Origin of the sequence: Citrobacter sp. R4 (genome assembly GCF_026719175.1) — a bacterium.
GTDB lineage: Bacteria > Pseudomonadota > Gammaproteobacteria > Enterobacterales > Enterobacteriaceae > Citrobacter_A > Citrobacter_A sedlakii.
This window is the reverse complement of sequence record NZ_JAPPSU010000001.1, coordinates 692,060-748,116: the sequence shown is the minus strand read 5'-3', so window position 1 is coordinate 748,116 and position 56,057 is coordinate 692,060. Positions and strand designations below refer to the sequence as shown.

Below are 56,057 nucleotides of genomic sequence, written 5' to 3'. Positions count from 1 at the left end.
CATAGGTTAAAAATGCGCTGTTGGTGCGATAGACCTGCGATGCCACAAAACAATACGGCATGAGCGGGCTATAGTGCTGTTCAAAAAAACGTTTGCTGATGCCGACGTTAAGAATACGCGTGGCGCCGAACTCGTAAAAACTCTGGTGATGAGAACCCAGCGGGACAAACACAAAGTCCCCCCGCTCCAGCAGCACACGCTTACCATTAATCTCCTGGTAATAGCGGCCGGTGAGCACCAGCGTAAACTCATAGTAGTCGTGCTGATGCAAGCCGCAGGCGCTCTCTGTCTTGTTATAGATAAAGACGTGGAAATTTTTGCCATTAAACAGTTGCTGTTCGCGGGCAACGGTGATTTCCGGTACGGTAGCGGTAGCCTGCAGTTGCATCATCAACTCCTTACTTGCTCAGCTTCTCGTGAAGCTCTATCAATTCTGACACCAGTTCGCGCGCCAGCATTGAGGTCATCAGGTGATCCTGCGCATGCACCAGAACCAGACTGACTTTCATTTTACCTTCCCCCTGATCGCCTTCAATCAGTTTCGTTTGCACCAGATGGGCTTCATTCAGCGCCATGCGCGACTGTTCCATCATCGTCTTCGCCGCCGCAAAGTCGCCCTGCTTTGCCTGCTTCAACGCTGCGTAGGCCAGACTGCGCGCCTGTCCGGAGTTGATGATGAGTCCCATCACCACTTCTTCAAGCTCTTCAGCCTCGGTTTGCGCATCGGTAATGCTATCAAGATCCATCATAAATCATTCCTCTTTGACGACCCGGCATGCGTAACCACATGCCGGTTAAAATTTAGAATTTCAGGGCGTTGGCGATGTCTTCTTCGCTTTCTTCTTCATCAATGACGTTCTGCGCTTTGTTAGCCACCACAACAAACGGCAGGTAAATCAACGTCGCCACACCCAGGTTGAACAGGGCCACCAGCAGCGCAGCGACGCTGCCGTTGGTGTTAAAGAAGGCGCCCAGGCCGGTGGGCATGGTCCACGGCGCGATGTTGGTAATCGGCGGGATAATGCCCAGGTAGTACGCCACCAACGTAATCGCGGCAAGAATCGGTTGTACCAGAATGAACGGGATAAACATCACCGGGTTCATGATAATCGGCAGACCAAACAGAATCGGTTCGTTAATCTGGAAGATGCCTGACGGCAGCGCGAGTTTGGCGACCTGACGATAATCGGCGCGACGAGACGCGATGAAGATAGCGATGATCAGGCCAAGCGTTGCGCCACTGCCGCCGAGGAAAATATAGGAGTCCAGCATCGGTTTTGCCCAGATGTGGAAGGTCTTGCCGGCGGCCAGCGCGGCGTCAACGGAACCGTACTGCTGGTAAATAGCGATGTTCTCTAGCGCCCACGGGGTCATAATGCCGCTGTCCAGCGCGGTCAACGCCAGGGAGCCGTGAATACCGAAGAACCACAGCAGCGGAACGAAGATAACATAAGCCCAACCCACCACGCTGCCCAGCGACGCCAGCGGCGTAGAAATGGTATCCATAATGATCTGGTGGAAGTTCGTTCCCCAGGTGGTCAGCGCCCAGGCGATGATCCCCATGATAGAGAGGATAATAAAACCTGGAATTAACGCGGAGAATGAGCGGGAGACAGATGCTGGTACGCTATCGGGTAATTTAATCACCCAGTTACGGCGGACAATAAATGTGAACATTTCCGCAACCACCAAACCGATAATAATACCGGAAATGATATTCGCGCCGCCCAGCCAGTTTGCGCCGACCGCATAGGCTTCACCGACGCTATAGGGCGTAACGGTCATAAATGCCGCGACGGATAATAAGCCGGCTGCCAGGGCGTCGACTTTACGTTCTTCTGCCAGCGCCATACCGATAAAGAACGGCGCCATCAGGGACATAATGCCTAACGTACCGTTGTAGACGTTCCCACCGATGCCTTTCAGACTATTGAGATTCTCAATGGTAGACGCATCCAGCCGAATGCCGAGGGAATAAAAAAACGACCCCTCCCCAAAGCTCAGGAAAACGTTATTAATTAATACAAACATGGCCCCAGCGAGGGTCAACGGCATTAAACGAATAAAACCATTTTTGATTGCATTAACGTGTGGCTGCTTTCCTATTTTTACAGCAAAAGGAAGGAGTACCTTTTCAAGTGAAGCAATGACGTTACTCATAGAAAAATACCCTTAAAAACCGCAATGTGACATTGCGGTATATGTAAATGAAATAACTCTTTGACGGGAAAAAATTAAAATATTAATTCGCAGCGGCTTTTTTAATTGCTGCAACCGCAGCCTTAAGCACGCCTAAACCATCGACTTTGCCATACAGCAGCGAGTCAATCACTTCTACAGGTTTGTCAGGTAACAAACGCTGAATTTCGGGCAACATATAAGCAATTTGCGGTCCTAATAATACGACATCTGCCGCCGGGCCTTTTTCTCCGGCAAGGGTTTCCGGGAATGCTTCAATAATAACCGGTACTTCGTATTTCTCAGCCTGTGCGCGCATTTTCGACACCAGTAAAGAGGTAGACATGCCCGCAGAGCAAAACAGATAAATGTGTTTCTTTTCCATAAAACGTTCCTCAAGTGCGATTATCTGTTAACCAGACACGCCGCAAGTCTCAAACCTGCATCCATGCACTGGACAACTTGCGTAATCGAAAGACTTATTTCTGTGTCTGAAATGAGTATACGGTATCGGACCCGCGGATGGTATTTCCTTGACCAACTAAATTGTCTCTCATTGACCTGACGTTATGACCCCCTTCACATTTCAGGCAAATAATTCGCTCCAATAATTAAGATCATGCCGCTATAAAAAAACCGGCGCAATGGCCGGTTCTTCGTGCTGTTCAGGCTTTAGACAGTCATTACTGCTTCGGAGCCTGGGGGTCGGTGTCATACTCGGCGCAGGTTTGATAGCCAGAGTTAATGACATGCCCGGTATCGTCAAGGGCGACGAAATAGGTTTCAGCTTTACCATCACGTTGACCCAGAATGTAGGTCTGGCAGGTACCGCGAGCATGGATCATGCTGACTTCAGAAGAAGGTTTACCGGCAATCTGTTCAACCTGTGAACGGCTCATACCTTTTTTCACGTCTTTTACTACCGGCTGAACGAATTGGTCTTTTGTACGATCGTAAGCCGTACAGCCTGCCAGCATAGTCAATACCGCCGCTGCGCTCAGAATTCCTGCTACGTTCTTGTTCATTTTCCGTCCTCTTGTTTTTCAGCGTGTTAAGTAAGCCTGGAATACATCTCCACTTTTTTCAAGCGACCACTCCACACGAAGTTGGTTTCGGATGATTCTAATAAGTCACCAGGATGTCGTTTTAAACGCCACACGGCCCGCCCCGACTTGTCGTTTGCGCGACAAAGGGTTAGCTTTATTACAGACTGCTTTTTTTATTTCATATTGGGGAGGGGTTACATGTCTCTGCAACAAGAGATCATCCAGGCGCTGGGCGCAAAGCCGCACATTAATCCAGAAGAAGAAATTCGCCGCAGCGTGGATTTTCTGAAAGCGTATCTGCAACGCTATTCCTTCCTGAAAAGCCTGGTGCTGGGAATCAGCGGCGGGCAAGACTCCACGCTGGCAGGAAAACTCTGTCAGATGGCGATCAGCGAACTGCGCGAAGAAACAGGTAATGACGCGCTGCAATTTATTGCAGTCCGCCTGCCTTTCGGGGTGCAGTTCGACGAGCAGGACTGCCAGGACGCGCTTGCTTTTATCCAGCCGGATCGTGTGTTGACGGTCAACATTAAGGGCGCGGTGCTGGCGAGTGAACAGGCGTTGCGCGACGCGGGGATTGAACTGAGCGATTTTGTGCGCGGTAACGAAAAAGCCCGCGAACGTATGAAGGCACAGTACAGTATCGCCGGAATGACCAGCGGAGTCGTGGTAGGTACCGACCATGCGGCGGAAGCTATTACTGGCTTCTTTACGAAATATGGCGACGGCGGCACCGACATTAATCCCCTGTTCCGCCTGAACAAACGTCAGGGCAAACAGTTGCTGGCCGCGTTAGGCTGCCCGGAACATCTTTACAAGAAAGCCCCGACCGCCGACCTGGAAGACGATCGCCCTTCTTTGCCGGATGAAGCCGCGCTCGGCGTCAGCTACGACAATATTGATGACTATCTGGAAGGCAAAGCCGTCGATCCCGCCGTTGCCAATATCATCGAAGGCTGGTACCTGAAGACGGAACATAAACGCCGTCCGCCCATTACGGTGTTTGACGATTTCTGGAAACAGTGATTTTACCTGGCCGGATAATGTCGCCACGCGCGCTGTCCGGCCAGCCTCCACAAAATCGCCTCTTTTTTACTCTCCGTTGCGCTGCTATACTGGATGAATAACCAGCATCCGGAGTTAACCGTGGTACGGCGTCAATCAGCCCCTCGTCCAGAATTTGAAGCAGCAGCAATTTACAAATACCCCGAACATCTGCGCCCTTTCCTTGATGCGTTGCCCAGCGTACCCGGCGTGTATCTGTTCCATGGCGACAGCGACGCCATGCCTCTGTACATAGGCAAAAGCGTGAATATTCGCAGCCGGGTATTGTCACATCTGCGCACCGCCGATGAAGCCGCCATGCTGCGTCAGTCCCGACGCATTACCTGGATCTGCACCGCAGGAGAAATCGGCGCGCTGCTGCTGGAAGCCCGGCTTATTAAAGAACAGCAGCCGTTGTTTAACAAACGACTCCGGCGCAACCGCCAACTCTGCGCCCTCCAGCTTCGCGGGCAAAACGTTGACGTCGTTTATGCACGCGACGTCGACTTTTCTCACGCGGCCAACCTGTTTGGTCTTTTTGCCAATCGTCGCGCCGCGTTGCAGGCCTTACAGACCCTCGCTGATGAACAAAAGTTGTGTTATGGACTGCTCGGTCTTGAGCCGCTGAGTCGCGGTCGCGCCTGTTTTCGCTCAGCGCTAAAGCGCTGCGCGGGGGCCTGTTGCGGCAAAGAAAGCCCTGACCAGCATGCGACCCGCCTGCTGGATTCGTTGGAAAAACTGCGTGTTGTATGCTGGCCGTGGAAAAACGCTATTGCGCTCAAAGAGAGCCGACCGGGGATGACGCAGTACCACATTATTAATAACTGGCTTTGGCTGGGCGCGGTTGACTCTCTGGATAATGTGTCGACGCTGGTACAAACGCCGGCAGGTTTTGATCATGATGGCTACAAAATCCTCTGCAAGCCCTTGATTTCCGGTACCTGCGAGATCATCGACCTCAGCCCGGATGCTTTAATGAACAGCAGGTAACTGGCGTCAGGGTGGAATGGCCTACTGCGGTAAAAAAAACCGCCGGGCCTGTCCATCGCCTCATGGGAGAGGATGAACAAGACCGGCGGTTTTCGGATCCGTTTGCTCAGCGATTACTCAGCAGGTACGGGCATTTTACCGTCTCGCGCCGGACGTTCTGTCAGACGCTTCTCAAAATTGGCATTAAACTGCTTTTTCTGTTCCGGGGTCAGAATGTTGTAGATCTTATTCTGTGTTTCCATGTGCGCCAGCATGTTGGCTTTACGCTGCTCTTCCATTTTTGCGATCTGCGCTTCAGCTTTGGCTTTATCGAAGCTGTCGCTGGCAATGATCGCGTGCATTGCGCGGCGCTCATCTAAAGACGGGCGTTTCATGTCGGCGCGTTTCTCTTTCATGATGTCGCGAATCTGCTGCTTTTGCGCATCGGTCAGATTCAGGTCTTTGAACATCATGTCATGATGCGGACCAAATTTGCCTTTATGGTGCATCATGGGTTTTGCATCCGCTGGCGCGGCGGCGGTGGTTTCGGCTGCGTGAGCCAGGTTAGCAGCGCCCAGAGCCAGGGTAGAAGCAACAAACAGTGCAGTTAATTTACGCATATTCTTTATCCTTCCTTTCAGTTATTTTTTACGGTTTTCTTAACTCTTACCAACCAGAGCCGTGCCGTGTTGACGAGATTAACTTTAGCGGCTTTATCGTCAATTAGTCAGAGTATCGGTAAAACAATGAAAGTATAAAAAACAACTTTTCGCCAATTGTGGAGAAAAAAAGAAATTATGGCGAAGAATGGCAAGAAAAAATGACAAGCGGATGATTTTGCAGGAAATATGAAGAACTATAACTCAGCAATGATGAATAATAAAGCAATTTGCCAGGAATAATCCGTAATATTTCACAGACGCACGATATAATAAGAACCGCAGGCAAAGAGAGCCTGCGGTAAATAGGTCAGTTGATTTTTTCCAGCATCAGTCCGGCGCGTAGACCGGGTGCAACGGCAGGGTTGGGAAAAAGAACGTACTCAACTTCGTGGCGTACAATAACGCGCTCGGCGCCGTCTTCGGCTAACAGTGTGCCTTTTTGAAACGGTGTAAAGTTCAGCGTCTGAGAGTCAATATGCAGCACAAATGCTTCGCTACGTCGCGTAATTTGTGATACTACACGATAGCGAACCGGCAGCGAGCCGCTGCGCTTTCCTCCCTTCCCGGCCAGCAGAGCGGACAACGCGTCTGCGGTAGGCGCAAACTGGCGTAGATCGTTTTGCCCGAACGGTAATGCCTTTCCCAGCTCCAGCGTGCAGGAAAGCGCGCCGAAATGCGCTGCGCTAAAATGCGTAAACGTACCGCCTGGTGTTTGATGAAAGACCAGCGCCTCAAGCCCGGCGGCGCCGAGCCAGTCGAGAAAACCGTCATCCCACGGAATCGGACGCTGCGGCAACACGCCAAACCGCAGATGATGAGAACCACGGATGGCGGTATGAAGATCGAGATGCCAGCGGGTCGGGGTTGCTTCCCGACACCAGAAATCCTCCAGGCATCGTTCCAGTTGCCGCGCGCGTAGCGTTTCACCACTTTCTTCAAACTGCTGCCAGCGCCCGCCGAACATCCGGTTCATATCACTGTGACAGTAGCGCTTGCCCTCTGCCAGCGCCTGCGGGTTGCCCAGAATCAGCAACAGCCGCCAGCGCAGAGGGATCTCACCCGCCATTAATCTCGTCAGCAGCGCGTTAAGCATTTCCACCGGCGCCGTTTCATTACCGTGAATACCGGCCGAAATCACTAACGCCCGATCGGTCGCCTCTTCCGGGATCAGTTCAAGGATGCCCGGCGCCGTCTGACGCCAGTGAAAGCCCGGGCCTTTCCCTTCAGAGACCTTCGGTATCACGCCTGCCAGGGTGACAGCAAGGAAATCATCCATGTCGCTCTCCTGCCTGCTGAAACGGATAGACAGAACCAAGTTTCAGCAACTGCGTCAGGGTGTCCAGCGCTTCGCGACCTTCCCGCAGCAACTGCGGGTCCGCCAGGTCTGCGGCGGTCAGCCGATCGCGATAGTAACGATCCACCCAGTCGTTGAGGGCGGAAAACAGGGTGTCGTTCATCATCACCGTCGGATTCACCGCCCGCAACTCCTCATCGGTCAACACGACCCGCAGGCGCAGGCACGCAGGACCGCCGCCGTTGGACATACTTTCACGCAGGTCAAACACACGCATATCGCGGATCGGGTTGTCGCCTTCCAGCAGGTTTGTCAGATAACGCCATACCCCCGCATGTTCACGACACTCCTGCGGCAGCACCAGCATCATCGAGCCATCTTCACGGCTCAGCAGTTGGCTGTTAAACAAATAGGTGGCAACCGCATCGGAAACAGATACTTCTGACGCAGGCACCACGACAGGCGTAAAACCCGGCACGCGGGCGCGCAGTTGGTCCAGTACCTGATCCTGGCTGGCGAAAGCCTGCTCATGGCAAAACAGCACTTGCCGATTCGACACCGCAATAACGTCGTTATGGAAAACGCCGAGATCAATCACATCAGGATGCTGCTGGGCAAAAATGCACTGCCGCGGATTAACCTGATTCAGCCGCGCGACCGCCTCGCTGGCCTCACGGGTCTGGCGCGCCGGATAATGAGAAGGCCGGGTCTGATTGCCCTCTTCACGCCCGTACACAAACAGCTGGATGCCAGGATCGCCATAGTTAGCCCCCAGACGACTGTGATTCGCCGCGCCTTCATCGCCAAGCATCGCCACCTGCGGCAGCGCCGAGTGAAGCGAAAAATAACGATCGTCGTGAAAAATGGCTCGCAGCAGCGCTTCGGTCGTCGGAGCCTCCAGCGATCGGTGAAACTTATTGTTGAGGTTTGCCACCGTCAGATGAACTTTACCATCCAGAGTATCAGCAGACGGTGCGACCGTGGCCGCATTGGCGACCCACATCGGCGACGCTGAACTGACGCTGGAAAGCCACTGCGGCGCGTGCCGGGCCACCTTTGCGAGGATCTGCTCATCGCTACCGCTAAACCCGAGCTGGCGCAGCGCCGGAATAAATGGCCGTTCATGCGGCGGGATCACTGCCTGCGGGTACCCGGCATCGGCCAGCGCTTTCATTTTCTGCAATCCTTGCTTTGCGGCCAGGCGCGGATTCGATACCTGAAAGCGGTGCTGCGTGGACGCCACGTTACCAAACGACAACCCGGCATAATGGTGCGTCAGCCCCACCAGCCCGTCAAAATTGACCTCGCGCGCGTTCATAATCCTTCCTCACGAGAGAAATCAAGCCCGGGACTCAGGACGCCCGGTAGCGTCAATGTCGGTGATTCGAGGCTCGCCATCGGCCAGGCGCAGTAATCCGCGGCGTACCACGCGCTGGCGCGATGGTTACCGGATGCCCCCACTCCGCCAAACGGCGCGGTGCTCGCGGCTCCGGTCAGTGGTTTATTCCAGTTGACGATCCCCGCGCGCGCTTCCAGAAGCAACTGGTCAAACTGTGCACGATCGGGCGAGATAAGTCCGCACGACAGGCCAAAGCGGGTCTGGTTCGCCAGCGCTATCGCGTCCTCAAAACGGTCATAACGCCAGACGCCCAACAGCGGGCCAAACACTTCGTCGTCGGGCACATTTGCCACATCGGTCAATTCCACAATCCCTGGCGACAGCAGCGACGTGCCTTCCTCAATCAGACGCGGCGTCAGCAACGTCTTACCGCCAAGCGCCGCCAGACGCTGCCAGGCCGTGTAGACGTGCTTCGCCGCCTGCGCTGAAATCAGCCCACCGAAAAAAGGCTGCGGCTCAGCGTCCCAGCGCCCCGGCTGTAACCGCTGACTCACCTCGACCAGCCGCGCAAGAAAGGCATCGCCCTGCGCCCCTTTTTTGACCAGTAAACGGCGCGCGCAGGTGCAGCGCTGTCCGGCAGTGATAAACGCCGACTGTAAAGTCAGGTGCACGGCGGCGTCGATATCTGCCGGGTTTTCGACGATCAACGGGTTATTTCCCCCCATTTCCAGCGCGAGAATTTTTTCCGGCTGTCCGGCAAGCTGGCGGTGCAGTTGATAACCCGTATTCGCGCTACCGGTAAACAGCAGACCATCCAGATCGTCCTGCGCGCTCAGCGCTTGTCCCGTTTCGCGACCGCCCTGAAGCAGATTCACGACGCCGGGGGGCAATCCGGCCTGCTGCCAGAGTTTGATTACGGCTTCACCGGTCCACGGCGTGAGTTCACTGGGTTTAAAAAGCACCGTATTGCCAGCCAGCAGCGCCGGGACGATATGGCCATTCGGCAGATGCCCGGGGAAATTGTAGGGGCCAAACACTGCCAGCACGCCATGCGGACGATGACGCAGCGTCGCTGCGCCGTCCGGCAACGCACTCTGCTGCTCTCCGGTACGAGCGTGGTACGCGTTGATCGAAATGGCGATTTTATTGATCATCGCCGTCACTTCCGTGGCCGCTTCCCACCGCGGCTTACCCGTTTCGCGGGCGATAATCGCGGTGAGCTGCGTTTTATTGTTTTCCAGCAGCCCGCCAAACGCCTCTACAATCGCCTGACGCTCGCTAAAAGGACGTTTTGCCCATGCCGGAAACGCCGCGCGGGCAGCGCGAACGGCCTGCAACACCTGATCGGCATCCGCGTCGTGACCTTCCCAAAGCACGTCCCCCTTCACCGGATCGCGTTTTACCCGACGCTCCCCCTGACCGCTCAGCCAGTCACCATTAATCCATAACGTCATACCGTTTTCTCCTCAGCGCAAAGACGGACAAAGCGCACGCTTTCCCCCGCCTGACATTTCAGGGCATCCAGTTGTGCTGCCGTGAGCACCAACCGCTGCGTATCCGGGTCCGCGCGCACCAGCATGACGCGGAAGTTCTGGTAATTCTCATTAGCCACCAGGCAGGCCGGATAATCCCCAGGGGCAGGCTGTCCTTCGACAACCTCCACCAGCCGACTTTTACGAATGGCGCGTACCCGGTCGATGTCACACTCGAGTGTCGGCCCGCCATCGAAAATATCGATGTAGTTACGGTAGCGAAATCCCTCTTTTTCCAGCACCGCGCGGGCAGGCGCCGTCTGCGGATGGACCTGACCTATCACCGCCTGCGCCTCATGGCTGAGAAAATGGGTATAAATAGGATGTTTGGGCATAAGTTCCGCGATAAACGCTTTTTGCCCGGTACCGCACAGGAAATCCGCGCGGCTAAATTCCATTGAGAAAAAGCGCTTGCCCAGGCTTTCCCAGAACGGAGAGTAGCCGTTCTCATCAATGACGCCGCGCATTTCCGCAACCACCTTTTCATTAAACCTGTCGCGAAACGCCGCCATAAACATAAAGCGCGATTTTGACAGCAGATAACCGTTGCCTTCTTTACGCCAGTCCGGATCGAGAAATAGCGTACACAACTCGCTGCTGCCGGTGTGGTCATTACTGAGAAACAGCGTCGGCAGCGCGTTATAGACGTTCAGTTCTTTCGAGGCATGTACCAGCGTCCCTACACGGTAGTTGTACCACGGATCATTCAGCCCGACCGCCACCTCGATGGCGCAAATCCCGCCCACCTCCCCGGTTTCGCTGTCTTCCAGTACAAACACGAACCCTTGTTCACTTTTCGGCAGTTCTCCCCGCCAGGTCTTAATTGAGCGATCGATGCGCGCTGCCAGCGTCGCTTCATTCGCCGGTAACGACGTCAGGCCGCCGCCGGTTTTACCGGCAAGCTGCATCAGCGCAGCGACATCACCCTGTTCAGCAGGACGGATTACTCTCATGAGGAACCTCCAGCCTTGATCTGTGCGCAGGCCTGCGCGAAGCGATCCAGCCCAGTGGTCATTTCTTCTTCGGTGACGTTCAGCGCAGGGGCGAAACGCACCACGTTAGCCCCGGCAATCAGCACCATCACGCCCGCTTTCGCCGCTTCCAGCGCTATCTGTTTGGCTTGACCGGCATACCCGGCGTTCAGCACGCAGCCAATCAGCAGACCCAGACCGCGAATTTCGCTAAACAGGCCGGTATGCTGGTTAATGGCGTTCAGGCGCTCAACAAACCCGTCGTGGCGCTGTTTGACGCCGTTCAGCATCGCCGGGGTATTCACAATGTCCAGCAATTTCCCGGCGACTGCGGTCGCCAGCGGATTGCCGCCGTAAGTGGTTCCGTGCGTACCGACGGTCATCACGCTGGCGCAGGCCTCACGTGCCAGCAGCGCGCCGATGGGGAATCCGCCGCCGAGCGCTTTCGCCGTGGTCAGCAGATCGGGCGTAACGCCGTAATGCATATAGGCGTACAGCTCACCGGTGCGACCGACGCCGGTCTGGACTTCGTCAAAAATCAACAGTGCGTTGTGACGATCGCACAGCTCGCGCAAGCCCTGCAGGAACGCAGGCGTGGCGGGTAACACCCCGCCTTCGCCCTGCATCGGCTCAACGATCACCGCGCAGGTGGTGTCGTCGATCAGGGTGCTGGCGGAGTTAATGTCGTTATATACCGCGTGGCGGATATCCGGCGGCAGCGGCGCAAAGTCCTGAGAATAGGCCGGTTGCCCGCCAGCACTGACGGTAAACAACGTGCGGCCATGAAAAGCATTTTTGAACGCCACAATGCCGCTCTTCTCGCTGCCGTAGCGATCGTGGGCATATTTTCGCGCCAGCTTCAGCGCCGCTTCATTAGCTTCCGCCCCGGAGTTACAAAAGAAAACGCGATCGGCAAAGGTGGCGTCGATGAGTTTTTTCGCCAGCCGCAGCGCCGGTTCGTTAGTGTAACCATTCCCGGTGTGCCAGAATTTGCCAGCTTGTTCATTTAGCGCGTCTCGCAGTTCCGGGTGCGCATGACCAAGGGCATTGACCGCAATCCCCCCGGCGAAATCGATATACTCTTTACCCTGCTGATCCCACAAGCGTGAACCTTCGCCACGTACCGGAATAAAAGGCGCCGGGGCATAAACGGGCATCATCCATTCATCAAAATTTTCACGCGTAATTGACTGAGACATAGCAACCTCAACGGTAAATAAAAAGTTATTTATATGTTAATAAATAGTGTGTTTGCGCTGTAAATGTAGATTGCAGGCTTCATGCCAGCCAGCGAAAAAATGCATAAACGGGATGGAGAAACACAAAATCAATGGGTTATAGCCTGTCGATATTCACTTTTACTGCATAAAAAGTGAATATGTTTGCTGGAAAGGTGAATAAATGGATGAAAATCCGCAATATTATGCACATACCAAATATAATTCTGGAAATGTGATCGTCTGCGAAATTTACCGGAAATTGCTGCGCCATTCTGGCGCAATGCGCCCTGGAAGCGGGCAAATGTTGCACCATCGTTAACACCATTCGCATTCATTGCAGGAATCTGGCGACAAGTGGCAGTCAGCCAACGTAAATTCTGCTACCATCCTTGCACTATTCACCCAGCAAAGTGGCAGCGACTATGAAATTTGTCTCTTTTAATATCAACGGCCTGCGCGCCAGACCTCATCAACTGGAAGCCATTGTCGAAAAACACCAACCTGACGTCATCGGCCTTCAGGAGACAAAAGTTCACGATGACATGTTTCCGCTTGAGGACGTGGCGAAACTCGGCTACAACGTGTTTTATCATGGTCAGAAAGGCCATTACGGCGTGGCGCTACTGACAAAAGAGACGCCTGTCGCCGTCCGTCGCGGATTCCCTGGCGACGGTGAAGAAGCGCAGCGCCGCATTATCATGGCGGAACTCCCCTCGCCTCTGGGCAACGTGACGGTGATTAACGGTTATTTTCCGCAGGGTGAAAGCCGCGACCACCCCGTCAAATTTCCGGCGAAAGAACGGTTCTATCAAAACCTGCAGCAGTATCTCGACACTGAACTGAAGCGCGATAATCCGGTATTGATCATGGGCGACATGAACATCAGCCCGACCGATCTGGACATCGGTATCGGCGAAGAAAACCGTAAGCGCTGGCTACGCACCGGAAAATGTTCGTTCCTGCCGGAAGAGCGTGAATGGATGGGACGTTTGCTGAACTGGGGACTGGTGGACACCTTCCGCCACGCGCACCCGGAAACGGTGGATCGGTTCTCGTGGTTTGATTACCGTTCAAAAGGCTTTGATGACAACCGCGGCCTGCGCATCGATCTGCTACTGGCAAGCCAGCCGCTGGCGGAACGTTGCGTCGAAACCGGCATCGACTACGATATCCGCAGTATGGAAAAACCCTCCGATCACGCGCCGGTGTGGGCGAAGTTTCACGTTTGATAGAGACCGGTGAACAGCCGAAAATACCTGTTAGCGGGTATCCTTGTCCTTTTCATAGCCGGGTTGATGTGGCTCACGCCCCCCGGCTTTCTCACGCTTGATACGCTCAGGCGCAACCACGCTCTGCTGGTGGACTGGCAGCGCCAGTGGCCGTTGCTTTGCGCGACGCTCTATTTCCTGCTCTATACCGCCGTAGCAGCCCTGTCTGTACCCGGCGCGGCGCTGTTAACCCTGCTCGGCGGCGCGTTGTTTGGTCTGTGGCAAGGGACGCTGTTGGTCTCATTTGCCTCGACGCTGGGCGCCACGCTCGCTATGCTCACCAGCCGTTATCTGCTGCGTGACTGGGTATCGCACCGTTTTTCCCGCCAGATGATGCCGGTGAATCGCGGGATCGCGCGCAACGGCGTCGGCTATCTCTTTGCGCTGCGCCTGATGCCGCTGTTCCCGTTCGTGGTGGTGAATCTGCTGGCGGGAGTCACATCCATTAGCGTGCGCCGCTACTGGTGGGTCAGCCAACTGGGAATGCTTCCCGCCACGTTGGTGTATCTCAATGCCGGCAGGCAACTGGGCCAACTGACATCCATGCGTGACATTATCTCACCCGCTATGCTGGCCGCGTTTGCGCTGCTCGGGCTTTTACCGCTGGCCTCGCGCTGGCTGGCAACACTTTTTTTTCAGGAGTAACTATGCGTTGGGGATGCGTTATTGCAGGCCTGCTGTTAAGCGCTCAGGTTCATGCCGCTAACAGCTGGCAGCAGGTTAAAGAAGAAGCCAAAGGCCAGACAGTCTGGTTTAACGCCTGGGGTGGCGATCCGGCGATCAACCGGTATCTGGACTGGGTCAGCGGTGAAATGAAAACCCATTACGCTATTGACCTGAAAATCGTCCGTCTGGCCGACGCTGCGGACGCGGTAAAACGTATTCAGACCGAAGCCGCCGCCGGGCGGAAAGACGGCGGTTCGGTAGATCTCTTGTGGGTAAACGGCGAAAATTTCCGCACGCTGAAAGAAGCGGGACTGCTGCAAACTCAGTGGGCGGAGACGCTGCCTAACTGGCGTTATGTCGATACGCAAAAGCCGGTGCGGGAAGATTTCTCCGTGCCTACCGACGGTGCGGAATCGCCCTGGGGCGGCGCACAGCTCACCTTTATTGCGGATCGAAACGTCACGCCGCAGCCGCCGCAAAGTCCGCAGGCGCTACTGGCGTTCGCCAAAGCCCACCCGGGTACCGTAAGCTATCCGCGTCCGCCGGACTTCACCGGTACGGCATTTCTCGAACAGTTACTCATCTCGCTGACCCGCACGCCGGCAGCGCTAACCGTTGCGCCCGATTCCGCCCGTTTTGCGGAGGTAACCGCGCCATTGTGGCGCTATCTCGACGCGTTGCACCCGTATCTGTGGCGTCAGGGGAAAGACTTTCCCGCTTCTCCGGCGCGCATGGATGCGTTGCTGAACAGCGGTACGCTGCGCCTGTCGCTGACCTTTAACCCGGCCCACGCGCAGCAAAAAGTCGCCAATGGCGAACTGCCGGACAGCAGCTACAGCTTTGGCTTTTCTGATGGCATGATTGGCAACGTTCATTTTGTGACGATTCCCGCCAACGCCCGTGCCGAAGCAGGTGCGAAGGTGGTGGCAAACTTCCTGCTCTCGCCGCAGGCGCAACTGCGCAAAGCTGACCCGGCAGTCTGGGGCGATCCTTCGGTACTGGACCCGCAAACGCTGCCTGTTGCCGAACGAGAAGCGCTGGCTGCGCGCTCGCCGGGCGGCCTGCCTGCCGTGTTACCTGAACCTCACGCCGCCTGGATCAACGCCCTGGAGCAGGAATGGCTGCGCCGTTACGGTACGCGCTAACGCTGCTGGCCTGGCTGTGCATGCTGGTTGTCTACGCGCCATTAGTGCCCGCCAGCGTACTGCTGATCTCCCCGGCCCTGTCATTCGCGCACTGGCAGGCGCTGTTTGCCGATCCGCAGTTACCGCAAGCGCTGCTGGCCACCGTGGTTTCCACCATCGTCGCCGCCGTCGGCGCGCTGTTCATCGCGCTGGCGATCGTCGTGTCGCTCTGGCCAGGCGACCGATGGCGCAGCCTGGCCGGTCGACTGCCGTGGCTGCTGGCCATCCCTCACGTCGCCTTTGCCAGCGCAACGCTCCTGCTGTTTGCCGAAGGCGGCTTACTCTGGCGCGCACTGCCGGCGTTCACGCCGCCGATGGACAGCTATGGCATTGGACTGGGGGTCACGCTTGCAGTGAAAGAGAGCGCTTTTGTACTGTGGATTTTGACGGTCCTGTTGAGCGAAACACGTCTCAGCGGTCAGGTCATTATCCTCGACTCACTGGGCTACAACCGTTACCAGGCGATGCGCTGGTTGATCCTTCCCTCAATTGCCCCGGCACTGGGCGTGGTGATGCTGGCAGTGGTCGCGTGGACGCTTTCGGCAGTAGACGTCGCGATGATTCTTGGCCCTGGTAACCCGCCCACGCTGGCCGTACTAAGCTGGCAATGGCTAAGCCAGGGCGACAGCGACCAACAGAGTAAAGGGGCATTGGCCAGCCTGCTGTTGGTCATGTTACTCGCCCTCTTTGCGTTGGTTGGGTATCTAATCTGGCGTTTCTGGCGGCGAACATTGCCCTCCGTCCACGGTCTGCGTCAGCCTCACGTTCCGGCCCTGAGCGGAAAGGCGTTGTCGCGCGCACTGCCGCTGGCGGGACTCCTGTGCGCGCTTTTGTTGGCTGTGCTCGCGCGAGATGCCACGCCCGACGTCGACGCGTTGATCAACAGCCTGCAAATAGGCGCGCTCGCCAGCGTACTGGCGCTGGTTATGTTACTGCTCTGGCTGGAATGGGGGCCCCGGCACAGGCATCGTTGGGTCTGGTTACCGATCCTGCTGCCCGCGCTACCGTTGGTGGTCGGTCAGTATGCTGTCGCACTGCGCACCGGGCAGGACGGACAGTTTTCCACCCTCATCTGGGGCCACCTGCTGTGGGTTGCGCCATGGATGCTTTTCGTACTGCAACCGACCTGGCGGCGCATCGACCCGCGATTGATTCTGGTGGCGCAAACGCTGGGCTGGTCGCCAATAAAAATTTTCTGCTACCTGAAATGCCCGCTGATGCTGCGCCCGGCGCTGATTGCGCTGGCGGTCGGTTTTTCTGTGAGCATTGCGCAATATATGCCGACGCTGTGGCTGGGCGCAGGGCGCTTTCCGACCCTGACGACAGAAGCCGTTGCCCTCAGTAGCGGCGGCAGCACCGGCATCCTGGCGGCGCAGGCGCTGTGGCAACTGTTGTTACCGTTGCTGGTGTTTATGCTGACTGCCGGCATCTCAACCTGGGTCGGTCGTGCCCGTCAAGGAATGCGATAATGCTAACTGTTCGTCATCTTTCTCTGTACCTGAAACAGACCCCGTTGTGCGGCCCATTAACGTTTGAGGCGGCAAAAGGTGACATTGTCACGTTAATGGGCCCTTCCGGCTGCGGAAAATCCTCGCTGTTGGCCTGGCTGGTTGGTGCGCTGTCACTGCCACTGACGGCTTCTGGCGAACTGTGGCTGGACGATCGGCGACTGGATCGGCTACCCACCGCCGCGCGGCAGGTGGGTATATTATTTCAGGATGCCTTGCTGTTCGATCACTTCACTGTAGGACAGAACCTGCTGCTGGCGCTACCGGCCGCCGTGAAAGGCGCGGCGCGCGAACAGGCGGTACAACATGCGCTGGAACGCGCGGGAATGGCGGGATTCGCGTCACGCGATCCAGCGACGCTCTCCGGTGGCCAGCGTGGCCGGGTGGCGCTGCTCCGCGCCCTGCTGGCACAGCCACGGGCGCTACTGTTAGATGAACCGTTCGCGCGTCTTGACGCCGACCGGCGCGCTGATTTTCGCCAATGGGTCTTTGAAGAGGTCCGCCGCCTGAAGATTCCCGTGGTTCAGGTCACCCACGACCCGGAAGATGTGCCGGCCGGCGGACAGATTTTGCGGCTGACCAGCGCCGTATAAATATGCGCGCATCCTGTGTTAACGCAAAGTTTTTCGCCTCCAGGAAGCAGAAAATGTCGCCCTCTTATCTCAACGTCGGGCAATTCGATGAAACGTGTTTCTCAACTGACCGCGCTGGCAATGGCTTTAGGGCTGGCTTGCGCTTCCTCCTGGGCTGCTGATATGACGCAGGCGCTCGCTTTCCACCAGCTCATGCAGAAAAATGGCATCGCCATTGACACCCGCCCCAGCGCTTTTTATAACGGCTGGCCGCAGAGCGTCAACGGCCCTTCCGGCCATGAACCATCGGCACTGAATCTCTCCGCCAGCTGGCTCGACGCCATGAGCGATGAACAGATCGAGTCGTGGATCCAACAACATCACCTTAGCGCCAACACCCCGGTCGCGCTCTATGGCAGTGAAACGGCGATTCAGGCGGTGAAAAACCGACTGGAAAAAGCCGGTCTAAACCCGGTTTCTACGCTCACCGACGCGCTTCAGGATCCCGCTCGCCTCCAGCGGCTGGCGCATTTTGAACAACTGGTGTACCCGCAGTGGCTGCACGAACTGCAACAAGGCAACGCGGTCGCCGCTAAACCTGCCGGTGACTGGAAAGTGATCGAAGCCGCCTGGGGCGCGCCGAAGCGTTATCTTATCAGCCATATTCCGGGCGCGGGCTATATCGATACCAACGAAGTGGAAAGCGAGCCGCTGTGGAATAAAGTCCCCGATGCCGATCTTAAGGCGATGCTGGCCAGACACGGTCTTCGTCACGACACGACGGTGATTCTCTACGGGCGCGATGTCTATGCCGCCGCCCGCGTGGCGCAAATTCTGCTCTACGCCGGGGTGAAGGACGTTCGCCTGCTCGACGGCGGCTGGCAGAGCTGGTCTGACGCCGGGCTACCGGTGGAACGCGGGATGCCAGCGAAAGTCAAACCCGCGCCGGATTTCGGCGTGACTATTCCGGCGCAGCCACAGCTGATGATCGACACGCAGCAGGCGCGCGGACTGCTGCACAGGCAGGACGCCTCGCTGGTCAGCATTCGCTCCTGGCCGGAATTTATCGGCGCCACCAGCGGGTATAGCTACATTAAGCCAAAAGGCGAAATTGCCGGCGCGCGCTGGGGTCATGCGGGCAGCGACTCCACGCATATGGAAGATTTCCATAACCCGGACGGCACCATGCGCAGCGCAGACGACATTGCCGCAATGTGGAAGCAGTGGAACATTCTGCCGGATCAACAGATCGCTTTTTATTGCGGCACCGGCTGGCGCGCTTCGGAAACGTTTATGTACGCCCGGGCGATGGGGTGGCAGAACGTGTCGGTGTACGACGGCGGCTGGTATGAATGGAGCAGCGATCCGAAAAACCCGGTTGCCCGTGGCGAACGGGATCCGCAAAGCAGCCTGTAACCGCAAATGGCCGGATGCGCGCATGGCCCATCCGGCGCAACCTTATTTCTGACGCTGAATCGCTTTCAGGGTCTGGTATCCACTCCAGATTCTGGTGAACGTGGTCAACCAGCAGAGCGCGCCAAAGATCCACGCCAACGGCGCAAAACAGGCCGGAAACAGACAGCACAGCACAAAAAGCAACAGGGTTTCCGTCCCTTCCGTTAGCCCGCCCAGATAATAAAACGATTTATGCGCGTAGCCGGGATTATCGATATTGTGTTTCGCCGCGAGGGCGGCAAAGGCAAGAAAACTGCTGCCGGTGCCAATAAAAGCAAACAGCAGCCAGCCGCCCGCCAGCGCGTTTTGCTCCGGCTGTGCGAGGATAAAACCAAACGGCACCAGCGCGTAAAACAGAAAATCGAGCGAAATATCGAGAAATCCTCCCGCGTCGGTCAGTCCCCTGCGCCGGGCCAGCGCGCCGTCCAGCCCATCCAGCAGTCTGTTCAGCACGATGGCGACCAGCGCCGCAAAATACCATCCCAGCGCGAGAAACGGCAGCGCCAGTACGCCGATGGCAAAGCCAAACAGCGTTACGCCGTCCGCTGACACCCCTGGTTTGTCGAGCAGCCCGGCGCAACGGTGCAAAAACGGTTTGCAGCGCGGATGCAGATGACGGTCAAGCACGCGGCGCTCCTTTCAGGCTGTCACACAAGCCCTGTGAGGGGATATCCAGCGCGGCGTTAAAGCGCGCCGAAAGATTCTGAAACGCCAGCAGCGCGGTCATTTCGCTAATCACCTCGTCTGTAAAATGCGCCGTCATTTGCGCCTTTAGCGCGTCATCAACCTTCGGCGGCGTCGCGGTGACGGCTTCAGCGTAGGCCAGCGCCACGCTCTCCTCCTCGCTAAACAGCGCGGACGTCTGCCAGTTTGCCACCGCCAGCACTTTATCCATCGCGCCACAGCGTTCCGCCAACCTCAGGCTGTTCGCATCAACGCAAAATGCGCAGTGACATATCTGAGAAACGCGGGTCATCAACAGCGCGCGCATGTCCGGCGTCAGCCGCGCCCGTTTGCGCTCCAGAAAACCGACAAACAGCGCCACCAGCCAGAACAGAAACGGCATCCGCCCCCACCAGCGCGTCGGGTGCAGTACCTCACCGTAATGTTTTTTCTGGGTTTGAACCAGCGGCTTAAGCGGTAAAGGTAAACGGGTCAGCGGCTTAACCCACGATTGCGGATCGTTCAAGGGAAACTCCTGGGACTTCAGGTCAAACAAAGATAACGATAGTATGTCACTTTATCCCGTTAGGCATTGATGAATATGATGAAAACCCTCGACGTTGTCGCCGCCATTATCGAGCGTGATGGCAAAATATTGCTCGCCCAGCGCCCTGCCCATGCGGACCAACCTGGGTTATGGGAGTTTGCGGGTGGAAAAGTCGAACCTGGCGAAACACAGCCGCAGGCGCTTGCCCGTGAGTTACAGGAAGAACTGGGTATCTGCGCCACTGTCGGAGCCTATGTTGCCAGCCATCAGCGTGAAGTTTCGGGCCGCATCATTCACCTGCATGCCTGGCATGTTCCGGCATTCAGCGGCGCGTTAACCGCCCATGCGCATCAGCGGTTGGTATGGTGCGAGCCGCACGTCGCACAGGAATATCCGCTTGCTCCCGCCGATATCCCCCTGCTCAAGGCGTTTATGCTTTTACGCGACGCCAGACCAGCGGATTCGTGCTGATCGTTTTTTCATCGCGCTGACACTGCAACAGCACACCTTCCACTTTAATCACCGCGCCCTCCGAATAATACTGATCCTGATAAATGCAGCACTGTAGACAAGGCTGCACACGTTGGCCACCCGTACTGAACACCTCCGGCGGCACGTTGACCTCGATCTGCGGGTGAGAGATCGGGTTAGCTGTCGCGGAAAAAGCGAGGGTCATCACGGCGGCGGCGAGGGCGAAAGCGCGCATAGAAATTCCTTATTATTGCGGGACTGTTCTCACTATAACGGTCTTTCATGGCGAAAACTTTAATCCCGCCCGTCATCGCTTTTTGTTATGACCCACGCCCGGTTATTAATTTGCTTAGGGGCACCATTTTTTTCTTGCTTCCCGTCACATTCCTGGTGGTATAGTCAAAAACTGCAAATACATATTCATTAAAAACACAATTACAATCGTTTAAATATAAGGTTTATCTATGGATCAGACACGCTCTCTGGAATCATTCCTCAACCATGTACAAAAGCGCGACCCGAATCAAACCGAGTTCGCGCAGGCCGTTCGCGAAGTGATGACCACCCTGTGGCCTTTCCTTGAGCAAAATCCCCGTTACCGTGAAATGTCGTTGCTTGAACGTTTGGTTGAGCCAGAGCGTGTGATTCAGTTCCGCGTAGTGTGGCTCGACGATCGTAATCAGGTGCAGGTCAACCGTGCCTGGCGCGTCCAGTTTAACTCAGCGATCGGCCCCTATAAGGGCGGCATGCGTTTCCACCCCTCCGTTAACCTCTCGATCCTTAAATTCCTCGGCTTCGAGCAAACCTTTAAAAACGCGCTGACTACCCTGCCAATGGGCGGGGGTAAAGGCGGCAGCGACTTCGATCCAAAAGGCAAAAGCGAAGGCGAAGTGATGCGTTTCTGCCAGGCGCTAATGACCGAACTGTATCGCCATTTGGGTCCGGACACCGACGTGCCGGCGGGTGATATCGGCGTCGGGGGGCGTGAAGTGGGCTTTATGGCCGGGATGATGCGCAAGCTGTCCAATAACAGCGCCTGTGTGTTTACAGGTAAAGGTCTTTCGTTCGGCGGCAGTCTTATCCGCCCGGAAGCCACCGGTTACGGCCTGGTCTATTTCACTGAAGCGATGCTTAAACGTCATGGTCTGGGCTTTGAAGGTATGCGCGTGGCGGTGTCCGGTTCCGGCAACGTGGCGCAATATGCGATTGAAAAAGCGATGGAGTTTGGCGCCCGCGTGGTCACCGCCTCTGACTCCAGCGGTACAGTGGTTGACGAAAGCGGCTTTAGCAAAGAAAAGCTGGCGCGCCTGTGCGAAATCAAAGCAAATCGTGACAGCCGCCTGTCCGAATATGCCAAAGAGTTTGGCCTGACCTGGCTGGAAGGTAAACAACCGTGGTCAGTCCCGGTGGATATCGCCCTGCCTTGCGCGACGCAGAACGAGCTGGATGTCGACGCCGCGCGCGTGCTGATCGCCAACGGCGTGAAGGCGGTCGCCGAAGGGGCCAACATGCCGACCACCATCGAAGCGACCGATCTGTTCCTGGATGCGGGCGTACTGTTTGCTCCGGGTAAGGCGGCAAACGCTGGCGGCGTGGCGACCTCCGGTCTGGAGATGGCGCAGAACGCCGCGCGCATGAGCTGGAAAGCGGAAAAAGTGGATGCGCGCCTGCACCACATTATGCTGGATATTCACCACGCCTGCGTGGAGTACGGCGGTGAAAGCAAGCAGACTAACTACGTGCGCGGCGCGAATATCGCGGGCTTCGTGAAAGTCGCCGACGCGATGTTTGGTCAGGGAGTGATTTAATTCTTCCCCAACGAACTAGATGCCTGCCTCTGCTGATGGCGGGCTTTTTTTCGCCGCTCGCTTACGCGGCGCACCCTTTTTCTTCTCGCTGCTACCGCCGCCGCTACCCGGCGCGACGATCCCGCGGAAGCGACGCACCGGCGTGGACTTCGCCTGGTCGATCAATTGGTACAACGTACCGATTAACGGCTGCATAAAATCCTGATAGCGGCACTGTTTTTCACTGATTTGCGTCAGAATAGACTCCCAGTGCGCCGTCATGTCCGGACGGGTCGCCATCTCCGGCAGCGAATGGAACAGCGCCTTTCCGGCGTCAGTGGAGTGAATATAGCGCCCTTTCTTGGTGAGGAAACCGCGCTTAAACAAAAGCTCAATGATCCCCGCGCGGGTCGCTTCCGTACCCAGCCCGTCGGTGGCGCGGAGGATCTTTTTCAGATCTTTGTCCTGCACAAAGCGGGCAATCCCCGTCATCGCCGACAGCAGGGTGGCATCGGTAAAGTGGCGCGGCGGCTGGGTCTGACGTTCAACCACTTCACCCTTCTCGCACAGCAGTTCGTCGTCTTTCGCCACGACCGGCAGCGGCGTCCCGTCGTTTTCTTCGTCTCGCTCTTTGTTACCAAGCAGCGTGCGCCAGCCCGCTTCCGCCAGAAACCGCGCTTTGGCGACAAATTTGCCTTTGGCGATGTCGAGTTCGATCACACACTTACGGAAAACGGCGTCCGGGCAGAACTGCATTAAGTACTGGCGCGCGATCAGGCTATACACCTTCGCTTCATTGTCGGTAAGGTTAATCGACGCACTGCGCGCGGTAGGAATAATGGCGTGATGCGCATCAACCTTTTTATCATCCCAGCAGCGGTTGCGGGTATCAGGGTCAATGACCGGCTGCGGTAACAGATCCGGCGCATGTACGCCGATGGCGTTCATCACCGCATGGCGTCCGGCAAAGTGTTCTTCCGGCAGATAACGGCAGTCAGAACGCGGATAGGTGATCAACTTGTGGGTTTCATACAGCTTCTGACAGATATCAAGCACGTTTTGCGCGCTCAGGCCAAAGCGCTTTGCCGCCTCAATCTGTAACGCAGAAAGCGAAAACGGCAGCGGCGCGGATTCCGATTCCCGTTTATCGTTATAGCTGGTGACAATGGCCGGTTGACCGTTTATCCGGTTCACCACATGCTCCGCCAGCGGGCGATGCAGTAAGCGCCCTTCTTCATCCTGATATGGCTCGCAGGCGTCGCTCGGCTGCCAGATGGCGGTAAACCGCTCGTCGGCGGGGGTAACGATGTGCGCCTTCACCTCGAAGAAATCTTTTGGAATGAAATTCTCGATCTCTTCGTCACGACGCACCACCAGCCCGAGTACCGGCGTCTGCACGCGCCCAACCGACAGGACACCCTGATACCCGGCGTTACGTCCAAGAATCGTGTAGGCGCGGGTCATGTTGATACCGTACAGCCAGTCGGCGCGCGCACGCGCCAACGCCGAGACGCACAGCGGCACGAACTCACTGTTCGACCGCAACCGGTCAATGGCGCGCTCCACCGCCTGCGGGTTGAGATCGTTGATCAGGCAGCGCTGCACCTGCTGGCGTTTTTCCGGCGCCAGTTGCAGATAGTCAAGCACTTCATCCACCAGCAACTGACCTTCGCGATCGGGGTCTCCGGCATGAATGACCTCACTGGCCTCATGTAAAAAGCGCTTAATGACATTGAGCTGTTTGGTCACCGACGGACGCGGCTGCAATTGCCACTTTTCCGGCACAATGGGCAGATCAGAGAGGGTCCAGCGCGCATAGCGGCTGTCATACGCGTCGGGCTGCGCCTGCTCAAGCAGATGACCAATACACCAGGTGACCACCTGACCGTTTCCACATTCAATAAAGCCATCGCCTTTGCGATGCGGCTTCGGCAGCACGTCCGCAATGGCGCGGGCCAGGCTCGGCTTTTCGGCAATAAACAACCGCATTGAATTAACGGATCTCAACCATGGCACGACCGCCACGCGCGTCAACCAGTTCGCCAATCGCCGTCAGGTCGATGCCGAACTCTGCGGCGGCGAGTTTCACCTCGTCGACCGCATCCGGCGTCACCGCCAGCAGCAGACCGCCGGAGGTTTGCGGATCGCAAAGCAGATCGCGCACTTCACGCGGCATCTCGCCCATCAGATGCCCGTAGCTGGCAAAGTTTCGCTCGGTTCCGCCCGGTACGGCGCCAAGCCGGATATACTCCTCGACGCCCGGCAATTTCGGGATCGCGTCGTAGTGAATTTGTGCCTGAACGCCTGCGCCCTGACACATTTCGCTGAGGTGTCCCAGCAGGCCGAAACCGGTCACGTCAGTCATCGCCTTCACGCCGTCAATGTCCGCAAAGGCGGCTCCGGCAATGTTCATTCGACACATCACTTCCGTCGCCAGCCCCTGGTGTTCGGGTTTAAGCAGTGATTTTTTCTCTGCGGTGGTCAATACACCAATACCCAGCGGCTTCGTCAGGAAGAGTTTGCATCCCGCCCGCGCGGTACTGTTTTTCTTCACCCGTTCGGTCGGCACGATGCCGGTGACAGCCAGGCCAAAGATCGGCTCTGGCGCGTCGATGGAATGGCCGCCCGCCAGCGCAATCCCCGCCTCACGGCAGGCGAAACGTCCGCCTTCGGTAACTTCGCGGGCGATATCGGGCGACAGCGTGTTGATGGGCCAGCCGAGGATGGCAATCGCCATAATCGGTTTCCCGCCCATCGCAAAAATATCGCTAATGGCGTTGGTTGCCGCAATACGGCCAAAATCAAACGGGTTATCGACGATCGGCATAAAGAAGTCAGTGGTGCTGATCACACTGGTGCCGTTGCCGAGATCGTAGACTGCCGCGTCGTCGCGGGTCTCATTGCCCACAAGCAGGTTCGGGTCGACAAACTTCGCCTGCTCGCTGTGCAGAATGGTTTCCAACACTTTGGGGGAAATTTTACAACCGCAACCCGCTCCGTGGCTGTACTGCGTTAAACGAATAGCGTGCTCGCTCATGGACATCTCCTGTCATTGCAATCGGGCTATGGTAGCGCTCATTCCCTGATGTGGTAAGAGAGAGTGTCTGAATTCCGGCGTCTTTGCTCAGAATCCAGACAGTTTTGCGGATTATTTTAAAAAACGGTCACGAATGGCGCGGTATCCGGCACGTTAATCGTCGTTGAGGCTTTCAGTTGCGGCGTGCCAAGATAAAGAAAACCGACGATCTTATCCTGCGGCCGGCAGTTAAACGCGTCACGAACCACCGGGCTTTCGGTGAGCGCGCCGCTGCGCCAGATACCGCCAAAACCCTGGGCCACCGCCGCCATCTGCATCGCCATCACCGCGCATCCGGCGGACATTTCCTGTTCCCAGACCGGTACTTTATGATTTTCCTGGCATTTGGCGACCACGGTAATAATCAGCGGCGCACGGAACGGCGCGCTGCGGGCTTTCTCGATCGCTTTTTCATCACCGTCAGCGGCGATGGCCCCTTTTTCCAGGACGGCGCTGAAGCGCTCGCGTCCTTCGCCCTCAATCACAAAGAAGTGCCAGGGTTGCAGGGTCTTATGATCCGGCGCGCGCATTCCTGCCCGCAGGATATTCTGAAGTTGCTCACCGGCAGGGGCAGGCTCTGCCAGACGAGAGGCGCTACGACGGTTAACAAGTAATTCAAGTGCATCCATTTGGTTAACTCCTGTCATGGTGAATATTCACAAAATTAACACGAGAGCAGAATTTGTTACAGCGCAGACGGTGATTCCTGCTGACAACTGCCTGTCGGGTCATTAGGATAGCCTCATCTCATACATCCTGACCGGATGTAGTATTGGTAATGATTGGGAGAAGACATGCGAACCCTGTGGCGATTTATTGCCGGTTTTTTTAAATGGACGTGGCGACTGCTCAATTTTGTCCGCGAAATGGTGCTTAACCTGTTCTTTATTTTCCTGATCCTTGTGGGTGTCGGGATCTGGATGCAGATGAACAACGGGAATTCGGGGGAGAAAGTCAGTCGCGGCGCCCTGCTCCTGGATATTTCCGGGGTGATCGTCGATAAACCCTCCAGTACCCATCGTTTAGGCGTGCTTGGTCGTCAATTGTTTGGCGCAAGCTCCGATCGCCTGCAGGAAAACTCCCTGTTTGATATCGTCAATACGATCCGTCAGGCGAAAGAAGACAGCAACATCACCGGCATCGTCATGGATCTGAAAGATTTTGCCGGAGCCGATCAGCCGTCGATGCAGTATATCGGTAAAGCGCTGCGCGAATTCCGCGACAGCGGTAAGCCGGTTTATGCCGTTGGCGATAACTTCAGCCAGGGCCAGTATTATCTGGCAAGTTTTGCTAATAAAATCTGGCTTACGCCACAAGGGGCTGTCGATATTCACGGTTTTGCCACAAATGGCCTGTACTACAAATCGCTGCTGGATAAGCTGAAAGTGTCCACCCACGTTTTCCGCGTCGGCACCTATAAATCCGCTGTTGAGCCCTTTATTCGCGACGATATGTCTCCCGCCGCACGTGAAGCGGATAGCCGCTGGATTGGCGAGCTGTGGCAGAATTACCTGAATACCATCGCCGCCAACCGTCAAATTCCGGCTCAGCAGGTATTCCCTGGCGCGCAAGGTGTACTGGACGGGCTGACAAAGGCCGGCGGCGACACGGCGAAATATGCCCTCGACCATAAGCTGGTGGATGCGCTGCTCACCAGCACTGAGATGGAAAAAGCCCTGACCAAAGCATTTGGCTGGAGCAAGTCTGAAAATAACTATCGCGCAATCAGTTATTACGATTATTCCCTGAATCCCCCTGCGGACACCGGTAGCGCCATTGCCGTGGTGTTTGCCAACGGGGCGATTATGGACGGCGAAGAAACCCCGGGGAACGTTGGCGGCGACACGACGGCCTCGCAAATTCGCGACGCCCGACTGGATCCGAAAGTAAAAGCCATCGTCCTGCGCGTCAACAGCCCGGGAGGCAGCGTGACGGCTTCCGAAGTGATTCGCTCTGAACTGGCTGCGGCAAAAGCTGCCGGAAAACCTGTCGTGGTATCGATGGGCGGCATGGCGGCATCCGGCGGCTACTGGATCTCCACACCCGCCAGCTACATTGTGGCGAACCCAAGCACCCTGACCGGCTCTATCGGGATCTTCGGGGTCATTAATACCGTTGAAAATAGCCTCAACGCTATCGGCGTACATACGGACGGCGTGGCCACCTCGCCGCTGGCGGATATTTCGATGACCAAAGCTCTGCCGCCGGAAGTGCAGCAGATGATGCAGCTAAGCATCGAGAATGGCTATCAACGTTTTATCACCCTGGTTGCCAATGCGCGCAAGTCAACGCCTGAGCAGATTGATAAAATCGCCCAAGGCCACGTCTGGACCGGGCAGGATGCGAAGGCCAACGGTCTGGTCGACAGTCTGGGCGACTTCGACGACGCGGTGGCGAAAGCCGCGGAGCTGGCGAAACTCAAACAGTGGCATATCGACTACTATCAGGATGAGCCGACTTTCTTCGACAGGGTGATGGACAGCATGTCCGGTTCGGTACGCGCAATGCTGCCGCAGGCTATTCAGGCGATGCTTCCCGCGCCGCTGGCCTCTGCCGCCAGCACGGTGAAAGCGGAAGGCGACAAACTGGCGGCGTTTAACGACCCGCAAAACCGTTATGCGTTTTGTCTGACCTGCGCTAACGTGCGTTAAACGGTGATGCCGGATACGTCGCGCAAGCGTCGCTATCCGGCACAAAAACACTCTTCACTTCGTAAGATCATCGCCATGCAGAAGAAATCTATTTACGTTGCCTATACCGGCGGTACCATCGGTATGCAGCGTTCTGAACAGGGATACATTCCGGTTTCCGGTCATCTTCAACGGCAACTGGCATTGATGCCTGAATTCCACCGTCCGGAGATGCCGGATTTCACTATCCACGAATACGCCCCGCTGATGGACTCCTCCGATATGACGCCTGAAGACTGGCAGCATATCGCGAATGACATCCACGCTAATTACGATGAATATGATGGTTTCGTGATCCTCCACGGCACCGACACCATGGCGTTCACCGCGTCCGCTCTCTCGTTTATGCTGGAAAATCTCGGTAAGCCGGTTATTGTGACAGGGTCACAAATCCCCTTAGCCGAGCTGCGTTCCGACGGACAAATTAATTTGCTCAACGCGCTGTACGTCGCCGCTAATTATCCGATCAACGAAGTTACACTGTTTTTTAATAATCGCCTTTACCGCGGAAACCGCACCACGAAAGCCCACGCTGACGGCTTTGACGCCTTTGCTTCCCCTAACCTCCAGCCGTTGCTGGAAGCCGGGATTCATATTCGTCGTACGGGCACTCCACCAGCGCCGCAGGGCGATGGGCCATTTATTGTGCACCCTATCACGCCGCAACCGATCGGCGTGGTCACGATTTACCCGGGGATCTCTGCCGGTGTGGTGCGAAACTTCCTGCGCCAGCCGGTAAAAGCGCTGATCCTGCGCTCCTATGGCGTCGGCAACGCGCCGCAGAATAAAGAATTTCTTAAAGAGCTGAGCGAAGCCAGCGACCGTGGCATCGTGGTGGTGAATCTCACCCAATGTATGTCAGGTAAAGTGAATATGGGCGGCTACGCGACCGGGAACGCGCTGGCGCATGCCGGGGTGATTGGCGGTGCGGATATGACTGTTGAAGCCACGCTGACCAAGCTGCATTATCTGTTGAGCCAGGGTCTGGACACCGCGGCCATTCGCGTGGCAATGACCCAGAACCTGCGCGGCGAACTGACGCCAGACGACTAAGGAGGATCCTGTGACCCAGCGCGCTCTGTTACTGGTTGATTTACAAAATGACTTTTGCGCGGGCGGCGCGCTTGCCGTGCCCGAAGGCGACAGCACCGTGGATGTCGCCAACCGGCTGATAGCGTGGTGTCAGGCGCGCGGCGAGGCGGCGATCGCCAGCCAGGACTGGCATCCGGCGAATCACGGCAGTTTTGCCAGCCAGCACCAGGTGGAACCTTACTCGCAAGGCCAACTCGATGGGCTGGCGCAAACCTTCTGGCCGGATCACTGCGTACAAAACACCGAAGGCGCGGCGCTGCATCCGCTGTTAAACCAGAAAGCGATCGCAACCGTATTTTACAAAGGCGAGAATCCGCAGGTTGACAGTTACAGCGCTTTTTTCGATAACGGGCGCAGACAAAAAACGGCGCTGGACGACTGGCTGAAGGCGCACAGTATTACGGAGCTGATCGTCATGGGGCTGGCGACCGATTACTGCGTGAAATTTACGGTGCAGGATGCGCTCCAGTTGGGCTACCGCGTAAACGTCATTACCGACGGCTGCCGCGGGGTGAATCTGCACCCCCAGGACAGCAGCTATGCGTTTATGGAGATGGCGGCGCAAGGCGCTACGCTCTATACGCTGGATGACTGGGAAGAGACGCACCGCTGATGTGATGGCCGGATGGCGCTGCGTTTATCCGGCCAACGTCTCTCCCCCTCGCATAAAAAATCCCGTTTGTCTTCCGTCACATAAAGTGAACTGTATCGCAGCGGCAACGACACGCGGGTGCTACTCTTTGATGGCTGTTTTTTCGCCACGCCATTTCCGTGGCGTGTTTGCTTTTTAAACGTCAAAGAGGATCGATTATGAAACGTTTGCCTTTGCTGGCAGCATTACCCCTGATCTGCGCGTCCGTCGCATCCGCCAGTTCAATGATGTCCGTTGGCTATTTTAACGGCGGCGGGGACGTCACCGCCGGACCGGGCGGTGATATTAATAAGCTGGACGTGCGCCAAATCACCCACCTGAACTACTCCTTTGGCCTGATCTATAACGGCGAAAAAGAAGAAACCAATGTCGCGCTGAAAGATCCTGCAATGCGACATCAGATCTGGCTGTCGCCAAAAGTCCAGTCGGACCTCGCCCAGCTTCCCGTTCTGCGCAAACAAAACCCGAATTTGAAAGTGCTGTTATCGGTAGGCGGCTGGGGTGCGCGTGGATTCTCCGGCGCGGCGGCCACACCGGAAACCCGCGCGGTATTTATTCAGTCTGCGCAGGAGATTGTTAAAAAGTATGGTCTTGACGGAATCGATCTTGACTGGGAATACCCGGTCAACGGCGCATGGGGGCTGGTAGAAAGCCAGCCAGCGGACCGGGATAACTTCACGTTGCTGCTGAAAGAACTGCGCCAGGCGTTCGGCAAAGCCAAACTGGTGACCATTGCCGTCGGGGCGAATGCGGAAAGTCCGAAAAGCTGGGTAGATGTGAAGGCCATCGCACCGCTGCTCGATTATATCAATCTGATGACGTATGACATGGCCTATGGCACCCAGTATTTCAACGCCAACCTGTACGATTCAAAGGCGTGGCCAACGGTGGCCGCTGCCGACAAATACAGCGTGGACTTTGTGGTCAATAACTATCTTGCCGCCGGACTTAAACCGCAGCAGATGAATCTTGGCATCGGTTTTTATGGCCGCGTTCCCAAGCGTTCTGTGGAGCCAGGAATTGACTGGAGCAAACCGGATGCGCAGAAAAATCCTGTCACCCAGCCCTATTTCGGCGAGCAGGAAGTGGCGTTGTTTCGTTCGCTCGGTATTGACCTGAAGAAAGATACCTACGTGAAGTACAACGATATAGTGAAAACCTTTCTTAACGATCCGCAAAAGCGGTTTACCGGGCACTGGGATGACGACGCGAAGGTTCCCTGGCTGTCGGTAAAATCCGCTGAAGGCAAGACGCTGTTTGCCCTCTCCTACGAGGATCCGCGTTCGGTGGCGATCAAAGCCGACTACATCAAAAAACGCGGACTGGCGGGCGCGATGTTCTGGGAATATGGTGCGGATGATAATAACCAGTTAGCAAAACAGCTGGCGGAATCCTTGGCGATTACGCCGTGATCCGGTGAGACGCCCCAGGATTTATTGTGGGGCGTCTCCCGCATGTGCGACGCCGTGTCATTCGGGTTAAGATTGGCGTATCCGCTGCGGTATTTTTACGCCGCTTTTTCTTTCTCGACAGGAGGCATGGGGCTTATGGCTTTTATCCCTAAAAATTACGCCCGTCTGGAAGTGGGTTATCGCGAAAAGGCGCTTAAGCTCTTCCCCTGGGTCTGTGGACGTTGTTCACGTGAATTTGTCTATTCCAATCTTCGTGAGTTGACGGTACACCATATCGATCACGATCATTCCAATAACCCGGAAGATGGCAGCAACTGGGAGATGCTGTGCCTGTACTGCCACGACCACGAGCATTCAAAATACACGGAAGCCGATCAGTACGGCTCAACGGTCATAGCGGGGGAAGATGCGCAAAAGAGCGTCGGCGAGGCAACCTACAATCCTTTTGCCGATCTCAAGTCGATGATGAACAAGAAGTAACCCTTCACGCGTTCCGATCAACACCCGACGGCGCATGCTGTCGGGCGTTTTGCGGTATCAGGATTTAAATGTCGCGATCGGTTTCGGCGCAATACCGAAATCTTCTTTCAACTGCTGTTTGCTTTTCATCACCATCTGACCGTTGGTGTCGATGGTCATGTGTTGCGCGTCAGTGTTGTGCCGCGCCTGCCAGAGCATCACCAGTTGCAGACTGTTATCTTTTTGCTCGGACGTCAGCGCCACGCCGTCCGGCCATTTTCCCAACTCAACGGCGGTTGATAAGCGCTGATACACTTCCGGCGTCATGCTGTTAATGATCTCATCAAGATTCATACGCTCCCCTCCTGTGGAATAAATTGCTGAATCGATTCTTCAACCCTTCACCTGATCGCCATTTTCATCGTCGGTAAAGCTCAGGGAGGCCGAATTAACACAGTAGCGCTCCCCGGTCGGCTGTGGACCATCCGGGAAGACGTGGCCCAGATGGGCATCACAGTTGCCGCAGCGAATTTCGATGCGTTGCATTCCGTGTGAATCGTCTTTCAGATAGCGGATCGCGTCTTCGCTCAGCGGCTCGTAAAAGCTCGGCCAGCCGCAGCCGGAGTCGTATTTCGTTTGGGAGGTAAACAGCGGCGCGTCGCAGACCAGACAGTGGTACACGCCGTCACGCTTGTTATGCAATAACTGCCCGGTAAACGGCGGTTCGGTACCGTGATTCTGCGTCACGTAGAACTGCATTTCAGTCAGGTTTTTCTTCAGATCTTCTGCGGAAGGTTTGTTCGCCATTTTGCTCGTATCTCGCGTTTGGAACACTCACATTGCGTCACCGATTCTAACAAAACATTAACACCTCAGTCGCAACTTTTGTTCTAAACTTGATCCTTGCGAAATGGCAGCTCGTGAATCGTGATGAAAATCACATTTTTATCTCAGTTGCCCTTTAAAATTCGGGGCGCCGCCCCCATGTGGTTTCAAGCCCAAAGGAAGAGTGAGGCGAGTCAGCCGCGCAAAGCTTGTGCAGAGGATTGATTTGTCGCAATGATTGACACGATTCCGCTTGACGCTGCGTAAGGTTTTTGTAATTTTACAGGCAACCTTTTATTCACTAACAAATAGCTGGTGGAATATATGACTATCAAAGTAGGTATCAACGGTTTTGGCCGTATCGGTCGCATTGTTTTCCGTGCTGCTCAGAAACGTTCTGACATCGAGATCGTTGCAATCAACGACCTGTTAGACGCTGACTACATGGCTTACATGCTGAAATATGACTCCACTCACGGTCGTTTCGACGGCACCGTTGAAGTGAAAGACGGTCATCTGATCGTTAACGGTAAAAAAATCCGTGTTACCGCTGAGCGCGATCCGGCTAACCTGAAATGGGACGAAGTTGGTGTTGACGTAGTTGCTGAAGCGACCGGTATCTTCCTGACTGACGAAACCGCACGTAAGCACATCACTGCTGGCGCGAAAAAAGTGGTTCTGACGGGTCCTTCTAAAGACGACACCCCGATGTTTGTTAAAGGCGCTAACTTTGACAAATATGCTGGCCAGGACATCGTTTCCAACGCATCCTGCACCACTAACTGCCTGGCTCCACTGGCAAAAGTTATCAACGACAACTTCGGCATCATCGAAGGTCTGATGACTACCGTTCACGCGACCACCGCGACTCAGAAAACCGTTGACGGCCCGTCTCACAAAGACTGGCGTGGCGGCCGTGGCGCGGCTCAGAACATCATCCCGTCCTCTACCGGCGCAGCTAAAGCTGTCGGTAAAGTTCTGCCAGAACTGAATGGCAAACTGACCGGTATGGCGTTCCGCGTTCCGACTCCGAACGTATCCGTTGTTGACCTGACCGTTCGTCTGGAAAAAGCTGCTTCTTATGAAGAAATTAAGAAAGCAATCAAAGCTGCTTCCGAAGGCGAAATGAAAGGCGTTCTGGGCTACACCGAAGACGACGTTGTTTCTACCGATTTCAACGGCGAAGTATGCACTTCCGTGTTCGATGCTAAAGCAGGTATCGCACTGAACGACAACTTCGTGAAACTGGTATCCTGGTACGATAACGAAACCGGCTACTCCAACAAAGTTCTGGATCTGATTGCTCACATCTCCAAATAAGTTGAGATGAAGCCATAAATTGTAAGAGCGACTCCGGTCGCTCTTTTTTTTGTCTGAAATTAAAGGATTGCGTGATGATTACTAAAATTTTTGCTCTTCCGATAATCGAACAAATCACCCCTGTTCTGTCGCGCCGTCAGCTGGACGAACTCGAACTGATTGTTGTCGACCACCCGCAGGTCAAAGCCTCTTTTGCTCTTCAGGGCGCGCATCTTCTCTCCTGGAAACCCGCTGGCGAAGAGGACGTTCTGTGGCTGAGTGATATCACGCCGTTTAAAAACGGTGTCCCCCTGCGCGGCGGCGTTCCGATCTGCTGGCCCTGGTTTGGTCCCTCCACACAGCCGGGTTTTCCTTCCCACGGTTTTGCCCGTAACCTGCCCTGGACGCTGAAAGCTCACAATGAAGATGACAACGGCGCGGTGCTAACCTTTGAACTGCAAAGCAGTGAAGCGACCCGTCAGTACTGGCCGCACGACTTCACCCTGTTGGCGCGTTTTAAAGTGGGTCAAACCTGCGAAATCGAACTGGAAGCGCATGGCGATTTCGAAACAACATCCGCCCTGCACACCTATTTCAACGTTGGCGATATCGCGGCGGTGAAAGTAAGCGGTCTGGGCGATCGTTTTATTGATAAAGTGAACGATGCGAAAGAAGATGCGTTGACCGACGGCGTTCAGGCGTTCCCGGATCGTACTGACCGCGTTTATCTGAACCCGGAAGCATGCAGTGTGATTCACGACACCGCGCTAAACCGGAATATTAACGTTATCCATCATCACCATATCAACGTTGTTGGCTGGAACCCGGGCCCGGCGCTGTCCGTGAGCATGGGCGACATGCCGGATGATGGCTATAAAACGTTTGTCTGCGTCGAGACTGCGCATGCCAGCGCACCGCAAAAAGCGACGGAAGAAAAACCGTCCCGTCTGGCACAGACCATTCGCGTTGCGAAACGCTAACGGTAGCTGCGGCTGAACCTGGTCAGCCGTCATCTGGTCTGCAGGTTTAGAACCGTTTTCGTCACACCATATCCAGCGCGGTTTTCCCCGTTGGCGCTGGATATGCCTTCTCCAGAGCGGCAATTTCGCCGGCGGACAACGTCATCGTCAGCGCCGCCGCATTTTGCTTCACGTGCTCTACGCTTGCCGCTTTCGGAATCGCCATCACCCCCTGATGACTGATCACCCAGGCCAGTAAAACTTGCGCTACGCTGGCGTGATGCGCCTGCGCGATCGCCTGCACCTGCGGGTGATTAAATAAACCGTTGCGCAGACGACCGGCCTGCGCCAGCGGACTGTAGGCCATGACAGGAAGGTGTTGCTGCTGACACCATGGCAGAAGATCGTATTCGATACCGCGCGAAGCCAGGTGATAAAGCACCTGATTGGTGGCGCAGGCTCTGCCGCCCTCCACTTTCCACAGCGCCTGCATATCGTCGTAATCGAGATTCGACACGCCCCAACGGCGGATTTTACCCTGCGCCATCAGCGTCTCCATCGCCTCGACGGTCTCCGCAAAAGAATAGCTGCCCGTCCAGTGCAATAAATAGAGGTCCAGATAATCCGTATTGAGCCGCCGCAAACTCGCCTCGCAGGCGGCAATAGCTTTCTGCCCTCCCGCATTCCAGGGATAGACTTTCGACACCAGAAACACCTGTTGACGCAATCCGCTCAGCGCCTCGCCAACCACTTTCTCCGCACCGCCGTCGGCATACATCTCCGCAGTGTCGATCAGCGTCAGCCCAGCCTCCACGCCCGCTCGTAGTGCAGCCACCTCCGCTTTGCGCATGCCAGCGTTTTCGCCCATATACCAGGTGCCCTGGCCGATTGCCGCTAGCGGCGGATGTCCGGCAAATACAATCTGTTTCTCTGTCATCGCACTCTCCTCCGTCATGCACTACCGTAAAGCAAAACAGGGCGCAAGCGCCCTGTTTTGATGCACAAAATGCATTGTGATGATGCACAATCAGAATTTATAGGTGATCCCGGTGGAGATCAGACCGGTCCAGGATTTGTCGATCATCGGGCTGTCGGTAATTTCATCAGACAGGCGGGTATAGCGCGCCGTGCCGTAAACGTTCCAGTCGCCCAGGAAGTTGTAACTGGCGCTCAGCTCCAGATACGGGTTCCAGCTGTCGTTCGGGTTATAGTCACGCAGACCGCTACGGGCAGACTCTTTACGTGAAACACCGTAGTAGTATTCGTTCTGGTTTTCGCTGTTCCACTCAACCCCGATGCCTGGCGTCAGCGTTAAACCGCCGTTGGTGTAGCGGTACAGCCAGGCGAGATCCCAGACGATGCCGTTACTGTTGTCCAGCGTATCGCCTGACAGCATGGTGCGCAGAAAACCGTATTCCGTATTATGCACATACGACAAGCCCGCCATCACGGTGCTCTTACGTTTGTCCAGACGACGCATTTGATAATCATCGCTGTCGCCAGGCTTGAAGTACATCGGCGACCAGTAGGCGGTAATCGACAGTTTATCGGTCGTGTCATTCCACAAATAGTAACCGCCGCCAAGACCACGGAACCAGAAGTTATCGCCTTCATAGTTAATAACCGGAACCGGATAAACGTCAGCGTCATAGTCCTTATAAGGGTGTTCAACCACACCAACGCCTGCGCCCAGCGTCAGGTTGCTTTCAGCGTGCGCTACCGTAGCAGACGTTGCGATAAGCACGCCAAGTGCCAGAAGTTTGAGTTTGGTCACAATCCATCATTCCTTATTCAAATGTTTCGCGGCAAAAGTGTAACCGCCAATACGCAACAACCCAACTATTTTACAAATAACTGACAGAATGTAACCGTTTAATTTCCCTGACAGAGATGACAGTCTGCTTGCAGCCGCGTGAATAACGCATGATCTTCTGCTGTTTTATTTACATTAGCTATGCACTTTTTGTGGATGAGTTATTGATATGCCATTGAAATTCATTTGCTACCACAGGCAAGTTTTGCAAATGCCATCTACGCTTAAATTTAGAAGGTGTATCACCGGGCACGTTGATCTCCTGCTTAGCAAGATGGCATGAGAGTTGCTGTTTTTTCTGATGAGACAGTAAGTGACGTCGTTCAGTTTACCTCTTCCGGGAGCCTCTACTATTCATATGAACGGCTCTTAACCTGTGCTAAAAAACGAAAGGACGGCATACCATGAATATATTCGATCACTATCGCCAGCGCTATGAAGCTGCCAAGGACGAAGAGTTCACACTGCAGGAATTTCTTACCACTTGTCGGCAAGATCGCAGTGCTTATGCCAATGCGGCAGAGCGGCTATTGATGGCTATCGGTGAGCCTGTCATGGTCGATACTGCCCAGGAACCTCGACTTTCCCGACTCTTCTCTAACCGGGTCATCGCCCGCTACCCGGCGTTTGAAGAGTTCTATGGCATGGAAGACGCGATTGAGCAGATTGTCTCTTATCTGAAACACGCGGCTCAAGGGCTGGAGGAGAAGAAACAGATCCTGTATCTGCTGGGGCCTGTAGGCGGCGGTAAATCGTCCCTTGCCGAACGACTGAAGTCATTAATGCAGCGCGTACCGATTTACGTTCTGAGCGCCAACGGTGAACGCAGCCCGGTCAACGACCATCCGCTGTGCCTGTTTAACCCGCAGGAAGACGCGCAGATTCTGGAAAAAGAGTACGGCGTTCCTCGCCGCTACCTGGGCACCATTATGTCGCCGTGGGCGGCGAAACGACTGCATGAGTTCGGTGGCGATATCACTAAATTCCGCGTGGTGAAAGTCTGGCCATCGATTCTTGAACAAATTGCGATCGCCAAAACCGAACCGGGCGATGAAAACAACCAGGATATCTCCGCGCTGGTCGGCAAGGTGGATATTCGTAAGCTCGAAAACCACGCCCAGAACGATCCGGACGCCTATGGCTATTCCGGCGCCCTGTGCCGCGCGAACCAGGGGATCATGGAATTCGTCGAGATGTTTAAGGCGCCAATTAAGGTGCTGCACCCGCTGCTGACCGCGACTCAGGAAGGGAACTATAACGGTACCGAAGGGATCTCCGCCCTGCCGTTTAACGGCATTATTCTTGCCCACTCGAACGAATCGGAATGGGTGACCTTCCGTAATAACAAAAACAACGAAGCCTTCCTCGACCGTGTTTACATCGTGAAGGTGCCGTACTGCTTGCGCATTTCCGAAGAGATCAAAATCTACGAGAAATTGCTTAATCACAGTGAGCTCACCCATGCGCCCTGCGCGCCGGGCACGCTGGAAACACTGTCGCGTTTCTCGATCCTGTCGCGTCTGAAAGAACCGGAAAACTCGAGCATCTACTCGAAAATGCGCGTTTATGACGGTGAAAGCCTGAAAGACACCGACCCGAAAGCGAAGTCTTACCAGGAGTACCGGGACTACGCTGGCGTGGACGAAGGAATGAACGGTTTGTCGACCCGCTTCGCGTTTAAGATCCTCTCGCGCGTGTTTAACTTCGATCATGCGGAAGTGGCGGCCAACCCGGTGCATCTGTTCTACGTACTTGAGCAGCAGATCGAGCGTGAACAGTTCCCACAGGAGCAGGCCGAACGCTATCTTGAGTTCCTGAAAGGCTATCTGATCCCCAAATACGCCGAGTTTATCGGCAAAGAGATTCAGACAGCTTATCTGGAATCGTATTCTGAGTACGGACAGAACATTTTTGACCGCTATGTCACCTACGCCGATTTCTGGATCCAGGATCAGGAGTACCGTGACCCGGATACCGGTCAACTGTTTGACCGCGAGTCGCTGAATGCTGAACTGGAAAAAATTGAAAAACCGGCGGGGATCAGCAATCCAAAAGATTTCCGAAACGAGATAGTCAACTTTGTTCTGCGCGCCCGGGCGAACAACAGCGGGCGTAATCCGAACTGGACCAGCTATGAAAAACTGCGCACGGTCATCGAGAAGAAAATGTTCTCTAATACCGAAGAGCTGTTGCCGGTCATTTCGTTCAACGCCAAAACGTCGACCGATGAGCAGAAGAAACACGACGACTTTGTCGACCGGATGATGGAGAAAGGCTATACCCGTAAGCAGGTGCGTTTACTGTGCGAATGGTATTTGCGCGTACGTAAATCGTCATAAACCGTTGCCCGGCGGCGCACGCTTGCCGGGCCTATTACAACGTTCCGTAGGCCGAAGACGCGCGAGCGTCCTTCGGTATCTACAGACACTGCGTGTTGGCAAATGCAGTACGGGGGGCATATGACCTGGTTCATAGACCGACGACTCAACGGCAAAAACAAAAGCACGGTTAACCGCCAGCGCTTTTTGCGCCGTTATAAAGCGCAAATCAAACAGTCGATCTCCGAAGCCATCAACAAGCGTTCGGTGACCGACGTAGACAGCGGTGAGTCTGTCTCGATTCCTACGGAAGACATCAGCGAACCGATGTTTCATCAGGGACGCGGCGGCCTGCGCCATCGCGTACATCCGGGTAACGATCACTTTGTGCAGAATGACCGCATAGAGCGGCCACAGGGCGGTGGCGGCGGTTCCGGCAGCGGACAGGGTCAGGCCAGCCAGGACGGTGAAGGGCAGGATGAATTCGTCTTCCAGATCTCGAAAGATGAGTATCTCGATTTGCTGTTCGAAGACCTGGCGCTGCCAAATCTGAAGCAAAACCAGCAGCGCCAATTGACGGAGTATAAAACACATCGCGCGGGATATACGTCAAATGGCGTTCCGGCCAATATCAGCGTCGTTCGCTCGCTGCAAAATTCGCTGGCGCGGCGCACGGCGATGACCGCCGGTAAGCGTCGCGAACTGCATTCGCTGGAAGAAGAATTAGAGACCCTCAGCAAACGCGAACCGGCGCAGCTGCTGGAAGAAGAACGCCTGCGTAAAGAGATTGCCGAACTGCGGGCGAAAATCGAGCGGGTGCCGTTTATCGACACGTTTGATCTGCGTTACAAAAATTACGAAAAGCGTCCCGATCCTTCCAGCCAGGCCGTCATGTTTTGCCTGATGGACGTCTCAGGCTCAATGGACCAGTCTACCAAGGATATGGCGAAGCGCTTTTATATTCTGCTTTATCTGTTCCTGAGTCGGACCTATAAAAACGTGGAGGTCGTTTATATCCGCCATCACACCCAGGCGAAAGAGGTCGATGAGCATGAGTTCTTCTACTCGCAGGAAACCGGCGGGACGATCGTTTCCAGCGCCCTGAAGCTAATGGATGAGGTGGTGAAAGAGCGTTACGATCCCGCACAATGGAACATCTATGCCGCGCAGGCCTCGGACGGCGATAACTGGGCTGATGACTCCCCGCTGTGTCATGAGATCCTGGCGAAAAAACTGCTGCCGGTGGTGCGTTACTACAGCTATATCGAAATCACCCGCCGCGCGCACCAGACGCTCTGGCGCGAATACGAACATCTGCAGGCGAGTTTTGACAATTTCGCCATGCAGCATATTCGCGATCAAGACGATATTTACCCGGTGTTTCGTGAGCTTTTTCATAAGCAAGGCGCCACCAGCGCCAGTTAAACAATGACCCGCCAGGCAAATCTGCGCCTGGCGGGTTCATTTATTCTCTGTTACATCCTCTCCTTCCGGGGTCATTAGGTTGAAACTGGCGCGTGTGATAAAATAAAGTGTCTGACCAGGAGAGTTGCTGTTTATCATGAAATTGCCGCACAAAGCGCTCAGGCTCTTTATTTCTGCAAGCGTTGTTGTTTTAACCTCCTCGTTTCTGATTTATGAGCTTGTCAATAGCCACAAAATGATGAACGCCTATATGCGTTATCTGATAGAAAAGGCCGACTCCTCTTTTTTGTATGACAAATATCAGAATCAGAGTATCGCCGCTCACCTGATGCGAACCTTTGCCAGCCCACAAAAAACGCCGCCGCCAGAAAAACGTCGCGCGATTTGTCAGGCTTACGAACATGTGAATCAGGTATATGGCCTGAATTTGACGCGCCATAACTACCCGGCGCTTCACGGTACGCTACAAACGGCCTCAGCAGACTGCGAACAGATTGCCCCCGAAGCATTACGCTTAACCGCGTTTGATCGGGCCGTCCTGGTGAACTATAAACAAGCTGATTACGGTAACGGGTTAGCCACCCGGGAAACAAAATTCCGCTATTATCTGGATCTTCAAGACCACTATATTTATTTCTATCGACGGGTTAATACACGTCAGTTCGCCATGCATCACTGGCATTTTTTACAAAAAGGCTCGCTAGGAATAAATATGGCGGATATTGACGGTGTGTTTACCGGACGCACCGTGCTGTCGAGTATTTATCAGGACGATCGCACCGAACTGAACGTGATGAGCTTTTTAACGCCGGTCTACCTCGACGGCACGTTAAAAGGGATGGTCATGGTGGATATTAACAAACAGAACTTGCAGAATATTCTTTATCCCCACGATCGCCCCCTTGTCTGGCGCTATCTGAATGCCGCGGTGACGGATACCGATTCCGGTAAAACCATTATTATCCATCAGAGCGAAAATAATCTTTTTCCGTATGTCCGCTACGTTGTTGATCTCCCCGGCGGGCTCCATGTCGCACTGTCTCTCGATATTCTCTACTTCCTGATGTCGGCGTGGAAAATTTTTCTTTTTTACCTGATAGCCACCGCCCTGCTGCTTAATATGGTCAGGCTCCATTTTCGTCTTTATCATAACGTGACGCGGGAAAATATTAGCGACGCGATGACCGGTTTATACAACCGTAAAATTTTAACGCCCACCCTTGAACAGCGGTTGCAGCGGTTTGTCAGCGCGGGTACGCCGGTCACCTTCATTGCGATCGATCTCGATAAGCTTAAGCAGATCAACGACACCCAGGGACATCAGGAGGGCGATCGGGCTATTACCCTGCTGGCGAAAGCGATCGAGGCGTCAGTGCGCAAAAGCGACTATGCCATACGGCTGGGGGGCGATGAATTCTGCGTGATCCTGATCGATGCGGAACCTGACATGGCCGCGCGTTTACCAGAGCGAATCAGCCAGCATCTGCACACCGTCGCGCCGGAAAAAGCGATCCGTTTTTCGTCAGGCGTATACAGCATGCAGCCGGACGATACGCTTCATGACGCCTATAAAGCCTCGGATGAACAGTTGTACCGCAATAAACAGCAAAACCATCAGCGTTCGTGATAGTCTTTTAACCTGTTTTTTCGCGCTAACAGGAGTGAAAAATGAGCGAATTAGTGAAGGGCAGCGTAACCCATCAGCGTCTGATTGATTTACTGTCGCTGGAAGGCGCGCGTTATCGCATTGTCAGTCACGAAGCGGTGGGTAAATGTGAAGCCGTGTCGGAAATTCGGGGAACCGCACTGGGTCAGGGCGCAAAAGCACTGGTCTGCAAGGTGAAGGGCAACGGCGTGAATCAGCATGTGCTGGCGATCTTACCCGCCGACCAGCAAGCCGATCTTTCGCTTCTCGCCACCCATCTTGGCGGACTTCGCGCATCACTCGCCAGCCCTGCCGAAGTGGATGCGCTCACCGGCTGCGTGTTCGGCGCTATTCCACCGTTTAGCTTTCATCCGCAGCTTAAGCTGGTCGCCGACCCGCTGTTGTTCGAACGGTTCGATGAGATCGCCTTTAACGCCGGCGTGCTCGATAAATCGATAATCCTTAATACCCGCGACTACCTGCGTATCGCCCAGCCTGAACAGGTCGCTTTCCGTCGCCTAACCTGAGCACGTCGCTGTTTCGCCGCATTATGCATTTGCCAGAAATGGCCAACCGGGATGAAAAAAGTCTGTTCACTCACGCGTTTGAGCGTAGAGTTAACAGGCTTACTTTTTTTGGCAAGGAAACCACGATGTTTGATGTCACTCTGCTGATCCTGCTCGGACTGGCAGCTCTGGGCTTTATCAGCCATAACACCACTGTCGCCGTTTCAATTCTGGTGCTGATCATCGTCCGCGTTACCCCTCTCAACGCTTATTTTCCGTGGATAGAAAAACAGGGGCTAACCATCGGGATTATTATCCTGACGATTGGCGTTATGGCCCCCATCGCCAGCGGTACGCTTCCACCTTCCACGCTTATCCACTCCTTTTTGAACTGGAAATCGCTGGTCGCCATTGCGGTCGGCGTGGTGGTGTCGTGGCTCGGCGGGCGCGGCGTCACGCTGATGGGCAACCAGCCGCAACTGGTCGCCGGTCTGCTGGTGGGTACTGTGCTTGGCGTGGCGCTGTTTCGCGGCGTCCCGGTGGGACCGCTTATCGCCGCCGGTCTGGTCTCGCTTATTGTCGGGAAGCAGTAGTTAATCCCGTCAGATAACGGCCTGGGGTCTGGCCCAGGCCTTTTTTAAACATCGTAATAAACGCCGTCGTGGAGTCATACCCCAGTAACTGCGCGACCTGCTGCACGTTATTTCCGTCCACCAGCGCCCTCAGCGCGAGAATAAGCTGCAACTGATGCCGCCACCGGCGAAAGCTGAGGCCGGTCTCTTTGACCACCAGTCTGGCAAGATTACGCTCGCTCATGGCAAAGGCATCCGCCCACTGTCCCAGCGTTTGCCAGCGGGCGGGTTCGCGCGCCATCGTGTCGACCATCCGGCGAATTTTAGGGTGGGCGGAAACCGGTAGCTGCAATTGCTCCTGCGGTTGCTGTGGCAGTTCGTCAAACAACACCTGGGTCAGACGCCGGGTGGGCGGCTCAGCCCGTTGGCTGTCGCTACGCGTCGCCAGCGCCAGAATAAGTTCCCGGCAAAGCGGCGTAATTTGTAACGTGCAGCAGCGATCCGGCAGCGTCACCGCGTCCGGTTCGATAAACAGAAAACAGAGCTCCGCGTTGGCCGTCGCATGGTTACTGTGCGGAATACCGCCGGGGATCCAGACGCCGTACTGCGGCGGCACCATCCACATCGCCCGCTCCACCTCACAGGTAATCGCGCCGTGCAGCGCCATAATCAACTGCCCCTTACGATGCTGGTGCAGCTTACTGAACAGTTCCTCAGGCTGCACCCGAATACGAAATGCCACGGCAGGGTCATGGTGAAGATCGGGTTCATATCCATCAAGTCGCAGGCTGTACATCATTTTGTCCGTTTTTAGCGATAAACTGTCATTTTAGCTTGATTTGTTATTCCGGCAAACGCGGTATGGTACGCCCTCACCCGTTGATATGAGATAACAATGACTTTTTCTTCACCACGCGGCAAACACAGCGCCCTGATGATTGCGGGCATCCTGATGATTGCCACCACGCTACGCGTGACCTTCACCGGCGCGGCGCCGTTACTGGACGCGATTCGCGCGGACTACCACCTCACCACCGCCCAGACCGGCCTGTTAACCACTCTACCGCTGCTGGCTTTTGCGCTGGTTTCACCACTAGCCGCAAACGTTGCCCGGCGTTTTGGGATGGAGCGCAGCCTGTTTATTGCGATGCTACTGATTTGCGCCGGTATAGCCGTGCGCTCATGGCCTTCCGCCCCGCTGTTGTTTGCAGGAACGGCGGCGATTGGCTGCGGCATCGCGCTGGGCAATGTACTGCTGCCAGGACTGATCAAGCGCGATTTTTCACAGCATGTCGCCAGACTGACCGGCGCCTACTCTCTGACGATGGGCGCGGCGGCGGCATTAGGTTCCGCGCTGGTGGTGCCGCTGGCGCTGAGCGGTTTTGGCTGGCGCGGCGCGCTGTGTACGCTGATGATTTTTCCCTTACTGGCCCTTCTGATTTGGCTGCCGCAGTGGCGCAACGCCGCCACTGCAACCCTGACCTCCTCCCGCACCTTGCGGGCTCGCGGTATCTGGCGCTCCGCGCTGGCCTGGCAGGTGACGTTGTTTCTTGGTATTAACTCACTGATCTATTATGTGATTATCGGCTGGCTGCCCGCGATATTAATCAGTCATGGTTTCAGCGAAGCGCAGGCGGGTTCCCTGCATGGTTTGCTGCAACTGGCGACCGCGGCGCCCGGTTTGCTTATTCCACTTGTCCTGCACCGCTTTCGCGACCAACGTTGCATCGCCGTACTGGCATCGCTGATGTGCGCCTGTGGCGCCGCGGGATTGTGGTTCATGCCCGTCCAGGCGATTGCGTGGACGCTGCTGTTTGGATTCGGCTCGGGAGCCACAATGATCCTCGGGCTGACCTTTATCGGCCTGCGCGCCAGTTCCGCGCATCAGGCCGCGGCGCTCTCTGGTATGGCGCAGTCCGTTGGCTATTTGCTGGCGGCCTGCGGACCGCCGCTGATGGGAAATATTCATGATGCGCAGGGCGACTGGCAGATCCCGCTGTTGGCTGTCGCGGCGCTGGCGGTGCTGATGGCGGTGTTCGGCCTCTATGCCGGACGCAACAAGGAGATTGCCACAGCGTAACGTATGGCCCCCTAGATTGCCGGACGACGACGCCCTCCGGCAGTTGACGTTTACCCCCGCGCGGCGCGCAACATCGCCTGAACGAGCGGAACCGGTTTACCCGCCAGCGCGCCACGTTCATGCTGGAACAGCGTCGCCACAAAAAACGGATGCGTCACCAGCTCGACCGCGCGGATATCGCCATTGTCATCCCAGCCGGTCACCCGCAGATCGCCGCTTTCCAGCTCACGGGCAAACGCGTCCGCAATACCATAGTTACAGTGATAGCCTTCCGTAACGATCGGCTGACCATAGGCTTTGGCGATCAGCGTATTGGCGCGCAGTTCAATTGCATCCGTTTTTTCGACCAGCGAGCAGGTCAGCGGCATAATAACCATCCGCCCTTCGGTGTCGGTTTCAGCATGCGCCGCATCGTGCCAGCCCAGCACGTTACGGGCGTATTCCACTATCGCATGTTGAAACCCTCCGCAGGTTCCCAGGAAAGGAATGCTGTTTTCCCGGGCATAGCGAATGGCGGTCAGCGCGCCGTCGGTATTTTGATAAGGACTGCCCGGCACGACCCAGATTGCGTCATACCCCACCAGGTCTTCTGCGCTGTTAATTTCCGTACTGGCAAGCCAGTCGTAATCCGCGATCAGCTCAAGGACCGCGGCGGCATCGTCGATGGCCAGGGGAATCGCCTGATGCGCCGTGACGCTGGCGTTATAATCACCGACCAGCGCGATCCGCAGCGTATCTTTTACAGGGGATATTTCCATGAAGAATTCCTTACGTCAGAGCAATTGGGGACAACATAAGGAACCTCAGCCTACCGATCTTTTCCCGCTATCACAATCCCTTAATTTAGGGATGGCGAGCCACGAAGTGCTATAGTGGTAACGTTTTTTTCGTTTTGACGCCTGAATCATGATGAAAAGTAAAATACTGATTAGCGCATGCCTGATGGGGTTTAAGGTTCGCTATAACGGTAGCGAGAAATCCCCTTTAAACGCGGTGCTTTCGCGTCTGCAGGAAGAACAGCGTCTGGTCGTTCATTGCCCCGAACTGGCCGCTGGCATGCCGATACCCCGCCCACCGGCAGAAATTGTCTTTGCCAATGGCGATGCAGTCATGCAAGGGCGCGCAAAAGTACACGAAAAGACCGGCAACGATGCCACCGCACATTATCAACTTGCCGCCTGGCTTGCCCTTCGCGCCGCGCAGGAAGCCGGATGTGTGGTCGCGTTACTTACCGATGGCAGCCCCACCTGCGGCAGCCAGTTTATTTACGACGGCACGTTTAGCGGCAAACGTCATCCCGGCATGGGGGTCGCTACCGCGCTGCTGCGTCAGCACGGCATTACCGTTTTTTCCGACCAGCAGTTAGCTGACTTTTGCGCCTGGATTGAAGAGAGAGATAAACATGAAAATTCAGTGTAAGCGCGTTTATGAACCCGCAGAACAAAGCGACGGTTACCGCGTGCTGGTGGATCGCTTGTGGCCGCGAGGCATCAAAAAAGCGGATCTCGCTTTTGATGAATGGGTCAAAACGCTTACCCCGTCGACCGAATTGCGTAAGATGTTTCATGCCGCAACGATTGATTTTACGCACTTTGCCGGGCTGTATCGTGCGGAACTCGCCGCCGAGCGCCAGGAAGGGGAACGGCTGGCGAAGATTGCCCGTCAGCAAACGCTGACGTTACTGTACGCGGCCAAAAACGACGAACAGAATCACGCCCTTGTGCTGGCGGACTGGCTACGCGAGCTGTGATTCGCGGGCATTGACTGCATCAGGCTGCGCGTCGGGTAACAGTGGCATCAGGTGCTCCGCACGTACCCAGGCAAACCCCTGCTGCCCATTCGCGGCAACCACATCGCCTGTCACCAGCCAGAGCGCCCGCGGCGTCTCTTTTGGCAGCATGGTCGTAAAGCCATTCACCGGGTTGATAAACACCTCGCCCGGTTGACACAGGTGAAACAGTTCTACCGACTTGCCAATATTGCAACGTCCGGCGGACGTTTTCGCGCCAATAATCATCGCCAGCGTGCCTGGCTTTAACTGGAACATACTTCTCTCGTTACGCTCTTGTACTGTAGATTAAGACTATTCCGAGAGATGATAGCCTGCCAGGCCCCCTGTTGTCACTTCGTGGATTGCGGATGATCGCGACGCCACAGTTCCCATTCGTCAATGACTTCGCCGCCCGGCAGTTTGCAATCGGAGCGCACGCCCTGCGGGCTTTGCACCGGCACTAACGTCCCGCCTTTTTGCTCACAATAGACCGCCGCAGGATTTGCCATCCCCACCTTCGGTGGCTTTGGCGCATCGGGTTGCGATGCCGTCGTACAGGCTGATAATAAACAGGCGCATGACAGCGCAATAAGCAGTGATTTCATATTCCCTCCGTTAACGGTGATAGCGCACTAGCGTACCGCGACTGCCTTCCGGTCTCCATGTTTTCCTGCGTCGTCGTTAAAAGCGTGCGGACATTCTCTTTTGTCACTCATTAACCCCTGTTATCCTTGCGGCTCTTTGCATACTTCTGACAGGTGATCGCATGAGACTGGGCATTCTGTTTCCCGTCGTCATTTTTATTACGGCCGTGGTTTTTCTGGCGTGGTTTTTTATCGGCGGCTATGCCGCGCCGGGAGCCTAATTCATGAAAAAAACAACCCTGATAATGATCGCCGTAGCGATAGTCGCTGTGCTGGGAACCGCGTTAGGCTGGTGGTGACGCTGGTCTAAATGACAAAGGCCACCCTGAGGTAGCCTTTTGTCTGCAAATTTTACCGTTTAGCTTTTGATTTTTCTGTAGATAACCAGCACGACAATCGCGCCGATTACCGCGACCGCGAAGCTGCCGAAGTTAAAGCCGTCCACTTTCCCGAAGCCCAAAAGCGTGCTGATCCAGCCGCCGACGACGGCGCCGACGATCCCCAGAATGATCGTCATGAAGAAACCACCACCATCCTTACCAGGCATAATCCACTTCGCCAGAATACCTGCAATAAGACCAAAAATAATCCATGAAAGAATGCCCATTTTTTCCTCACTTATGTTTTTACGTTAGCGGTTTAGTCGCCGTTAAAAAGCATAGCACATCATCAGGAAATTGAAATTTGTGATGAAAATCACTTTATTTACCCTGCGTTGTTCTCCTACAAAAGTTGGGGTTGCATATTTAAATGATAAAGATTATCTTTCTCATTACTGAATAGTTGAGCAAAAAGCTCAGGTATTCAGTACGACATTGCTCACATTGCTTCCAGTATTTCTTGCCCGCCTCTGTGCGGGCTTTTTTTTGACGTTGCCTCGTCATTTATGTCGAACGGGCTGTCATTTCCTCACCCTTCCTGTTCCAGAACCGCGCCACTGCGGGTTTCTTCATTCTGGCACGCATTATGCTTATCGCCATGCGTCATAATGACAATCCGAAGCGTCGGCGACAGTGCTGACGCTTCCTCTACAATTCGCGCTATTTCAGCATTTAACAGGTCTGTTATTGATGAAAAAAATCACCAGTGTATGCCCCTACTGCGGGGCCGGGTGCAAGCTCAAGCTTGTTGTTGAAAATAACAAAATCATCCGCGCTGAAGCGGCTGAGGGTGTGACTAACCAGAACCAGCTCTGCCTGAAAGGTTACTATGGTTGGGACTTCCTGAACGATACCCGCCTGCTGACGCCCCGTCTGACTCGCCCCATGATCCGCTATGAAAAAGGCGCTAAATTTACCCCGGTCAGTTGGGATGAAGCCATCCGCTACACCGCGCATCGTTTGCTGGCTATCCGCGATACCTTTGGTCCACGAGCCATTATGACGACCGGTTCTTCCCGCGGAACGGGGAATGAAACCAATTATGTCATGCAGAAATTCGCCCGTGCGGTTCTTCATACCAACAATGTGGATTGTTGCGCCCGCGTATGCCACGGTCCTTCCGTCGCCGGACTCCAGGAAACCCTGGGCAATGGCGCAATGAGTAACGCCATTAGCGATATTGAACATTCCAAATGCCTGCTGATCTTTGGCTATAACTGTGCGGACTCTCACCCTATCGTGGCGCGCCGAGTCATTAAAGCGCGTCAGAATGGCGCAAAAATTATCGTCTGCGATCCTCGCCGTATTGAAACTGCCCGCATTGCCGATCAGCATCTGCAGCTTAAAAACGGGTGCAATATGGCGCTGGTTAACGCCTTTGGCTACGTGCTGATTGACGAGCAGTTATACGACAAAGCGTATGTGCAGCAGCATACAGAGGGCCTGGATGCCTACTGGCAGACGGTGAAAGACTATTCCCCTGAAGCCGTGGAACATCTGACTGGCGTTCCGGCTTTGCAGGTGCGCCAGGCAATGCGCACCTTTGCCGCCGCCCCTTCCGCAACCGTGATGTGGGGAATGGGCGTGACGCAGTTCGGCCAGGCGGTTGACGTGGTGCGGGGGTTATCCAGCCTCGCTTTGTTGACCGGTAATCTGGGGCGCCCTTACGTCGGCGTCGGACCGGTGCGCGGACAGAACAACGTTCAGGGTGCCTGTGATATGGGCGTGTTACCTAATCTGTTCCCGGGGTACCAGAGCGTGACCGATCCGGTTATTCGTCAGAAGTTCGCCCATGCCTGGGGTATCAATCCTGAGCGGATGGACGAACGCGTCGGGACGCGCATCACCGAAGTACCGCATCTGGCGCTGGAAGGTAAAATCAAAGCCTACTACATCATGGGAGAGGATCCGCTGCAAACAGAAGCTGATTTGAGCCTGGTTCGTAAAGGCTTCGAGGCGCTGGATTTTGTCGTGGTGCAGGATATTTTCATGACCAAGACCGCAGAGATGGCCGACGTCATTTTACCGGCAACCTCCTGGGGCGAACACGGCGGCGTATTCACCTGCGCCGACCGCGGCTTTCAACGTTTTGAAAAAGCCATTGAACCGACCGGTGACGTGAAGCGCGACTGGGAAATTATCAGCCTGCTGGCCAGCGAAATGGGGTATCCCATGCATTATGACAACAATCAGCAAATCTGGGATGAGATGCGCGAACTGTGTCCGCTGTTCTATGGCGTAACGTACGAAAAAATGGGTGAAATGGGACATGTACAATGGCCCTGCCCGGACCTCGATCACCCCGGAACGCCCTATTTGTACGCCAACAGTCGCTTTGACACGCCAGACGGCAAAGGCAAGCTGTTTGCCGCACCGTGGCGCGCGCCTGCGGAAATTCCGGATGAGACGTACCCGATGGTGCTCTGTACGGTACGCGAAGTGGGTCACTATTCCTGCCGCTCGATGACCGGGAACTGTGCGGCGCTTCAGGCGCTTGCCGATGAGCCGGGCTATGTGCAGATTGCCGCCCAGGACGCACAGGAACTGGGGATCCGCCATCGCGATCTGGTGTGGGTCAGTTCGCGACGCGGCAAAGTGATCAGCCGGGCCGATGTCTCAGAGCGCATTAACCGCGGCACGGTGTATATGACCTACCAGTGGTGGATTGGCGCATGCAACGAACTGACGCAGGACAACCTCGACCCTATCTCAAAAACGCCGGAAACCAAGTATTGCGCGGTGAAGGTAGAAAAAATCACCGATCAACAGTGGGCTGAACGATACGCCGCGCAGACCTACAGCGAGATGAAAATGCGACTGTGTGAGGCGATCGCCTGACAGCGTTTGCACCTGAACCCGCAGTGCGGGTTCAGGCCGCGTTCAATAGCCGACGTGCTGCGGCTCGCCCAGGGGCAGTGCGCGCGCTTCCCGCCGTTTATCCTTCCGCATCAATCCCAGCGTGATAAAAAACAGCCCTGCCATAAAGGGCAATTCATACAACTCTTCAATCAAATCGGTATAGTTGACGTCGTGCAAAAAGAGTGGAGCCAGCAAGCGGTGATGTTCGACAGTATCCGAAATCAAGAACGAACAGGCCGTCAGCGCAAACAGCCACACGGGAAGCGGTTCCTCACGCAGACGACGCGCAATCTCCCGGCGCAGTGAAGCAGACAGGCAAACCGGTAACACCAACGCGGCAATCAGTATGACCGAGATCCCCCGAAACAGTATTCTGGGTTCGTCAGGAAAATAATCGCGTCCCCAACTGGTGCTTCGCCCCAGCAGCACTACCCACCAGACCACCGCCCATGACCAGAACTGTTTCGCGCCTTCAGGTCGGGAAAGCGGTCGGATATACCAGGCGGTGAACAACGCGCCAAACAGTAGCCATAGCGCCTGTCCGTTCTCAACCCACGCGACAAGCGCGCCATGAAAAAGCGGCAAATGCCAGTTTGCGGTGAACGGGATCGCGACGGCAGCTAGCGTAAGAAAGCCGGTTGTGGAGGAAAAACGTGCGTCTAGTTTCATGGGTATCAGTTCTGTTAAGGTTCTGTTACCCGATCATAAATTTTACGAATATTCTTACCTTAGCAATCCATGCGGTGAACTTAAGGTTTTCTTAAGGTTTCGTTTCAATTCATTTCTGTGATGTGTCAAACATTGCGAAAAGACAAAAAAAAACCGTACTGCATCGCCTGTATGCAGTACGGTTGTTATTTCCGACGGTCTTACCAGCCGCAGACGTCGTGCTCGTTTTCCGTATCGTATGAACGAACCGTATTCACCAGATCTTTGACCACCTCAGCGGCCACTTCCGGCACCAGCAGGGTCATTGGCGCATCGGTTTCATAATCGACAGACACACCATTGCTGTTATTCGTCACGCTGACGGTATAGGTTGCTTTTCCCATGATTATTTCTTCCCGGTATGAATGACTTTTCGTTGGTTTGCGCTTTCCAGCAGAACCTCCGGCGCGACGAAAAAATCGATATTGAAATAGGTGTCATCGGTCATCACTTCGATGTTGTGCCATTTTTCAGGTGGAAAAACACCAAACTGACCGGCTTCGATGATCATCACTTTTTCCGGTTCCGGACTGTGTTCATCGGCATAGCCGAGATATTTGACCGCCCCCTGCATCACCGACAGGCGGGGATACACCCCCGGTCGGGTTCCTTTATCAAGGTGGCGTTCGAAAATTCCGGCAGGCGCGGTCTCTTTATTCCAGAACGGCGTGGAGCGCGTATGGATATGGTTTTGTGGAATCTGAAGCATGTTCTTCCCTCATCCAGTCGATAGATGCGGTTGTGTTTAACCCGCTGTTCCAGAAAGGTTACGCCTCATAACTGGCATTTTAAATACACCAAAAGGGGCACATGCTTCTTTTCCACTGTCGGGGCGACACGCCTACTTGTGCGCCTCGCCCCATGACATCATCTACCCGGCGGGATGAGCGGATTGCCGTATTGTTTCAGCCAGCTCTCTGCTAACTTTTTAGTGGCGTAATCGTTCAGATGCCCAACGTCACGGTACAACGGGATCCCGTTAATTTCTGTTTTGCAGATTCCGTCAGGACATTGCACCCTTTTTGGATCGATAACGATCAGAGATGGAAACTTTGTCTGCAGCGTTGCGTACATTTTTTCTGTCCACACCGCCGGATTGATTTGCGGCTGCGGATTACAGGATTGATGCTCATACTCGCCCCGTGTTTTAAAATGCTCATAGAAACAAGTCAGAAAATTTTCCGGCATCGGGAACATGCTTTTCACAAGAATCGGCTGCGCGCCAGCATCGATAATGGCTTGTACAGCCTGCCCGGTCGCGCGGGTCACAATATTGATGGACTCAGTTTGTGATGGGGTATCATTAATATGATCTCTCACCCTGAACGCCGCATAGTTTTCCCATACCTGAGAAATAATGACGTATTTATACTTATGGCTTCGAATAGCGTCATAATATTTTTCGACGTTTTCGTGGCAAATCTGATAATGTTCGCCTTTATAAGTATATAAATCATCATGGTATACGCCCGGAATCGCCAGACACAACGAAGTCGCTTTCATATCCACAGCAACTTTTGCATTTTTTCCCATGACATCAAAAAAATTCCAGTACTGATTGGAATGCGAATCGCCCATCAGTATCGCACGTTCTGAAGAGGTTTTATCCCCTACCACACACGCCATATCGGTTCCTGATACATTCGCATTCATACAGTCCTGCCGCTGTTTTAACTTTGTCTCTTTCAGAACGCTATTGATATGATGAAGCGTCTCACCAAACCGGAGATAACTAAAACCATCAAAATGCTTGCTGACAGGGTTCAAAACGATAATGGCGAGCAGTGGCGCGACCAGCAAGATAATCAGCGTTTTTTTCAAAGACTGCCGGGGCTTTCTATAGGGTTTTTCAACAAAATAGTATGATCCCACCGCTAAAAGAATAGACAAACACAGGCCTGCCAGTCGGGCATAGACATGGGTAATCCCTATATAGTGCAATGTCGCGAAAATAGGCCAGTGGAAAAGATACAGTGAATACGAGATTTTACCGAGCCATACGAGAGGGGAGAATGATAAGCAATTATTGATTAGGATATTTTCCCGGGAGCCGCTAAAAATCACTATTGCTGCACTGAGACAAACCGCCAGCGTATAAACGTTGGGATAACCCAGAATGACATCCGTTCTGAAGCTGATAGTAAAAATAACAATAATCGCAAGCAGTGAAATAATATTAAGCGCAACTGTATTTACTCTCTTTGCCAATGGCAGGTAAATACATACGCAGACACCAAGCATAAACTCAAAGAACCGGGAAGCGAAAAAATAATAGGTTTTCGTCGGCTGTGCAGATGTATAATGCCAGGTAATTGCGATACCCACTACCGTTATCAGCAGCGAGCCGTACTTAATCGTTCGCTCATTTGTTTTCTTACGGAAAAAATAATAAATAATCGGAAAAAAAAGATACCATTGCCACTCAATAGACAGTGACCAGGTATGAAGCAATAACATCGCGTTCGAGTCAGGCGCTGCATATGCGGTCGTTTCATCACCAAAATAGCGGTTTGAGACGATCAGTAAGGTCTGTTTTATGCTTTTAAGAAAAGGTGCGTAATCTTCAGGTAACCAGAATACCGAAGCCAGAACGAAACAAAAAGCCATCATCGCCAGCATAGCAGGCTGCAAGCGCCATAGCCTGCGTAGGTAAAAGTCGCTAAAGCTAAATTTACCCGCATCCATTCTGTCTTTGATTATCGAGGCAATGAGGAAGCCAGAAATAACGAAGAAAATATCAACCCCAATAAAACCGGATGCGAATACTGTAAACCCGGCGTGAAATAGCACCACCAGCAATACGGCAATCGCCCTGATGCCGTCAATATCTGAACGATATTTCATCCATTACCCTGCCAATAAAATATAAAGCACGGATTTTACACGAGTTTATTTAAAAGTGAACCGCTATGGCTCACTGTTTCTCTGCGCTTCCGATACAAAAAAGCCCGCTGTATAGCGGGCTAACAGATTTACGATTGCAGCGTTGCCAGTCGTGCCGCGAATCCGACGAAAATCAGGCCGATCAGTGAATTTCCCACTTTCGCCAGTTTCTTTTTTGTGCGGATGTACTGGGTGACAAACGCGCCGGAGAGGATCAGGAAAGTCAGATAGCAAAAGCTCACCACTTCCAGCGTGACCGCCAGAATGAAAAATGACAGTCCCGCGTGCGGCGCGTTAACATCAATAAACTGCACAAAAAAGGAGACGTAGAAAAGAATCGCTTTTGGATTGGTCAGGCTCAGTACGAGCGCGCGTTTAAAAATCGCACCGAAAGGCACGGCGTCTTCAGAGGCCCCACTGCCCTTTGATTTAAGCGTGGACCAGAGGATCTTCGCGCCAAGATAAAGCAGATAAAACGCACCGAGATAGCGCACGATATTAAACAGCACCGGCGTGGTTTTAATCAGCGTCGCAACGCCCGCATAGGCTAAAAACATCAGCACCGCATCGCCAATAAACACACCGCTCGCGGCAAGATAGCCGCCCTTTATCCCTCTCCCGACGCTATTTTTTAAAACAAATATCGTATTCGGCCCCGGCACTAATACAATAAAAATCGCCCCCACCAGATAGGTCCAGTAATTCAGTACGCCATACTCTGCAAACACGTTAACCTCTTCCTGAAACAACACATACGCTTAGCTGCGAAACAATATGCTAACCAATGCACCTGATGATGGAAAGGGAAATCCCTTAAACGGAGGTTCCGCGTTGGCGGTTGTTTTATCTGACGACCAGCAGATCCGACACGCGCGTAGTGTAGCGGGGAGAGAGCATCTCTCGTTTCATTTGCCACTGCTGGGTGGTGCCTTGCCCGGCAAAATAGAGCGTTCCCCTTCCCTCTTGCGCATTAAGCTTATCCAGCACGCTCATCAACTTTTCACTGCCCGGACGGGGTGCGTTATCGTCAAACAGATTAAGCTGCGCCACGCCCTGGCTGAAAAAGTCGCCGAGCATCACACCCGCTTTTTGATAACGGTGACCGTCACGCCAGATCGCGTCCAGACAGCGGATCGCCGCGTTAATAATGTCCCGGCTGTCATGCGTGGGCGTCAACAATTCGACCGAGCCATAATTGCCGTAATATTTTTCATTTTCCGCAAACGGACTGGTTTTCACAAAGGCGGAAATATGCCGACAGTATTGATGCTCCGCGCGAAGCTTTTCCGCCGCGCGCGTGGCGTGGCTGCAAATGGCCTGACGCATCTGCTCGTAGTCACTCACCCGCTCGCCAAAAGAGCGGGAACAGATAATCTCCTGCCGGGCGGCTGAAAACTCCTCCAGCGCCAGACACGGTTCGCCGCGCAACTCGCGCACCGTTCTTTCAAGCACCACGCTGAAATTTTTCCTGATGAAGCGAATATCCGTCTCCGCCAACTGCAGTACGTTTTCGATGCCCATCGTTTCCAGCTTTTTCGCAATGCGCCGCCCAATGCCCCACACCTCGCTGACCGGCATTAACGCCATTAGCTTTCTCTGGCGATCCACGTTCG

The 56,057-nt window shown here is 54.8% G+C and carries 59 protein-coding genes and 1 pseudogene (2 of these 60 running past the window's edge); 28 read left to right on the top strand and 32 right to left on the bottom strand.

Annotation, left to right across the window (positions count from 1 at the left end; translation table 11 throughout):
• The 5 genes from chbR to osmE form a co-directional block, all read right to left on the bottom strand.
• Positions 1-391, bottom strand: the beginning of a protein-coding gene (gene chbR / locus OOJ60_RS03500) for a transcriptional regulator ChbR (protein WP_082636792.1). The gene continues 458 nt to the left of window position 1, outside the view; 391 of the gene's 849 nt are visible here — the first part of the coding sequence; its start codon is at positions 389-391; the stop codon falls past the left edge of the window.
• Between the two features lie 7 nt (positions 392-398).
• Entirely contained in the window at positions 399-749 is a 351-nt protein-coding gene (gene chbA, locus OOJ60_RS03495) for a PTS N,N'-diacetylchitobiose transporter subunit IIA (RefSeq protein ID WP_042287495.1), read from the bottom strand.
• A gap of 52 nt (positions 750-801) precedes the next feature.
• Entirely contained in the window at positions 802-2,160 is a 1,359-nt protein-coding gene (chbC, locus tag OOJ60_RS03490; RefSeq protein WP_042287498.1) for a PTS N,N'-diacetylchitobiose transporter subunit IIC, read from the bottom strand.
• An 82-nt stretch (positions 2,161-2,242) separates the two neighbouring features.
• A complete protein-coding gene (chbB, locus tag OOJ60_RS03485) occupies positions 2,243-2,563 on the bottom strand; it encodes a PTS N,N'-diacetylchitobiose transporter subunit IIB (protein WP_042287501.1) in 321 nt (106 codons plus the stop codon).
• Between the two features lie 298 nt (positions 2,564-2,861).
• On the bottom strand, positions 2,862-3,203 hold the full coding sequence (gene osmE / locus OOJ60_RS03480) for an osmotically-inducible lipoprotein OsmE (protein WP_042287504.1): 342 nt from the start codon (positions 3,201-3,203) through the stop codon (positions 2,862-2,864).
• A gap of 219 nt (positions 3,204-3,422) precedes the next feature.
• Between osmE and nadE the strand changes: the two genes are divergently transcribed.
• Positions 3,423-4,250 (top strand): ammonia-dependent NAD(+) synthetase, encoded by an 828-nt coding sequence (nadE, locus tag OOJ60_RS03475; protein WP_205611942.1) that lies wholly within the window; start codon positions 3,423-3,425, stop codon positions 4,248-4,250.
• A gap of 120 nt (positions 4,251-4,370) precedes the next feature.
• Positions 4,371-5,258, top strand: coding sequence for an excinuclease Cho (gene cho, locus OOJ60_RS03470; RefSeq protein ID WP_181821429.1), 888 nt, complete (start codon positions 4,371-4,373; stop codon positions 5,256-5,258).
• Positions 5,259-5,371: 113 nt separating this feature from the next.
• Here cho and spy read toward each other — a convergent pair whose 3' ends face one another.
• The 6 genes from spy to astC form a co-directional block, all read right to left on the bottom strand.
• Positions 5,372-5,857: an ATP-independent periplasmic protein-refolding chaperone Spy gene (gene spy / locus OOJ60_RS03465; protein ID WP_042287508.1), complete on the bottom strand. Its 486-nt coding sequence runs from the start codon at positions 5,855-5,857 to the stop codon at positions 5,372-5,374.
• A 349-nt stretch (positions 5,858-6,206) separates the two neighbouring features.
• Positions 6,207-7,175, bottom strand: coding sequence for a succinylglutamate desuccinylase (gene astE / locus OOJ60_RS03460; protein ID WP_205611941.1), 969 nt, complete (start codon positions 7,173-7,175; stop codon positions 6,207-6,209).
• Positions 7,168-8,511: an N-succinylarginine dihydrolase gene (gene astB, locus OOJ60_RS03455; protein WP_205611940.1), complete on the bottom strand. Its 1,344-nt coding sequence runs from the start codon at positions 8,509-8,511 to the stop codon at positions 7,168-7,170. Before astB ends, astE begins: the two co-directional genes overlap by 8 nt.
• Positions 8,508-9,986 (bottom strand): succinylglutamate-semialdehyde dehydrogenase, encoded by a 1,479-nt coding sequence (gene astD, locus OOJ60_RS03450; protein WP_181821432.1) that lies wholly within the window; start codon positions 9,984-9,986, stop codon positions 8,508-8,510. Before astD ends, astB begins: the two co-directional genes overlap by 4 nt.
• Positions 9,983-11,017: an arginine N-succinyltransferase gene (astA, locus tag OOJ60_RS03445; RefSeq protein ID WP_042287518.1), complete on the bottom strand. Its 1,035-nt coding sequence runs from the start codon at positions 11,015-11,017 to the stop codon at positions 9,983-9,985. Before astA ends, astD begins: the two co-directional genes overlap by 4 nt.
• Positions 11,014-12,234, bottom strand: a complete 1,221-nt coding sequence (gene astC / locus OOJ60_RS03440) for a succinylornithine/acetylornithine transaminase (RefSeq protein WP_205611939.1) — start codon at positions 12,232-12,234, stop codon at positions 11,014-11,016. The genes astA and astC overlap by 4 nt, the downstream gene beginning before the upstream one ends.
• Before the next feature lie 202 nt (positions 12,235-12,436).
• Between astC and OOJ60_RS03435 the strand changes: the two genes are divergently transcribed.
• The 7 genes from OOJ60_RS03435 to OOJ60_RS03405 all read left to right on the top strand — a co-directional run bounded on the left by OOJ60_RS03435 (position 12,437) and on the right by OOJ60_RS03405 (position 18,869).
• Entirely contained in the window at positions 12,437-12,574 is a 138-nt protein-coding gene (locus OOJ60_RS03435) for a hypothetical protein (protein WP_205611938.1), read from the top strand.
• A 103-nt stretch (positions 12,575-12,677) separates the two neighbouring features.
• Entirely contained in the window at positions 12,678-13,484 is an 807-nt protein-coding gene (gene xthA, locus OOJ60_RS03430) for an exodeoxyribonuclease III (protein ID WP_042287522.1), read from the top strand.
• A 9-nt stretch (positions 13,485-13,493) separates the two neighbouring features.
• Positions 13,494-14,168, top strand: coding sequence for a TVP38/TMEM64 family protein (locus OOJ60_RS03425; protein ID WP_205611937.1), 675 nt, complete (start codon positions 13,494-13,496; stop codon positions 14,166-14,168).
• A 2-nt stretch (positions 14,169-14,170) separates the two neighbouring features.
• The gene (locus tag OOJ60_RS03420; RefSeq protein WP_205611936.1) at positions 14,171-15,334 is read left to right on the top strand and encodes an ABC transporter substrate-binding protein; all 1,164 of its coding nucleotides are present in this window, start codon (positions 14,171-14,173) and stop codon (positions 15,332-15,334) included.
• A complete protein-coding gene (locus OOJ60_RS03415; RefSeq protein ID WP_205611935.1) occupies positions 15,307-16,842 on the top strand; it encodes a thiamine ABC transporter permease in 1,536 nt (511 codons plus the stop codon). The genes OOJ60_RS03420 and OOJ60_RS03415 overlap by 28 nt, the downstream gene beginning before the upstream one ends.
• Complete coding sequence (locus tag OOJ60_RS03410; protein WP_205611934.1) at positions 16,842-17,474, top strand: ATP-binding cassette domain-containing protein; 633 nt, start codon at positions 16,842-16,844, stop codon at positions 17,472-17,474. The genes OOJ60_RS03415 and OOJ60_RS03410 overlap by 1 nt, the downstream gene beginning before the upstream one ends.
• A gap of 87 nt (positions 17,475-17,561) precedes the next feature.
• Positions 17,562-18,869 (top strand): rhodanese-like domain-containing protein, encoded by a 1,308-nt coding sequence (locus OOJ60_RS03405; protein WP_205611933.1) that lies wholly within the window; start codon positions 17,562-17,564, stop codon positions 18,867-18,869.
• 42 nt (positions 18,870-18,911) lie between these two features.
• Here the strand turns inward: OOJ60_RS03405 and OOJ60_RS03400 are convergent, their stop codons facing one another.
• Both OOJ60_RS03400 and OOJ60_RS03395 read right to left on the bottom strand, forming a co-directional pair.
• Positions 18,912-19,535: a CDP-alcohol phosphatidyltransferase family protein gene (locus OOJ60_RS03400; RefSeq protein WP_042287538.1), complete on the bottom strand. Its 624-nt coding sequence runs from the start codon at positions 19,533-19,535 to the stop codon at positions 18,912-18,914.
• A complete protein-coding gene (locus tag OOJ60_RS03395; RefSeq protein ID WP_205611932.1) occupies positions 19,528-20,097 on the bottom strand; it encodes a carboxymuconolactone decarboxylase family protein in 570 nt (189 codons plus the stop codon). The genes OOJ60_RS03400 and OOJ60_RS03395 overlap by 8 nt, the downstream gene beginning before the upstream one ends.
• 75 nt (positions 20,098-20,172) lie before the next feature.
• On the opposite strand from OOJ60_RS03395, the gene OOJ60_RS03390 reads away from it, so the two are divergent.
• Complete coding sequence (locus OOJ60_RS03390) at positions 20,173-20,589, top strand: pyrimidine (deoxy)nucleoside triphosphate diphosphatase (protein WP_042287735.1); 417 nt, start codon at positions 20,173-20,175, stop codon at positions 20,587-20,589.
• On the opposite strand, the gene OOJ60_RS03385 is transcribed toward OOJ60_RS03390, so the two are convergent.
• Positions 20,549-20,824, bottom strand: coding sequence for a YnjH family protein (locus tag OOJ60_RS03385; RefSeq protein ID WP_407057094.1), 276 nt, complete (start codon positions 20,822-20,824; stop codon positions 20,549-20,551). The genes OOJ60_RS03390 and OOJ60_RS03385 overlap by 41 nt on opposite strands.
• Before the next feature lie 229 nt (positions 20,825-21,053).
• Here OOJ60_RS03385 and gdhA point away from each other — a divergent pair, with 229 nt between their 5' ends.
• Positions 21,054-22,397, top strand: coding sequence for an NADP-specific glutamate dehydrogenase (gene gdhA, locus OOJ60_RS03380; RefSeq protein WP_205611931.1), 1,344 nt, complete (start codon positions 21,054-21,056; stop codon positions 22,395-22,397).
• 15 nt (positions 22,398-22,412) lie between these two features.
• On the opposite strand, the gene topB is transcribed toward gdhA, so the two are convergent.
• The 3 genes from topB to OOJ60_RS03365 form a co-directional block, all read right to left on the bottom strand.
• Positions 22,413-24,365: a DNA topoisomerase III gene (gene topB, locus OOJ60_RS03375; RefSeq protein ID WP_200033071.1), complete on the bottom strand. Its 1,953-nt coding sequence runs from the start codon at positions 24,363-24,365 to the stop codon at positions 22,413-22,415.
• Between the two features lie 4 nt (positions 24,366-24,369).
• The gene (gene selD / locus OOJ60_RS03370; protein WP_042287550.1) at positions 24,370-25,413 is read right to left on the bottom strand and encodes a selenide, water dikinase SelD; all 1,044 of its coding nucleotides are present in this window, start codon (positions 25,411-25,413) and stop codon (positions 24,370-24,372) included.
• A 116-nt stretch (positions 25,414-25,529) separates the two neighbouring features.
• On the bottom strand, positions 25,530-26,081 hold the full coding sequence (locus tag OOJ60_RS03365; RefSeq protein ID WP_042287553.1) for an NAD(P)H nitroreductase: 552 nt from the start codon (positions 26,079-26,081) through the stop codon (positions 25,530-25,532).
• Positions 26,082-26,246: 165 nt separating this feature from the next.
• On the opposite strand from OOJ60_RS03365, the gene sppA reads away from it, so the two are divergent.
• The 5 genes from sppA (at position 26,247) to yajD (ending at position 31,778) form a co-directional block, all read left to right on the top strand.
• Positions 26,247-28,103 (top strand): signal peptide peptidase SppA, encoded by a 1,857-nt coding sequence (sppA, locus tag OOJ60_RS03360; protein WP_205611930.1) that lies wholly within the window; start codon positions 26,247-26,249, stop codon positions 28,101-28,103.
• A 75-nt stretch (positions 28,104-28,178) separates the two neighbouring features.
• On the top strand, positions 28,179-29,195 hold the full coding sequence (gene ansA / locus OOJ60_RS03355; RefSeq protein WP_042287737.1) for an asparaginase: 1,017 nt from the start codon (positions 28,179-28,181) through the stop codon (positions 29,193-29,195).
• Positions 29,196-29,205: 10 nt separating this feature from the next.
• On the top strand, positions 29,206-29,847 hold the full coding sequence (gene pncA, locus OOJ60_RS03350) for a bifunctional nicotinamidase/pyrazinamidase (protein ID WP_042287557.1): 642 nt from the start codon (positions 29,206-29,208) through the stop codon (positions 29,845-29,847).
• A 197-nt stretch (positions 29,848-30,044) separates the two neighbouring features.
• Complete coding sequence (locus OOJ60_RS03345; RefSeq protein WP_205611929.1) at positions 30,045-31,298, top strand: glycoside hydrolase family 18 protein; 1,254 nt, start codon at positions 30,045-30,047, stop codon at positions 31,296-31,298.
• A 135-nt stretch (positions 31,299-31,433) separates the two neighbouring features.
• A complete protein-coding gene (gene yajD, locus OOJ60_RS03340; RefSeq protein WP_042287562.1) occupies positions 31,434-31,778 on the top strand; it encodes an HNH nuclease YajD in 345 nt (114 codons plus the stop codon).
• A 57-nt stretch (positions 31,779-31,835) separates the two neighbouring features.
• On the opposite strand, the gene OOJ60_RS03335 is transcribed toward yajD, so the two are convergent.
• Both OOJ60_RS03335 and msrB read right to left on the bottom strand, forming a co-directional pair.
• Positions 31,836-32,111 carry a YeaC family protein gene (locus OOJ60_RS03335; protein ID WP_205611928.1) on the bottom strand — a complete coding sequence of 92 codons (276 nt, stop codon included), beginning with the start codon at positions 32,109-32,111 and terminating at the stop codon, positions 31,836-31,838.
• A 39-nt stretch (positions 32,112-32,150) separates the two neighbouring features.
• On the bottom strand, positions 32,151-32,564 hold the full coding sequence (msrB, locus tag OOJ60_RS03330; protein ID WP_042287567.1) for a peptide-methionine (R)-S-oxide reductase MsrB: 414 nt from the start codon (positions 32,562-32,564) through the stop codon (positions 32,151-32,153).
• A 342-nt stretch (positions 32,565-32,906) separates the two neighbouring features.
• Here msrB and gapA point away from each other — a divergent pair, with 342 nt between their 5' ends.
• Together gapA and OOJ60_RS03320 are read left to right on the top strand one after the other, a co-directional pair.
• The gene (gapA, locus tag OOJ60_RS03325; protein ID WP_012905550.1) at positions 32,907-33,902 is read left to right on the top strand and encodes a glyceraldehyde-3-phosphate dehydrogenase; all 996 of its coding nucleotides are present in this window, start codon (positions 32,907-32,909) and stop codon (positions 33,900-33,902) included.
• A 74-nt stretch (positions 33,903-33,976) separates the two neighbouring features.
• Complete coding sequence (locus OOJ60_RS03320) at positions 33,977-34,861, top strand: D-hexose-6-phosphate mutarotase (protein WP_042287570.1); 885 nt, start codon at positions 33,977-33,979, stop codon at positions 34,859-34,861.
• Positions 34,862-34,922: 61 nt separating this feature from the next.
• Here the strand turns inward: OOJ60_RS03320 and OOJ60_RS03315 are convergent, their stop codons facing one another.
• Positions 34,923-35,777 (bottom strand): aldo/keto reductase, encoded by an 855-nt coding sequence (locus OOJ60_RS03315; RefSeq protein WP_060569640.1) that lies wholly within the window; start codon positions 35,775-35,777, stop codon positions 34,923-34,925.
• 90 nt (positions 35,778-35,867) lie between these two features.
• Positions 35,868-36,614 carry a MipA/OmpV family protein gene (locus tag OOJ60_RS03310; RefSeq protein WP_042287574.1) on the bottom strand — a complete coding sequence of 249 codons (747 nt, stop codon included), beginning with the start codon at positions 36,612-36,614 and terminating at the stop codon, positions 35,868-35,870.
• Between the two features lie 443 nt (positions 36,615-37,057).
• Here OOJ60_RS03310 and yeaG point away from each other — a divergent pair, with 443 nt between their 5' ends.
• The 5 genes from yeaG to OOJ60_RS03285 all read left to right on the top strand — a co-directional run bounded on the left by yeaG (position 37,058) and on the right by OOJ60_RS03285 (position 43,140).
• Positions 37,058-38,992, top strand: a complete 1,935-nt coding sequence (gene yeaG, locus OOJ60_RS03305) for a protein kinase YeaG (RefSeq protein WP_181821442.1) — start codon at positions 37,058-37,060, stop codon at positions 38,990-38,992.
• A 120-nt stretch (positions 38,993-39,112) separates the two neighbouring features.
• Positions 39,113-40,396, top strand: coding sequence for a YeaH/YhbH family protein (locus tag OOJ60_RS03300; RefSeq protein WP_042287579.1), 1,284 nt, complete (start codon positions 39,113-39,115; stop codon positions 40,394-40,396).
• A gap of 136 nt (positions 40,397-40,532) precedes the next feature.
• Positions 40,533-42,023 (top strand): diguanylate cyclase DgcJ, encoded by a 1,491-nt coding sequence (gene dgcJ / locus OOJ60_RS03295; RefSeq protein WP_042287739.1) that lies wholly within the window; start codon positions 40,533-40,535, stop codon positions 42,021-42,023.
• Between the two features lie 41 nt (positions 42,024-42,064).
• Entirely contained in the window at positions 42,065-42,568 is a 504-nt protein-coding gene (locus tag OOJ60_RS03290) for a YbaK/prolyl-tRNA synthetase associated domain-containing protein (RefSeq protein WP_042287581.1), read from the top strand.
• Positions 42,569-42,693: 125 nt separating this feature from the next.
• Positions 42,694-43,140 (top strand): DUF441 domain-containing protein, encoded by a 447-nt coding sequence (locus tag OOJ60_RS03285; protein ID WP_042287584.1) that lies wholly within the window; start codon positions 42,694-42,696, stop codon positions 43,138-43,140.
• On the opposite strand, the pseudogene OOJ60_RS03280 reads toward OOJ60_RS03285, so the two are convergent.
• Positions 43,123-43,915, bottom strand: a pseudogene (locus OOJ60_RS03280) (AraC family transcriptional regulator); the annotation flags it as partial. The gene OOJ60_RS03285 and the pseudogene OOJ60_RS03280 sit on opposite strands and share 18 nt — an antisense overlap.
• 99 nt (positions 43,916-44,014) lie before the next feature.
• Between OOJ60_RS03280 and OOJ60_RS03275 the strand changes: the two are divergent.
• Positions 44,015-45,199 (top strand): CynX/NimT family MFS transporter, encoded by a 1,185-nt coding sequence (locus OOJ60_RS03275; protein WP_205611927.1) that lies wholly within the window; start codon positions 44,015-44,017, stop codon positions 45,197-45,199.
• A gap of 50 nt (positions 45,200-45,249) precedes the next feature.
• Here OOJ60_RS03275 and OOJ60_RS03270 read toward each other — a convergent pair whose 3' ends face one another.
• The gene (locus OOJ60_RS03270; protein ID WP_060569636.1) at positions 45,250-45,957 is read right to left on the bottom strand and encodes a CTP synthase C-terminal region-related (seleno)protein; all 708 of its coding nucleotides are present in this window, start codon (positions 45,955-45,957) and stop codon (positions 45,250-45,252) included.
• Positions 45,958-46,108: 151 nt separating this feature from the next.
• On the opposite strand from OOJ60_RS03270, the gene OOJ60_RS03265 reads away from it, so the two are divergent.
• A complete protein-coding gene (locus tag OOJ60_RS03265) occupies positions 46,109-46,618 on the top strand; it encodes a DUF523 domain-containing protein (RefSeq protein WP_205612147.1) in 510 nt (169 codons plus the stop codon).
• The gene (locus tag OOJ60_RS03260; protein WP_060569634.1) at positions 46,602-46,949 is read left to right on the top strand and encodes a DUF488 domain-containing protein; all 348 of its coding nucleotides are present in this window, start codon (positions 46,602-46,604) and stop codon (positions 46,947-46,949) included. Before OOJ60_RS03265 ends, OOJ60_RS03260 begins: the two co-directional genes overlap by 17 nt.
• Here the strand turns inward: OOJ60_RS03260 and OOJ60_RS03255 are convergent.
• Both OOJ60_RS03255 and OOJ60_RS03250 read right to left on the bottom strand, forming a co-directional pair.
• Positions 46,935-47,246, bottom strand: coding sequence for a hypothetical protein (locus OOJ60_RS03255; RefSeq protein WP_042287599.1), 312 nt, complete (start codon positions 47,244-47,246; stop codon positions 46,935-46,937). The genes OOJ60_RS03260 and OOJ60_RS03255 overlap by 15 nt on opposite strands.
• Before the next feature lie 74 nt (positions 47,247-47,320).
• Positions 47,321-47,575 (bottom strand): putative hemolysin, encoded by a 255-nt coding sequence (locus OOJ60_RS03250; protein ID WP_042287602.1) that lies wholly within the window; start codon positions 47,573-47,575, stop codon positions 47,321-47,323.
• Positions 47,576-47,736: 161 nt separating this feature from the next.
• Between OOJ60_RS03250 and OOJ60_RS03245 the strand changes: the two genes are divergently transcribed.
• Positions 47,737-47,835 carry a YoaK family small membrane protein gene (locus tag OOJ60_RS03245; protein WP_042287604.1) on the top strand — a complete coding sequence of 33 codons (99 nt, stop codon included), beginning with the start codon at positions 47,737-47,739 and terminating at the stop codon, positions 47,833-47,835.
• A gap of 137 nt (positions 47,836-47,972) precedes the next feature.
• On the opposite strand, the gene OOJ60_RS03240 is transcribed toward OOJ60_RS03245, so the two are convergent.
• A complete protein-coding gene (locus tag OOJ60_RS03240; protein ID WP_042287607.1) occupies positions 47,973-48,221 on the bottom strand; it encodes a GlsB/YeaQ/YmgE family stress response membrane protein in 249 nt (82 codons plus the stop codon).
• A gap of 463 nt (positions 48,222-48,684) precedes the next feature.
• Here OOJ60_RS03240 and fdhF point away from each other — a divergent pair, with 463 nt between their 5' ends.
• A complete protein-coding gene (fdhF, locus tag OOJ60_RS03235) occupies positions 48,685-50,832 on the top strand; it encodes a formate dehydrogenase subunit alpha (protein WP_205611926.1) in 2,148 nt (715 codons plus the stop codon).
• Between the two features lie 42 nt (positions 50,833-50,874).
• On the opposite strand, the gene OOJ60_RS03230 is transcribed toward fdhF, so the two are convergent.
• From OOJ60_RS03230 to OOJ60_RS03205, 6 genes are all read right to left on the bottom strand, one after another.
• Complete coding sequence (locus tag OOJ60_RS03230; protein ID WP_205611925.1) at positions 50,875-51,522, bottom strand: hypothetical protein; 648 nt, start codon at positions 51,520-51,522, stop codon at positions 50,875-50,877.
• Positions 51,523-51,722: 200 nt separating this feature from the next.
• The gene (locus tag OOJ60_RS03225; RefSeq protein ID WP_042287613.1) at positions 51,723-51,905 is read right to left on the bottom strand and encodes a DUF1869 domain-containing protein; all 183 of its coding nucleotides are present in this window, start codon (positions 51,903-51,905) and stop codon (positions 51,723-51,725) included.
• 2 nt (positions 51,906-51,907) lie between these two features.
• The gene (yeaR, locus tag OOJ60_RS03220; protein ID WP_042287615.1) at positions 51,908-52,270 is read right to left on the bottom strand and encodes a DUF1971 domain-containing protein YeaR; all 363 of its coding nucleotides are present in this window, start codon (positions 52,268-52,270) and stop codon (positions 51,908-51,910) included.
• A gap of 158 nt (positions 52,271-52,428) precedes the next feature.
• Positions 52,429-54,405, bottom strand: coding sequence for an acyltransferase family protein (locus OOJ60_RS03215; protein ID WP_205611924.1), 1,977 nt, complete (start codon positions 54,403-54,405; stop codon positions 52,429-52,431).
• 128 nt (positions 54,406-54,533) lie between these two features.
• The gene (gene leuE / locus OOJ60_RS03210) at positions 54,534-55,172 is read right to left on the bottom strand and encodes a leucine efflux protein LeuE (protein ID WP_205611923.1); all 639 of its coding nucleotides are present in this window, start codon (positions 55,170-55,172) and stop codon (positions 54,534-54,536) included.
• A 115-nt stretch (positions 55,173-55,287) separates the two neighbouring features.
• Positions 55,288-56,057, bottom strand: partial view of a Y-family DNA polymerase gene (locus OOJ60_RS03205; RefSeq protein WP_042287622.1) — the 3' portion only. Its footprint extends 496 nt past the window's final position; only the last 770 of its 1,266 coding nucleotides appear in the window; its start codon lies beyond the right edge, outside the window; the stop codon is at positions 55,288-55,290.

Excerpts from the sequence above, each read along its gene's own strand:
- astB (WP_205611940.1), bottom strand. The coding sequence starts at position 8,511 with ATGAACGCGCGCGAGGTCAATTTTGACGGGCTGGTGGGGCTGACGCAC.
- OOJ60_RS03405 (WP_205611933.1), top strand. The coding sequence starts at position 17,562 with ATGAAACGTGTTTCTCAACTGACCGCGCTGGCAATGGCTTTAGGGCTG.
- OOJ60_RS03290 (WP_042287581.1), top strand. The coding sequence starts at position 42,065 with ATGAGCGAATTAGTGAAGGGCAGCGTAACCCATCAGCGTCTGATTGAT.
- chbC (WP_042287498.1), bottom strand. The coding sequence starts at position 2,160 with ATGAGTAACGTCATTGCTTCACTTGAAAAGGTACTCCTTCCTTTTGCT.
- topB (WP_200033071.1), bottom strand. The coding sequence starts at position 24,365 with ATGCGGTTGTTTATTGCCGAAAAGCCGAGCCTGGCCCGCGCCATTGCG.
- spy (WP_042287508.1), bottom strand. The coding sequence starts at position 5,857 with ATGCGTAAATTAACTGCACTGTTTGTTGCTTCTACCCTGGCTCTGGGC.
- OOJ60_RS03315 (WP_060569640.1), bottom strand. The coding sequence starts at position 35,777 with ATGACAGAGAAACAGATTGTATTTGCCGGACATCCGCCGCTAGCGGCA.
- OOJ60_RS03410 (WP_205611934.1), top strand. The coding sequence starts at position 16,842 with ATGCTAACTGTTCGTCATCTTTCTCTGTACCTGAAACAGACCCCGTTG.
- ansA (WP_042287737.1), top strand. The coding sequence starts at position 28,179 with ATGCAGAAGAAATCTATTTACGTTGCCTATACCGGCGGTACCATCGGT.
- OOJ60_RS03260 (WP_060569634.1), top strand. The coding sequence starts at position 46,602 with ATGAAAATTCAGTGTAAGCGCGTTTATGAACCCGCAGAACAAAGCGAC.
- OOJ60_RS03390 (WP_042287735.1), top strand. The coding sequence starts at position 20,173 with ATGATGAAAACCCTCGACGTTGTCGCCGCCATTATCGAGCGTGATGGC.
- OOJ60_RS03265 (WP_205612147.1), top strand. The coding sequence starts at position 46,109 with ATGAAAAGTAAAATACTGATTAGCGCATGCCTGATGGGGTTTAAGGTT.
- OOJ60_RS03275 (WP_205611927.1), top strand. The coding sequence starts at position 44,015 with ATGACTTTTTCTTCACCACGCGGCAAACACAGCGCCCTGATGATTGCG.
- gapA (WP_012905550.1), top strand. The coding sequence starts at position 32,907 with ATGACTATCAAAGTAGGTATCAACGGTTTTGGCCGTATCGGTCGCATT.
- OOJ60_RS03415 (WP_205611935.1), top strand. The coding sequence starts at position 15,307 with ATGGCTGCGCCGTTACGGTACGCGCTAACGCTGCTGGCCTGGCTGTGC.
- dgcJ (WP_042287739.1), top strand. The coding sequence starts at position 40,533 with ATGAAATTGCCGCACAAAGCGCTCAGGCTCTTTATTTCTGCAAGCGTT.
- OOJ60_RS03230 (WP_205611925.1), bottom strand. The coding sequence starts at position 51,522 with ATGAAACTAGACGCACGTTTTTCCTCCACAACCGGCTTTCTTACGCTA.
- OOJ60_RS03385 (WP_407057094.1), bottom strand. The coding sequence starts at position 20,824 with ATGCGCGCTTTCGCCCTCGCCGCCGCCGTGATGACCCTCGCTTTTTCC.
- OOJ60_RS03300 (WP_042287579.1), top strand. The coding sequence starts at position 39,113 with ATGACCTGGTTCATAGACCGACGACTCAACGGCAAAAACAAAAGCACG.
- OOJ60_RS03215 (WP_205611924.1), bottom strand. The coding sequence starts at position 54,405 with ATGAAATATCGTTCAGATATTGACGGCATCAGGGCGATTGCCGTATTG.
- yeaR (WP_042287615.1), bottom strand. The coding sequence starts at position 52,270 with ATGCTTCAGATTCCACAAAACCATATCCATACGCGCTCCACGCCGTTC.
- OOJ60_RS03435 (WP_205611938.1), top strand. The coding sequence starts at position 12,437 with ATGGATGAAAATCCGCAATATTATGCACATACCAAATATAATTCTGGA.
- OOJ60_RS03240 (WP_042287607.1), bottom strand. The coding sequence starts at position 48,221 with ATGGGCATTCTTTCATGGATTATTTTTGGTCTTATTGCAGGTATTCTG.
- chbB (WP_042287501.1), bottom strand. The coding sequence starts at position 2,563 with ATGGAAAAGAAACACATTTATCTGTTTTGCTCTGCGGGCATGTCTACC.
- astC (WP_205611939.1), bottom strand. The coding sequence starts at position 12,234 with ATGTCTCAGTCAATTACGCGTGAAAATTTTGATGAATGGATGATGCCC.
- OOJ60_RS03270 (WP_060569636.1), bottom strand. The coding sequence starts at position 45,957 with ATGGAAATATCCCCTGTAAAAGATACGCTGCGGATCGCGCTGGTCGGT.
- OOJ60_RS03320 (WP_042287570.1), top strand. The coding sequence starts at position 33,977 with ATGATTACTAAAATTTTTGCTCTTCCGATAATCGAACAAATCACCCCT.
- sppA (WP_205611930.1), top strand. The coding sequence starts at position 26,247 with ATGCGAACCCTGTGGCGATTTATTGCCGGTTTTTTTAAATGGACGTGG.
- OOJ60_RS03420 (WP_205611936.1), top strand. The coding sequence starts at position 14,171 with ATGCGTTGGGGATGCGTTATTGCAGGCCTGCTGTTAAGCGCTCAGGTT.
- chbA (WP_042287495.1), bottom strand. The coding sequence starts at position 749 with ATGATGGATCTTGATAGCATTACCGATGCGCAAACCGAGGCTGAAGAG.
- OOJ60_RS03245 (WP_042287604.1), top strand. The coding sequence starts at position 47,737 with ATGAGACTGGGCATTCTGTTTCCCGTCGTCATTTTTATTACGGCCGTG.
- OOJ60_RS03345 (WP_205611929.1), top strand. The coding sequence starts at position 30,045 with ATGAAACGTTTGCCTTTGCTGGCAGCATTACCCCTGATCTGCGCGTCC.
- nadE (WP_205611942.1), top strand. The coding sequence starts at position 3,423 with ATGTCTCTGCAACAAGAGATCATCCAGGCGCTGGGCGCAAAGCCGCAC.
- astE (WP_205611941.1), bottom strand. The coding sequence starts at position 7,175 with ATGGATGATTTCCTTGCTGTCACCCTGGCAGGCGTGATACCGAAGGTC.
- astD (WP_181821432.1), bottom strand. The coding sequence starts at position 9,986 with ATGACGTTATGGATTAATGGTGACTGGCTGAGCGGTCAGGGGGAGCGT.
- xthA (WP_042287522.1), top strand. The coding sequence starts at position 12,678 with ATGAAATTTGTCTCTTTTAATATCAACGGCCTGCGCGCCAGACCTCAT.
- msrB (WP_042287567.1), bottom strand. The coding sequence starts at position 32,564 with ATGGCGAACAAACCTTCCGCAGAAGATCTGAAGAAAAACCTGACTGAA.
- yeaG (WP_181821442.1), top strand. The coding sequence starts at position 37,058 with ATGAATATATTCGATCACTATCGCCAGCGCTATGAAGCTGCCAAGGAC.
- OOJ60_RS03250 (WP_042287602.1), bottom strand. The coding sequence starts at position 47,575 with ATGAAATCACTGCTTATTGCGCTGTCATGCGCCTGTTTATTATCAGCC.
- yajD (WP_042287562.1), top strand. The coding sequence starts at position 31,434 with ATGGCTTTTATCCCTAAAAATTACGCCCGTCTGGAAGTGGGTTATCGC.
- selD (WP_042287550.1), bottom strand. The coding sequence starts at position 25,413 with ATGAGCGAGCACGCTATTCGTTTAACGCAGTACAGCCACGGAGCGGGT.
- OOJ60_RS03365 (WP_042287553.1), bottom strand. The coding sequence starts at position 26,081 with ATGGATGCACTTGAATTACTTGTTAACCGTCGTAGCGCCTCTCGTCTG.
- osmE (WP_042287504.1), bottom strand. The coding sequence starts at position 3,203 with ATGAACAAGAACGTAGCAGGAATTCTGAGCGCAGCGGCGGTATTGACT.
- astA (WP_042287518.1), bottom strand. The coding sequence starts at position 11,017 with ATGAGAGTAATCCGTCCTGCTGAACAGGGTGATGTCGCTGCGCTGATG.
- OOJ60_RS03225 (WP_042287613.1), bottom strand. The coding sequence starts at position 51,905 with ATGGGAAAAGCAACCTATACCGTCAGCGTGACGAATAACAGCAATGGT.
- OOJ60_RS03285 (WP_042287584.1), top strand. The coding sequence starts at position 42,694 with ATGTTTGATGTCACTCTGCTGATCCTGCTCGGACTGGCAGCTCTGGGC.
- fdhF (WP_205611926.1), top strand. The coding sequence starts at position 48,685 with ATGAAAAAAATCACCAGTGTATGCCCCTACTGCGGGGCCGGGTGCAAG.
- gdhA (WP_205611931.1), top strand. The coding sequence starts at position 21,054 with ATGGATCAGACACGCTCTCTGGAATCATTCCTCAACCATGTACAAAAG.
- OOJ60_RS03335 (WP_205611928.1), bottom strand. The coding sequence starts at position 32,111 with ATGAATCTTGATGAGATCATTAACAGCATGACGCCGGAAGTGTATCAG.
- OOJ60_RS03255 (WP_042287599.1), bottom strand. The coding sequence starts at position 47,246 with ATGTTCCAGTTAAAGCCAGGCACGCTGGCGATGATTATTGGCGCGAAA.